The sequence below is a fragment of the Paenibacillus sp. RU5M genome (assembly GCF_900221055.1).
GTDB classification, from domain to species: Bacteria; Bacillota; Bacilli; order Paenibacillales; family Paenibacillaceae; genus Paenibacillus; species Paenibacillus marchantiae.
The window spans coordinates 1-57,671 of the sequence record NZ_OBQM01000009.1 but is presented as its reverse complement, the minus strand read 5'-3'; the positions used below and the strand labels follow the sequence as shown (position 1 = coordinate 57,671).

The 57,671-nt window shown below is 46.9% G+C and carries 47 protein-coding genes, 1 tRNA gene, 1 rRNA gene and 2 other annotated features (1 of these 51 running past the window's edge); of the genes, 47 read left to right on the top strand and 2 right to left on the bottom strand.

The window, feature by feature from the left end:
- Positions 1–4,243, top strand: partial view of a S8 family serine peptidase gene (locus CRO25_RS23300; protein ID WP_079696605.1) — the 3' portion only. It extends 284 nt beyond the left edge of the window; only the last 4,243 of its 4,527 coding nucleotides appear in the window; its start codon lies off the left edge, out of view; the stop codon is at positions 4,241–4,243.
- Positions 4,244–4,333: 90 nt separating this feature from the next.
- On the opposite strand, the gene CRO25_RS23295 is transcribed toward CRO25_RS23300, so the two are convergent.
- Both CRO25_RS23295 and CRO25_RS23290 read right to left on the bottom strand, forming a co-directional pair.
- On the bottom strand, positions 4,334–5,569 hold the full coding sequence (locus CRO25_RS23295; RefSeq protein ID WP_079696604.1) for an MFS transporter: 1,236 nt from the start codon (positions 5,567–5,569) through the stop codon (positions 4,334–4,336).
- A gap of 295 nt (positions 5,570–5,864) precedes the next feature.
- A tRNA-Arg gene (locus tag CRO25_RS23290) sits at positions 5,865–5,938 on the bottom strand.
- Positions 5,939–6,263: 325 nt separating this feature from the next.
- Here CRO25_RS23290 and CRO25_RS23285 point away from each other — a divergent pair.
- The 46 genes from CRO25_RS23285 to CRO25_RS23060 all read left to right on the top strand — a co-directional run.
- A complete protein-coding gene (locus CRO25_RS23285) occupies positions 6,264–7,106 on the top strand; it encodes a hypothetical protein (RefSeq protein ID WP_063566739.1) in 843 nt (280 codons plus the stop codon).
- A 135-nt stretch (positions 7,107–7,241) separates the two neighbouring features.
- Complete coding sequence (gene tig / locus CRO25_RS23280) at positions 7,242–8,582, top strand: trigger factor (RefSeq protein WP_063566712.1); 1,341 nt, start codon at positions 7,242–7,244, stop codon at positions 8,580–8,582.
- A 377-nt stretch (positions 8,583–8,959) separates the two neighbouring features.
- A complete protein-coding gene (clpP, locus tag CRO25_RS23275) occupies positions 8,960–9,550 on the top strand; it encodes an ATP-dependent Clp endopeptidase proteolytic subunit ClpP (protein ID WP_024633993.1) in 591 nt (196 codons plus the stop codon).
- A 12-nt stretch (positions 9,551–9,562) separates the two neighbouring features.
- Complete coding sequence (gene clpX, locus CRO25_RS23270) at positions 9,563–10,816, top strand: ATP-dependent protease ATP-binding subunit ClpX (RefSeq protein WP_063566713.1); 1,254 nt, start codon at positions 9,563–9,565, stop codon at positions 10,814–10,816.
- Positions 10,817–10,939: 123 nt separating this feature from the next.
- A complete protein-coding gene (gene ispG, locus CRO25_RS23265; RefSeq protein WP_063566714.1) occupies positions 10,940–12,037 on the top strand; it encodes a flavodoxin-dependent (E)-4-hydroxy-3-methylbut-2-enyl-diphosphate synthase in 1,098 nt (365 codons plus the stop codon).
- 169 nt (positions 12,038–12,206) lie between these two features.
- Positions 12,207–13,961 carry an ATP-dependent protease LonB gene (gene lonB / locus CRO25_RS23260; protein ID WP_063566715.1) on the top strand — a complete coding sequence of 585 codons (1,755 nt, stop codon included), beginning with the start codon at positions 12,207–12,209 and terminating at the stop codon, positions 13,959–13,961.
- A gap of 86 nt (positions 13,962–14,047) precedes the next feature.
- Positions 14,048–16,387 (top strand): endopeptidase La, encoded by a 2,340-nt coding sequence (gene lon, locus CRO25_RS23255; RefSeq protein WP_079696603.1) that lies wholly within the window; start codon positions 14,048–14,050, stop codon positions 16,385–16,387.
- Positions 16,388–16,542: 155 nt separating this feature from the next.
- On the top strand, positions 16,543–17,196 hold the full coding sequence (gene yihA, locus CRO25_RS23250; RefSeq protein ID WP_063566717.1) for a ribosome biogenesis GTP-binding protein YihA/YsxC: 654 nt from the start codon (positions 16,543–16,545) through the stop codon (positions 17,194–17,196).
- A gap of 266 nt (positions 17,197–17,462) precedes the next feature.
- Positions 17,463–18,053, top strand: coding sequence for a hypothetical protein (locus CRO25_RS23245; protein WP_063566718.1), 591 nt, complete (start codon positions 17,463–17,465; stop codon positions 18,051–18,053).
- A gap of 570 nt (positions 18,054–18,623) precedes the next feature.
- Positions 18,624–20,012: a glutamyl-tRNA reductase gene (gene hemA / locus CRO25_RS23240; protein ID WP_063566719.1), complete on the top strand. Its 1,389-nt coding sequence runs from the start codon at positions 18,624–18,626 to the stop codon at positions 20,010–20,012.
- A 14-nt stretch (positions 20,013–20,026) separates the two neighbouring features.
- Entirely contained in the window at positions 20,027–20,854 is an 828-nt protein-coding gene (gene ccsA, locus CRO25_RS23235) for a cytochrome c biogenesis protein CcsA (RefSeq protein ID WP_371121670.1), read from the top strand.
- The gene (locus CRO25_RS23230) at positions 20,817–21,509 is read left to right on the top strand and encodes a bifunctional precorrin-2 dehydrogenase/sirohydrochlorin ferrochelatase (RefSeq protein WP_256336667.1); all 693 of its coding nucleotides are present in this window, start codon (positions 20,817–20,819) and stop codon (positions 21,507–21,509) included. The genes ccsA and CRO25_RS23230 overlap by 38 nt, the downstream gene beginning before the upstream one ends.
- Positions 21,510–21,511: 2 nt before the next feature.
- Complete coding sequence (gene hemC / locus CRO25_RS23225; RefSeq protein ID WP_063566721.1) at positions 21,512–22,468, top strand: hydroxymethylbilane synthase; 957 nt, start codon at positions 21,512–21,514, stop codon at positions 22,466–22,468.
- A gap of 4 nt (positions 22,469–22,472) precedes the next feature.
- The gene (gene cobA / locus CRO25_RS23220) at positions 22,473–24,035 is read left to right on the top strand and encodes a uroporphyrinogen-III C-methyltransferase (RefSeq protein WP_079696602.1); all 1,563 of its coding nucleotides are present in this window, start codon (positions 22,473–22,475) and stop codon (positions 24,033–24,035) included.
- 107 nt (positions 24,036–24,142) lie between these two features.
- Positions 24,143–25,144, top strand: a complete 1,002-nt coding sequence (gene hemB, locus CRO25_RS23215; RefSeq protein WP_079696601.1) for a porphobilinogen synthase — start codon at positions 24,143–24,145, stop codon at positions 25,142–25,144.
- Positions 25,145–25,166: 22 nt separating this feature from the next.
- Positions 25,167–26,471 (top strand): glutamate-1-semialdehyde 2,1-aminomutase, encoded by a 1,305-nt coding sequence (gene hemL / locus CRO25_RS23210; RefSeq protein WP_079696600.1) that lies wholly within the window; start codon positions 25,167–25,169, stop codon positions 26,469–26,471.
- Entirely contained in the window at positions 26,468–27,376 is a 909-nt protein-coding gene (locus tag CRO25_RS23205) for an RluA family pseudouridine synthase (RefSeq protein ID WP_079696599.1), read from the top strand. Before hemL ends, CRO25_RS23205 begins: the two co-directional genes overlap by 4 nt.
- 136 nt (positions 27,377–27,512) lie before the next feature.
- A complete protein-coding gene (locus CRO25_RS23200; RefSeq protein ID WP_079696598.1) occupies positions 27,513–28,985 on the top strand; it encodes a LysM peptidoglycan-binding domain-containing protein in 1,473 nt (490 codons plus the stop codon).
- A 158-nt stretch (positions 28,986–29,143) separates the two neighbouring features.
- Positions 29,144–29,423, top strand: a binding site (T-box leader).
- Positions 29,424–29,481: 58 nt separating this feature from the next.
- Complete coding sequence (locus CRO25_RS23195; RefSeq protein WP_063568110.1) at positions 29,482–32,148, top strand: valine--tRNA ligase; 2,667 nt, start codon at positions 29,482–29,484, stop codon at positions 32,146–32,148.
- 77 nt (positions 32,149–32,225) lie between these two features.
- Positions 32,226–33,602 (top strand): folylpolyglutamate synthase/dihydrofolate synthase family protein, encoded by a 1,377-nt coding sequence (locus CRO25_RS23190; protein WP_063568111.1) that lies wholly within the window; start codon positions 32,226–32,228, stop codon positions 33,600–33,602.
- Between the two features lie 56 nt (positions 33,603–33,658).
- On the top strand, positions 33,659–34,978 hold the full coding sequence (murC, locus tag CRO25_RS23185; protein ID WP_063568112.1) for a UDP-N-acetylmuramate--L-alanine ligase: 1,320 nt from the start codon (positions 33,659–33,661) through the stop codon (positions 34,976–34,978).
- Positions 34,979–35,098: 120 nt separating this feature from the next.
- A complete protein-coding gene (locus tag CRO25_RS23180; protein ID WP_179132244.1) occupies positions 35,099–36,298 on the top strand; it encodes an SPOR domain-containing protein in 1,200 nt (399 codons plus the stop codon).
- Positions 36,299–36,443: 145 nt separating this feature from the next.
- Positions 36,444–36,686: a DUF4321 domain-containing protein gene (locus CRO25_RS23175; RefSeq protein ID WP_024633972.1), complete on the top strand. Its 243-nt coding sequence runs from the start codon at positions 36,444–36,446 to the stop codon at positions 36,684–36,686.
- Between the two features lie 93 nt (positions 36,687–36,779).
- The gene (locus tag CRO25_RS23170) at positions 36,780–37,391 is read left to right on the top strand and encodes a nucleoside triphosphate pyrophosphatase (protein ID WP_063568114.1); all 612 of its coding nucleotides are present in this window, start codon (positions 36,780–36,782) and stop codon (positions 37,389–37,391) included.
- Positions 37,392–37,426: 35 nt separating this feature from the next.
- Positions 37,427–38,116: a DNA repair protein RadC gene (gene radC / locus CRO25_RS23165; protein ID WP_063568115.1), complete on the top strand. Its 690-nt coding sequence runs from the start codon at positions 37,427–37,429 to the stop codon at positions 38,114–38,116.
- A 194-nt stretch (positions 38,117–38,310) separates the two neighbouring features.
- Positions 38,311–39,345, top strand: coding sequence for a rod shape-determining protein (locus CRO25_RS23160; RefSeq protein ID WP_063568116.1), 1,035 nt, complete (start codon positions 38,311–38,313; stop codon positions 39,343–39,345).
- Positions 39,346–39,533: 188 nt separating this feature from the next.
- Entirely contained in the window at positions 39,534–40,406 is an 873-nt protein-coding gene (gene mreC, locus CRO25_RS23155) for a rod shape-determining protein MreC (RefSeq protein ID WP_079696595.1), read from the top strand.
- Entirely contained in the window at positions 40,406–40,939 is a 534-nt protein-coding gene (locus CRO25_RS23150) for a rod shape-determining protein MreD (RefSeq protein WP_063568118.1), read from the top strand. The genes mreC and CRO25_RS23150 overlap by 1 nt, the downstream gene beginning before the upstream one ends.
- A 74-nt stretch (positions 40,940–41,013) precedes the next feature.
- On the top strand, positions 41,014–41,676 hold the full coding sequence (gene minC / locus CRO25_RS23145) for a septum site-determining protein MinC (protein WP_063568119.1): 663 nt from the start codon (positions 41,014–41,016) through the stop codon (positions 41,674–41,676).
- Positions 41,677–41,679: 3 nt separating this feature from the next.
- Entirely contained in the window at positions 41,680–42,474 is a 795-nt protein-coding gene (gene minD, locus CRO25_RS23140) for a septum site-determining protein MinD (RefSeq protein WP_063568120.1), read from the top strand.
- Between the two features lie 226 nt (positions 42,475–42,700).
- Positions 42,701–43,585 (top strand): M23 family metallopeptidase, encoded by an 885-nt coding sequence (locus CRO25_RS23135; protein WP_179132243.1) that lies wholly within the window; start codon positions 42,701–42,703, stop codon positions 43,583–43,585.
- Positions 43,578–44,438 (top strand): site-2 protease family protein, encoded by an 861-nt coding sequence (locus tag CRO25_RS23130; RefSeq protein WP_063568122.1) that lies wholly within the window; start codon positions 43,578–43,580, stop codon positions 44,436–44,438. Before CRO25_RS23135 ends, CRO25_RS23130 begins: the two co-directional genes overlap by 8 nt.
- 104 nt (positions 44,439–44,542) lie before the next feature.
- Positions 44,543–45,793, top strand: coding sequence for an Rne/Rng family ribonuclease (locus CRO25_RS23125; RefSeq protein ID WP_064635829.1), 1,251 nt, complete (start codon positions 44,543–44,545; stop codon positions 45,791–45,793).
- 56 nt (positions 45,794–45,849) lie between these two features.
- Positions 45,850–45,934, top strand: a sequence feature (ribosomal protein L21 leader region).
- A 14-nt stretch (positions 45,935–45,948) separates the two neighbouring features.
- Positions 45,949–46,260, top strand: a complete 312-nt coding sequence (rplU, locus tag CRO25_RS23120) for a 50S ribosomal protein L21 (protein ID WP_062328098.1) — start codon at positions 45,949–45,951, stop codon at positions 46,258–46,260.
- Between the two features lie 13 nt (positions 46,261–46,273).
- Positions 46,274–46,603, top strand: a complete 330-nt coding sequence (locus CRO25_RS23115; RefSeq protein WP_079696593.1) for a ribosomal-processing cysteine protease Prp — start codon at positions 46,274–46,276, stop codon at positions 46,601–46,603.
- Positions 46,604–46,626: 23 nt separating this feature from the next.
- Positions 46,627–46,938, top strand: coding sequence for a 50S ribosomal protein L27 (gene rpmA, locus CRO25_RS23110; RefSeq protein ID WP_024633959.1), 312 nt, complete (start codon positions 46,627–46,629; stop codon positions 46,936–46,938).
- A gap of 151 nt (positions 46,939–47,089) precedes the next feature.
- Entirely contained in the window at positions 47,090–47,827 is a 738-nt protein-coding gene (locus tag CRO25_RS23105; RefSeq protein ID WP_063568125.1) for a Spo0B domain-containing protein, read from the top strand.
- 17 nt (positions 47,828–47,844) lie between these two features.
- Positions 47,845–49,155 carry a GTPase ObgE gene (gene obgE, locus CRO25_RS23100; protein ID WP_072735406.1) on the top strand — a complete coding sequence of 437 codons (1,311 nt, stop codon included), beginning with the start codon at positions 47,845–47,847 and terminating at the stop codon, positions 49,153–49,155.
- 232 nt (positions 49,156–49,387) lie between these two features.
- Positions 49,388–49,825 carry an ACT domain-containing protein gene (locus CRO25_RS23095; RefSeq protein WP_024633956.1) on the top strand — a complete coding sequence of 146 codons (438 nt, stop codon included), beginning with the start codon at positions 49,388–49,390 and terminating at the stop codon, positions 49,823–49,825.
- 93 nt (positions 49,826–49,918) lie between these two features.
- Positions 49,919–51,205: a homoserine dehydrogenase gene (locus CRO25_RS23090; protein WP_064635831.1), complete on the top strand. Its 1,287-nt coding sequence runs from the start codon at positions 49,919–49,921 to the stop codon at positions 51,203–51,205.
- A 116-nt stretch (positions 51,206–51,321) separates the two neighbouring features.
- Positions 51,322–52,392, top strand: a complete 1,071-nt coding sequence (gene thrC, locus CRO25_RS23085; RefSeq protein WP_079696592.1) for a threonine synthase — start codon at positions 51,322–51,324, stop codon at positions 52,390–52,392.
- Entirely contained in the window at positions 52,389–53,357 is a 969-nt protein-coding gene (gene thrB, locus CRO25_RS23080; protein ID WP_064635833.1) for a homoserine kinase, read from the top strand. The genes thrC and thrB overlap by 4 nt, the downstream gene beginning before the upstream one ends.
- Positions 53,354–54,235, top strand: coding sequence for a prephenate dehydratase (gene pheA / locus CRO25_RS23075; RefSeq protein WP_063568130.1), 882 nt, complete (start codon positions 53,354–53,356; stop codon positions 54,233–54,235). Before thrB ends, pheA begins: the two co-directional genes overlap by 4 nt.
- A 138-nt stretch (positions 54,236–54,373) precedes the next feature.
- Positions 54,374–55,258 carry a branched-chain-amino-acid transaminase gene (ilvE, locus tag CRO25_RS23070; RefSeq protein ID WP_063568132.1) on the top strand — a complete coding sequence of 295 codons (885 nt, stop codon included), beginning with the start codon at positions 54,374–54,376 and terminating at the stop codon, positions 55,256–55,258.
- A gap of 194 nt (positions 55,259–55,452) precedes the next feature.
- Positions 55,453–57,078, top strand: coding sequence for a LysM peptidoglycan-binding domain-containing protein (locus CRO25_RS23065; RefSeq protein ID WP_079696591.1), 1,626 nt, complete (start codon positions 55,453–55,455; stop codon positions 57,076–57,078).
- 500 nt (positions 57,079–57,578) lie between these two features.
- Positions 57,579–57,671, top strand: a 16S ribosomal RNA gene (locus CRO25_RS23060); the annotation flags it as partial.

Genomic DNA, 57,671 nt, shown 5'->3' with positions numbered 1-57,671 from the left:
AAAATCTTTTACCTCCTCTATGGAAACAAAGGCTGTGACTCAAGTCGAGCAACAACAACAGTCATTTGTACATAGCCTCACTCAGAATAAAATCAAACACGAAGTATTGGAAAATTACGCATATGCCCTGAATGGTGTAGCCATTGAACTTAAGGGTAACCAATTGGGACAGTTGCTTCGCATACCGGGTGTTGTCAGTGTATACCCTGACCTTGAAATTACCGTATCCCCGGAAACAGATGAAGTGAATCCTTATATGAAAGATACCGCACCATTTATTGGCGCCCCTGAAGTATGGAATCTGGGATACAAAGGAAAAGGTGTCAAAGTTGGTGTTATTGATACAGGAATCGATTATGAGCATCCTAATTTGCAAGACGCCTACAAAGGTGGATGGGATTTCGTAGGAAATGACAATGATCCTTACGAAACAACACATGAAGAATGGAAAGTGTCTGGGGCACCTGAGTTTAATGCCAATGGAAGCGCCTATTACACATCCCACGGTACTCACGTAGCCGGTACCATTGCTGCTCGAGAAGCAGGGGACTACGGCATTGTCGGCGTTGCACCCGAAGCTGATATCTATGCCTATCGTGTTCTTGGACCCTATGGTAGTGGACAAACCTCATGGGTATTAGGGGGAATCGATCGTTCCGTTGCCGATGGTATGGATGTAATCAATCTCTCGTTGGGTAACGCTGCCAATGATCCAAGTTACATTACTTCGGTTGCTCTTAACAATGCCACGCTGTCTGGCGTGACTGCAGTTGTAGCAAGTGGTAATGATGGCCCGAATCGTTATACATTAGGTTCTCCAGGAGCATCGGCTATGGCAATCACTGTAGGTAACTCCACAGGGCCTAGCCAAAGCATTACAGCCAACACTCATTTCTGGATTGGTGAGGAAGGTAAAGGTACACTTCCAGAAGAACAGCCTGTCCCTGAAGTTGAGCCATCTCCTGAACTGGGAACAGCACCGGGGACGGAAACTCCTGAAGTTCCGGCTCAAGGTGAACCATCAACAACACCGGAAGGTGCAACAGGCGAAGAAGCTTCATCAACAAACGAAGCGGCATTGTCTGGAACAGCGTCTGCTGATGTTACAGCTCTAGATGTGGAAGCCAGCCAATCCGAAGAGGGTGTTCAGCCAGCCTCGCCTTCGGCACCAGTCGAAACCTCTCCAGAGGTTGCACCTGTGAAAGAAGAGCCTGCGATTGCTCCAACTGAAACGGAGCAAAATCCATTGGCTGTTACTGAGTCGGTGTACCGACTTGATGTAATGGGCTGGAGCCTCTCAGCAGATCCGGAAGCTGTTTTGACGAATCAATATGATCTTTTATTCGCAGGGTTGGGTAAACCGACCGACTTTGAAGGCAAGGATTTTACAGGCAAAGTGGCTTTTGTACAGCGCGGTGAGCTGGCATTTGTAGAGAAAGTAGCCAATGCCAAAGCTGCTGGTGCAGTTGCTATTATCGTATATAACAATATTCCAGGCCCGATCGGGGTGAGTTTGGGAGATAATTTTGAACTTATTCCAACCTTGAGCATGTCGAAGGAAGATGGAGAAAGTATCAAGGCTGAGCTGGATGCCGGTCAAAGCGTTGAAGTGAGCTTTAGTGACTTCGTTAAAGGTCAAACGGCTGGCGATGAAATGAATCCATCCAGCTCCCGCGGACCAGCCAAGGTGACTCTGGATATCAAACCGGATATAGTTGCACCGGGTACCAGTATTCTGTCTACTGTTCCTGCCTATGGCAAGGACGAACCTGGAGCTGATTATTCACAGGCTTACGATCGTAAATCAGGTACAAGTATGGCCACACCTCATGTTGCCGGACTGGTTGCCCTGTTGATTGAGAAGCACAGTGACTGGACACCATTTGATATTAAAGTTGCACTCATGAACAATGGTAAAGTGCTCGACACGACAAAATACGATGTGTTTGATCAAGGTGCAGGTCGTATTCAAGCGGTGAAAACGATTGATCCTGCTGCATTTGTTAAAGTATTGGATGTAACGAAATACACAGAGAATGGCGTGGCTGTCGAGAAACCAAATGTTACAGGTAGTGTGAATTTTGGTAACTTCCTCAGCACGGACGAAAAAACCGTCAGCAAAACGATCAAAGTGGAGTCGCTGAATGGCAGCGGTGGAAACTACACTGTAAGCGTGAATCCAACTCGTACAATTCCTGGTGTATCCGTTGCGGTGGATAAGAGCTCTTTTACACTGAATGGTGAGGAAGAGTTACAGGTTACTATTACAGTTCCAAAAGGTGTTACTGCGGTAACAGAAGCGCAAGGCTACCTTCAGTTGTCTAATGGAACGGACACATTTAGTGTTCCATATGTCGCACATTTCAACCTTACATTGGCAGGCGTTAAATACATTGAGACTGTGAAAGGTACAGAGAAGAACCCGTTCCATTATCCATTGAAGCCTGATGGTACGCTGGATACACTCAATGTAGCTATGGAATTCTACAATCCAATGAATTTTGCCCTTATTGAGATCTTCGATGGCCTTAACCCGGATGGGGGCTATTATGGAGATGGATATATTGGATCTATTTTTGGAAACTACTATAGTTTCGCTGCCAACACAAGATATACTCTGGCTTGGGATGGACAGTATGCAGACTACACTACCGACGAGGTAACGACTATTCCAGATGGTCTTTACACGGTTGATATCACTGCAATCGGTGTTGATGGAAAAACGTATATCGAAGATACTTCTCCATTTTTGGTGAAAAAAGCAGCTCCGGTTGTAACAGCACCAGAAAATCTGGAAGTGGTGCAGGCGGACAAAGAAGCTTTGACAGGTAATGTTGATGATCTTTATATCGTAGCCGCTCCAGCGCTTAAAAGTGGATGGGATACTGAACTTAATGTAACAGCTTCATTGAAGGCTGGTTACACTGTGAAAGATACAACGAATAAGAAGATTACGGAAGGTGCCTTTGAAGTTGAAACAGACGGCTCATTCACTCTTAGACTCGGCAAGTTGTTAGCTGGGGAGTACATTGTGGAAATGTCTGTTGAAGACTTGCAAGGTTTGATAGGAACAGCGACTACATCACTTCTGGTGAAAAAAAATCCTGATCCGGAAGTTCCTAATCCTGGTACACCATCACCGGGCTCTGGTTCAGGGTCTTCAGGCGGATCTAGTTCTTCCAATTCTTCCCCATCACCTGCACCTACGCCTACAATTAAAGGTGACGCATCTGTATCCGAAAAGAAAAACGCTGACGGAACTACACAGGCTACAGCAGCGATTTCCGAAGCGGTAATTAATACACAGTTGCAGGATGATAAGAAGGAAATCAAGCTGGATTTATCAAGCGTTGAGTTTGACAAATATAGTCTAGTAGATCTGACAATCAGCAAGGCTATTGCTGATAAAATTCAAGCCTCAGGTAAAAATCTGATTATTGAGGGCAAAACGTTCAATGTGACTATACCTGCTGCTTCTTTGACGGATTACGTCACAGATAGAGGATTCAGCTTGAAGTTGCAAGTTGCAGAAGGCAAGGATAACAAACAAAACGAGAACATTGTTTCTCAAATTGTATCTATTGATCTTGATGCAGACAAATTCAAGCACAATATTGGGCTTACTTTGAAATATGATGTGAACTCTGTAAAAGACGTACGTAAAGTTATTGCTTATCATCAAACAACAAAAGATGCTTGGCAGCCTGCGTCTTTGTCCAATGTGTCTCAAAAAGGGCAATTGGAATTCAATGTAACACAACCAGGTTCTTATGTTGTTGTAGAGAATGCTGTAACTTTTGGAGACATCAACAGCCACTGGGCTAAAGATGAAATCGAAGTTATAGCCTCTCAACAAATTGCTAAGGGTATTAGTGCTAGCACATTCTCACCGAATAGTACCATTACTCATGCAGAATTTGCGACGTTGCTTGATCGTATTTTCGGAACGGGAATCGATTGGGAAACACGTAGTAAAGAAGCGAGTGCACAGGACCAATTGACACGCGAAAATATGGTTTTGATGATTGCCGATGCTTTGGAAATAAAACAAGGAGTAACATCCATTGGTTTCAAGGATGAAGATCAAATTTCAGATGGAGCGAAATCAGCTGTTCATTTTGCTGTAGAGAATGGTTTGGTAAAAGGTATGTCTGGCAACAAGTTTGCTCCAAAAGCTACATCAACTCGTGCTCAAGTATCTGTCGTTCTGTACCGTCTACTTGAATATCTGGATAAGCTTTAATAACTATTCTAATCACAGTGTGAGTTTAGCAAAAAAAGACCTTTCCATTGGGAAAGGTCTCTTTGCTTATATAATGGAAGCTCCAATTCATCATGAACTAATCAAACGATTGGCACTTGCTTTCAATCCCATGAAAAGTAACAGAACAGCAAGTGTAACTTGCAAAAGCAATGGAAGAGTCCATCCTTGTGTCCAATCATGAAGCACACCGAACAGCAACGGTCCGACGGCTGCCAGCATATACCCAAAGGATTGAGCCATACCCGAAAGTCCCGCAGCCTGTCTTGCATCGGATGTACGCAGTACAAAAAACATGGTTACAAGTCCGAACGAAGCCCCGGCTCCAACGCCAGCCAAAGCAACACCGACGGTAACGAGAGAGGAAATACCACTTAAAAGGAATACATAGCCCAGAATCAGACATGAACCTGTAATTGCTGTCAGCCAACGTTGATCTTTCATTCGTCCAGCCAGAATGGGGACGATGAACGTTACCGGAACACTAACCATTTGCATCAAAGACAACATCCAACCGGCTGAAGAGGAACTGAAACCCTGATCAGATAGAACCTCTGGCAGCCAGGTAATTGTAGTGTAAAAAATTAAAGATTGCAGTCCCATGAACAATGTGACATACCAGGCTAAGGGAGATGTAATAAGACGAACGGGCTTCGCTTCCGTTCTCGAAGCCACGTAAACTTCGCCGCGACGTCCAGAACGGACGTGAGGCAGCCAGAGAATCAGGGCTAGAATGGACAGTATAGCCCACATGCCCAGTGAAGCATGCCAACCCATGGAGGTTAAGCCTGCCGTGGGAACGCTGATTCCTGAGGCGATAGCGCCCCATATATTCATGGACACGGAATAGAGGCCGGTAACGAGACCCACTCGCAATGGGAAATCCCTTTTGATCAGACTGGGCAGCAATACGTTGCTCAGGGCAATACCACATCCAAGGATTGCTGTTCCTGTAAAAAGAACGGGAACAGAGGGCATAAACCGGAGGGATACGCCTATGGTCACAAGAATTATGGCAGTTAACAGAGCGGTTTCTAGTCCGAATCTTCGCGCCAATTGTGGAGCGAACGGAGAGATTGCCGCGAAGGCAAGCAAAGGAAGAGAGGTAAGCAAGCCTGCCAATGTATGACTTATTCCTGTATCTGTACGAATCAGTTCCACAATCGGACCTGTTGCCGTAATAGGTGAACGCATTGTTGCAGCGATAACGATAATGCCTGCCAGCAAGAGTCCAAGTTTCATGGATGCTGACGATGAATTATCGACTGCAGAATGGTCAGGTGAGTTTTGATGTAAAGAGGATGGCATGGTAAATCTCCTATAGTTTATTTGTCTAATATGTATACTTTGATACATACATATACATAAACAATCATAACATCCCGTGTCAACATCAGCCGATTAACGTATTCAATCATCCCCAGAACGCAAAAAAAAAGCTTCCCGAAGGAAACTTTTCTTTAATTACGTCCCAGGAGGGATACTCTCCTTGCAGTCGAGACTGCGAAGTAATCCTACCGAAGCTTATGCTCCGACGAACCATTGGGGTTCTCATCCCCAGAACGCAAAAAAAAAGCTTCCCGAAGGAAACTTTTTTTAATTACGTCCCAGGAGGGATTCGAACCCCCGACCGACGCCTTAGAAGGGCGTTGCTCTATCCAGCTGAGCTACTGAGACATGAAATTTTTCAAGCAAAATTGATTTTATCATAAATAATGATGAATATCAAACATTTTATTATAATATATTTTTCGTATATGATATTTGGCGGCAGTAACGTTTTTTTCATTATAATTAAGGTTATGTTAGAATATCAGAAGAACTCAAAAAATAGATCGACTTTCGTTTTATATACATCTATTTATGGTTGATTGCGACTGGAGATTCAGGATACAGAGGAGGTGCTCCTATTAAGGAATCCACGACCCCGGAAACCGAGCACAGTAACAATATTGTGCTGTTTCCTAAGACGCTGGACTATTACCAGATTCAATTGACGGTTATGCTAGAAAATGAACGATATGGTGAAGCGATGGACCTGCTTCGCTTTTTGCTGCAATGCCAAGGGCAGGAAGAACGGCATTACGACGAATGGCGAGCCTTGCTCGAATGGCTTGAAGCTGCGTTTCCTCATTACGGGGAAGATTTACCCGAGGTTCGTGAAGAGCGTGAGGAAGAGGAAATTAGTGAAGAGGACATGGCACGCCAACATGCCCGATCCAAGCTTGAGCAGGATGATGGCTATGCGGATAAACTTCTTCGTACCGTAATGGAGGAGCCTTTATCTGAACAAACAATGCTGGCGCTGGAGCAGCTTGCTTATCTCGATCGGCCAGAAATTGATGATTCGCTTATCGGTTGGCTCAAAGACAAGACGCTGCATCCTTTACTTCAGTTCCGCGTGCTTCAGACATTACGTCGCCGAGGTGTTCAAGGCATTATTGCGTTTACTCGTGGGGAAGAACCAGTTGAAGTGGAGATTGATACCGTTCCGCTTAGACCTGAGGATTTCCCGATTCAGATCGTTCAGATTCTTGAAAGAGTGGCAGATCAGACGGAGGTTCATGAACCTACGCTCTTTTATTTTGCACAAGAACTGTGGATTCAATATGTCATGGCCGTGTACGGAACCCGTGATTACATGTCCATGCTGGAAGAAAATGATTCCATGACAGATATATGGGGAGCTGCTCTACATATGACCGTTGCAGACAGTCTGGGCGGTTCGCATGACGAGGAAGATACTCGCTCAATGTATGCTGTGACAGGGGCGATGCGCTTTCGTCTGGAGCAAGCATATCGATCAATGAAGCAGTTTGTTTCTGCCGGTTTGGATGGTCAATAGGACCCGGAAACGTTTTCCTCAAACCGTATCAAGGGATTCCCCTTGAAAAAGAATCTAATCTTGTTTATACTAAAATGGTTATTTTGTACGTGATTGCCTACGTGAACATGCGAATTTTGGAGGGGAAAGTATACAATGAAAGCAACTTGGGAAAAGATAGAGAAGAACCTTGGGGTTCTTGAGGTTGAAGTGGGTGCAGATCGTGTAACTGCAGCACTCGACAAAGCTTTTAATAAAGTAGTTAAACAAGCAAATGTACCTGGATTCCGTAAAGGTAAAGTTCCACGTTCGATCTTTGAAGCTCGTTTCGGTGTAGAAAGCCTGTATCAAGAAGCAATTGATATTTTGCTTCCTGAAGCTTACACAGAAGCAATCGACCAAACGGATATCTTCCCGGTTGATCGTCCTGACGTAGATGTCGAGCAATTCGCTAAAGGACAAGTATTCAAGTTCAAAGCGAAAGTAACAGTTAAACCTGAAGTTACACTGGGTGACTACAAAGGCGTTGAAGTTGCTGTAGCCAAACATGAAGTAACGGATGTAGAAGTGACTGAAGAGCTCGAGCGTCTTCAACAACGTCACGCAGAACTCGTTGTTATCGACGAAGGTTCCGCACAAAACGGCGACGTTGCTGTAATCGACTTTGACGGTTCCGTTGATGGTGTACCGTTCGAAGGTGGACAAGCTGAGGGGTATTCCCTGGAACTTGGTTCCAACACATTCATCCCAGGATTTGAAGAGCAGGTTGTGGGTCTTTCCACAGGCGACTTCAAAGACGTTGAAGTAACTTTCCCTGAGAGCTACCATGCAGCTGAACTGGCTGGCAAAAAAGCGGTATTTAAAGTGAAAGTACATGAAATCAAACGTAAACAACTTCCTGAACTGGATGACGAGTTTGCAAAAGATGTTAGCGAATTCGATACGCTTGAAGAGTACAAAGCTGATCTGAAAACGCAATTGGAATCCCGCAAAGCAGATGAAGCCAAAGCAGCTCAAGAAAATGCTGTTGTAGAAAAAGTGGCTGAAAATGCTGAAGTGGATATTCCTGCTGCGATGGTTGAGAGCGAAGTACAAAACATGATGCGTGATTTCGACAACCGTCTGCGCAACCAAGGTATGAACCTGGAAATGTTCCTGAGCTTCTCTGGTCAAACACAAGCTGACCTGAGAGGACAAATGCAGGAAGATGCTTCCAAACGTGTTCGCAACAACTTGGTTCTTGAAGCCGTTGGTAAAGCGGAAAACATCGAAGTGTCTGACGAAGAAGTTAACCAAGAACTCGAAAAAATGGCTGAGTCTTACAAGCGTCCTGCTGAAGAGATTCGTGGCATTCTCGAGGGTAATGGTTCCCTGGACAGCCTTCGTGACGAAGTGAAACTGCGTAAAACGATCGATGTTCTCGTTGAGAACAGCAAAGTCGTTGAAGCTGTTGAAGCTCCAGCTGAAGAAGTTGCTGCAGAAGCTGACGAAAAATAAGACAAGCTGTTACGTAATGAACAGCTGAATAAACGATAAGGCACGTGAATCATTGCGTGCCTTATTTTTAAATTATGGCATCCATTTTATAGAGGATTCAGTAATAATATGGATGGAATTCGTTGTGGCATTGGTTATGCACAATCAACGTCCTATGGTTCTCCTGCAAATAAAAAAAAGGTGAAACGGCATAGGATTGCTCCGATTTGCACATACATAGAAAACATGGTTAAATATGATCAGGCAAAAAAGTAAACTTACTCCGTCTTTACACCACTTGTGAAAAATGACATTGTCACAGGAACGTGTTAGAATGAATTTGGGTTTGCTTTACAGGTAGCCTATGTCTAATTACATGTAGAAAAGAGGTTGGTCTCATGAGTCTGGTGCCAATGGTTGTTGAACAAACCAATCGAGGCGAGCGGTCTTACGATATATATTCGCGTTTGCTGAAGGATCGCATTATCTTTTTAACCAGTGCGATTGATGACGATGTAGCCAATCTTGTCATAGCGCAGCTTTTGTTTTTGGCAGCCGACGATCCTGAGAAGGATATAAGTTTGTACATTAATTCACCTGGTGGTTCTGTCACCGCAGGGATGGGTATATACGATACGATGCAATATATCAAGCCGGATGTATCGACCATTTGCGTAGGTATGGCAGCAAGCATGGGCTCGTTATTGCTGACAGCCGGAGCTCCTGGTAAACGATATGCGCTGACTAACAGCGAAGTGATGATTCATCAGCCGCTTGGCGGCGTTCAAGGACAGGCTGCGGATATCAAAATTCACGCAGAATGGATTATTAAAACACGTCAGAAACTGAATCAAATATACGTCGATCGTACAGGTCAACCCCTTGAGAAAATCGAGCGGGACACAGACCGTGACTTTTTCATGAGTGCTGAAGAAGCCAAAACGTACGGCATTATTGACCAGGTGCTCAGCAGACCGATCAATTCCTAAAGGGGTGGTTTCATGTTTAAATTTAACGATGAGAAAGGGCAGTTGAAATGCTCTTTTTGCGGTAAATCTCAGGAACAGGTGCGCAAGCTGGTCGCTGGACCGGGCGTTTACATTTGTGATGAATGTATCGAACTGTGCACTGAAATCGTAGAGGAAGAGCTCGGTCATGACGAAGAACTGGACCTCAAAGATATTCCAAAACCGAAAGAAATCCGCGACATTCTTGACCAGTACGTCATTGGTCAGGATCAGGCGAAGAAATCTTTGTCTGTAGCGGTTTACAATCACTATAAACGGATCAACACACAAAGTAAGATTGAGGATGTTGAATTGCAAAAAAGTAACATTTTGCTGTTAGGACCTACGGGTTCTGGTAAAACGTTGCTTGCGCAAACGATGGCCAAAATCCTTAATGTTCCTTTTGCTATTGCTGATGCAACTTCATTGACGGAAGCAGGTTATGTCGGCGAAGATGTAGAGAACATTCTGCTCAAGCTGATTCAAGCTGCTGATTATGATGTGGAAAAAGCAGAGCGCGGCATTATTTATATCGATGAAATTGATAAAGTAGCGCGTAAATCCGAGAACCCATCCATTACTCGTGATGTATCGGGTGAAGGTGTTCAACAAGCGCTCTTGAAAATCCTGGAAGGAACTGTAGCTTCTGTACCACCACAAGGTGGTCGTAAGCATCCACATCAGGAATTCATCCAGATTGATACCACCAACATCTTGTTCATTTGTGGCGGTGCCTTTGATGGTCTCGAGCAAATGATTAAACGCCGGATCGGTAAAAAAGTCATCGGCTTTAATACCGTTGCGGAACAAAAAGATCTTAAACCAGGTGAATATCTGGGTATGGTATTGCCGGAAGACTTGCTGAAATTCGGTCTGATTCCGGAATTTGTAGGCCGTTTGCCAGTTATCTCCACTTTGGAGCCGCTGGACGAAGACACATTGGTACGGATTCTTTCCGAGCCAAAAAATGCGCTTACGAAACAGTACCAAAAACTGCTTGAGCTGGATAATGTGAATCTGGTGTTCGAACCAGGAGCATTGCTGGCGATTGCGAAGGAAGCCATTAAACGTAACACGGGTGCACGTGGACTACGTGCAATCATCGAGGGCATTATGCTTGAGATTATGTACGAAGTGCCTTCCCGTGATGATGTTACGAACTGTGTCATTACCGAAGAGGTCGTTGAGAAGAGAGTCGTGCCTGAACTGAGCCAATCCAAGGACGACAAGCAGGAAGAAAGTGCCTAACTAAAGGCGAATATTCCGTTTCAACACTGAAATATAGACTTGTCAGTTCTCCACTCCTGGCAGAAGGCGAATTCATGTCTCTGTCAGGGTGGAGCTTTGACGTTGTGGGGAGAGAAATCACTCATGTTTTTAAGACAAGATACACGACCCGTAAAAGTGGGTAACTTAACGATTGGTGGCAGCAACGAAGTCATCATCCAGAGCATGTGTACAACGAAAACGGCAGACGTTGAGGCAACCGTGGCAGAGATTTTGCGTTTGGAAGAAGCAGGCTGCCAAGTGGTGCGTGTAACGGTGAACAATGAGGAAGCTGCAGCAGCCATCAAGGAAATCAAAAAACGGATTAATATTCCGCTCGTAGCGGATATCCATTTTAATTATAAACTGGCGCTCCTTGCGATTGAGAATGGCATCGATAAAGTACGGATTAATCCCGGCAATATCGGTAAACGTTCCAAAGTAGAGGAAGTCGTCAAAGCTTGTAAAGAGAAGGGTATTCCGATTCGGATCGGGGTAAACGCAGGTTCTCTGGAGAACCATTTGCTCGAAAAATATGGTTATCCAACAGCTGATGCTATGGTAGAAAGTGCACTTTATCACATTGGCATTCTAGAAGAATTGGATTTTCACGATATTATCGTGTCTCTCAAAGCATCGGATGTGCCGATGGCGATTGAGGCTTATTCCAAAGCGGCTGAGATCATCAAGTATCCGTTGCATTTGGGCATTACCGAGGCGGGTACATTGTTCTCTGGTACAATCAAAAGTTCTGCCGGTATGGGTGCCTTGTTATCCATGGGCATTGGTTCGACGATGCGGATATCGCTTAGTGCGGACCCGGTTGAAGAGATTAAGGTTGCTCGTGACCTGCTCAAAACCTTTGGTCTGATTTCAAATGCAGCTACGCTGATTTCCTGTCCTACCTGTGGCCGTTTGGATATCGATCTGTTCTCCATTGCGAATGAAGTGGAAGAGTATATCTCCAAACTTAAGGTGCCGATCAAAGTATCGGTGCTGGGTTGTGCTGTTAACGGTCCGGGTGAAGCCAAGGAAGCGGATATCGGTATTGCCGGTGCACGCGGAGAAGGCTTGTTATTCCGTCATGGTAAAATGATCCGTAAAGTGCCAGAAGAGATCATGGTTGAGGAATTGAAAAAAGAGATCGACAAAATCGTGGAGTCTTATGAAGCGACAGGCGTTATTCCTGGCCGCTCGCACTGATTGATTTATATATCGTTTTGTAACAGTCCGTCAGCATTGACGGGCTGTTTTTTGTTCTCAAACATACAATTTCCTGATCACCCGTTTACGTCTCGGTGAAAAGGCTATACTACCAAGTATTAGCATGATCTCGTATGAGAATAGGGATAGAACAGGAGGATGTTGAGACATGGAATTTGGTATGGTCATAATGATGATTCAGTTATTTTTTGGTGTGGTGATCGGTTTGTATTTCTGGAATTTACTTCGAGGGCAGAAAACGAATCGCGGTGCGGTGGAGCGTGAATCCCGCAAGGAACTGGAGAAGCTGCGGAAGTTGCGCTCCATTTCACTCACCAAGCCCCTATCAGAGAAGACACGTCCGGCAACCATTAATGACATTGTAGGGCAAAAAGACGGACTTCGCGCCCTTAAAGCCGCGCTATGCAGTGCTAATCCACAGCATGTCATTATATATGGACCTCCAGGGGTAGGTAAAACAGCTGCTGCAAGGGTGGTTTTGGAAGAAGCCAAAAAGAATCCGTCATCTCCCTTCAAGGCCGATGCCAAATTCACGGAACTTGACGCCACGACGGCGCGTTTTGATGAACGAGGTATTGCTGACCCTTTGATTGGTTCAGTGCATGATCCGATCTATCAGGGAGCAGGAGCGATGGGCGTAGCAGGCATTCCACAGCCGAAACCCGGTGCCGTTACCAAAGCGCATGGAGGGATGCTTTTTATTGATGAGATCGGTGAACTGCATTCCATTCAGATGAATAAACTGCTGAAAGTATTGGAGGACCGCAAGGTGTTTTTGGAAAGTGCGTACTATAACTCGGAAGACACGCATACTCCTGCTTATATCCACGATATTTTTCAAAATGGTCTGCCAGCCGATTTTCGTCTTGTCGGAGCGACGACTCGATCGTCCCATGAACTGCCTCCAGCCTTGCGCTCGCGGTGCATGGAGGTCTATTTCCGTCCATTGCTGCCGGAAGAAATCGGGCAAATTGCGGAAGACGCTGTACAGAAAATCGGATTCAGTCCATGTCCAGAGGCAGTTGATGTGGTTAAGCGCTATGCAACCAATGGCCGTGAAGCGGTCAATATCATTCAACTCGCTGCTGGGCTGGCTTTGACTGAAAAACGTGAAACGCTGCAGGCGTCGGATGTGGAATGGGTCGCTGGCAGCAGCCAGATTCAGCCCCGGCCAGATCGCAAGGTGCCTATGCGGCCACAGATCGGTTTTGTGAATGGCTTGGCCGTATATGGACCGAATATGGGCACCATTCTGGAGATCGAAGTATCCGCTGTTCCGACTCTTCGAGATCAGGGACGAATTAACATCACGGGAGTTGTGGATGAAGAAGAGATTGGAGGCGGTTCGCGCACACTCCGGCGAAAAAGCATGGCTAGAGGCTCGGTTGAAAATGTGATAACCGTATTAAAGGCCATGGGCATTCGTCCTAACGACTATGATTTACACGTCAACTTCCCAGGTGGAACGCCAATTGATGGCCCATCTGCGGGGATTGCCATGGCGACAGCCATTACATCAGCCATCCAGGGGCGTCCGATTGACCATGAGACAGCGATGACTGGCGAGATCAGTATTCATGGCCGGGTAAAACCGATCGGTGGTGTACTCGCCAAAGTGGAGGCTGCATTCCAGGCGGGCGCCAAAACGGTCATTATTCCGGCAGAGAACTGGCAGTCCATCTTTGAAAATCTGGATGGCTTACGAGTTATCCCGGTCGATACCGTTGAAGACGTATTCCGAGAAGTATTTGACTGGGTGCCTAATGAGGAGCAAGCCAAACAAATCAACCTTGCGGAGGAGACAGCAACACCTGCACCGGAGATTTTCCCGCCGGCATCCGCATCCTATTTACGTGCTGACTTGCCCCGTCCAGGACAGGTTACAGATTCGGGAAGCTGCTAAGCGCTTCCCTTCATTGGTTTTTTATGTGAACATTTGATAGAATAATGAATGACTACAACCTGAGAGCCATTGGAGGTGCGAAAGCGATGGGACCGAGCAAAGCGAAAGGTCGTCGTTTTCCTTTACTGCCTTTAAGAGGACTTCTCGTCTACCCGAGTATGGTACTGCATCTCGATGTGGGCCGGGAGAAATCGGTCAAGGCTTTAGAAAAAGCGATGGTAGAAGAACATTTGATTCTCCTATGTTCCCAAGCCGAGGTAAATATTGAAGAACCAACACAAGAGGATATTTTCAGAATCGGAACGGTTGCCAAGGTCAGACAGATGCTGAAGCTTCCAAACGGGACGATTCGTGTACTTGTGGAAGGCTTGGAACGGGCTGAAATCATTGAATATACGGACAACGAGGAATACTATGAGGTTCTGGCACAAGAGCTTCCTGAAGAGGAGAACAGTCATCCGGAAACAGATGCGCTGATGCGTACAGTTCTGAACCAGTTCGAAAATTATATTAATCTGTCCAAAAAGGTTACACCTGAGACACTTGCGGCTGTGTCTGATATTGAAGAACCAGGTCGCTTGGCCGATGTCATCACCAGTCACCTGTCTTTGAAGATCAAGGACAAACAGGAGATTTTGGAGACCATCGACGTTCGTGAACGGCTGGAGAAGTTGCTGGACATCCTGAACAATGAGCGGGAAGTACTGGAGCTTGAACGCAAAATCAGCCAGCGCGTGAAGAAACAGATGGAGAAAACCCAGAAAGAGTACTATCTGCGTGAGCAGATGAAGGCGATTCAAAAAGAGCTGGGTGAGAAAGAAGGCCGTGCCGGGGAGGTTGAGGAACTCCGAAATCAAATGGAGGCTCTTGGCTTGCCGGACAAGGTGAAGGAAAAGGTTGAGAAAGAAATTGATCGGCTGGAGAAAATGCCATCAAGTTCTGCCGAAGGTGGCGTTATCCGCAACTATGTGGATTGGCTGCTGGGACTGCCTTGGACGCAGCTGACAGCTGACAATCTGGATATTCAAAAGGCTGAAGATGTGTTAAATGCAGATCACTACGGTTTGGAAAAACCGAAAGAACGTGTGCTTGAATATCTGGCTGTTCAGAAGCTGGTGAAAAAGCTTAAAGGACCGATCCTCTGTCTGGTTGGACCTCCAGGGGTCGGGAAAACGTCGCTTGCCCGCTCTATCGCCAGATCCCTTGGACGTGAATTCGTCAGAATATCGTTGGGTGGCGTGCGAGATGAAGCAGAAATTCGCGGTCATCGACGTACCTATGTGGGTGCAATGCCAGGCCGTATCATTCAGGGCATGAAGACAGCGGGTTCACTCAATCCGGTGTTCTTGCTGGACGAGATCGACAAAATGGCTTCAGACTTCCGCGGAGACCCTTCCGCAGCGTTGCTCGAAGTACTTGATCCTGAACAGAACAACACATTCAGTGACCACTTTGTAGAGTTGCCGTTTGACTTATCTAACGTTATGTTTATTACAACTGCCAACACAGTGCATAACATTCCACGTCCGCTTCTGGACCGGATGGAGATGCTCAATATTCCGGGGTATACCGAGCTGGAGAAGCTGCAAATTGCCAAAAACTATTTGCTGCCGAAACAGAAACAGGATCATGGTCTGGAAGAAGATCAGCTGAATATTGGGGATGACAGCATGTTGCGTGTCATTCGTGAATATACACGAGAGTCCGGCGTGCGGAATCTGGAACAGCAGATGGCTTCGTTGTGTCGGAAAGCGGCCAAAAACATCGTGTCTGGTGTGGAAGGTCAGATTAACATTACACCAGATGAAGTGAAGGATTACCTTGGTCCGGGTAAATTCCGCTACGGTATGGCCGAACTGGAAGATCAGATTGGTACTGTGACGGGACTGGCGTGGACTGAAGTGGGTGGAGATACCCTCGTGATCGAGGTTACCGTTGTACCTGGTACAGGCAAGCTGACGCTGACAGGTAAACTGGGCGATGTCATGAAGGAATCGGCTCAGGCGGCATTCAGCTACACCCGATCCAAAGCTGCACAGCTTGGCATTCCGTCTGACTTCCATGAGAAGAACGATATCCATATCCACGTTCCGGAAGGAGCCATTCCGAAGGATGGACCATCCGCAGGAATTACAATGGCGACTGCGTTGATCTCTGCTCTAACGAACAAACATGTCTCCAAAGATATTGCCATGACCGGCGAAATAACGCTGCGTGGCCGTGTGTTGCCAATCGGCGGACTTAAGGAAAAATCACTGGCGGCCCACCGCGCCGGTTACAAAAAAATATTATTGCCCAAGGATAACGAACGGGACCTGCGGGATATTCCGGACAGCATCAAAGAAGATGTGGAATTTGTTCCTGTAGCCCATATGGATCAGGTGCTGCAACATGCGCTTGTGGAACAGGCAGGAATACACCTGTAGCCCGTTAAACGAGGGATCGTATGAAGAGTAAACCGTTCTGCGGAAGCTTTGGCGTCCGCTGGAACGGTTTTTTTGGTATGATAGAACAATCCATGGCATAATACCAACAGCAGCTCTAATTAAGAGCACAGGATTCAAGAGAGGACAGATACATTATGAAAGTAAATCAATCCGAATTTATTATCAGTGCCGTTCGGCCTGAACAATACCCCGAGGACGGCCTGCCCGAGATTGCCTTGGCGGGACGATCCAATGTAGGGAAATCATCTTTGATCAACCGTTTGATTAATCGTAAAAACTTGGCACGGACGAGTTCTACCCCTGGTAAGACACAGCAACTGAACTATTATAAGATCAATCAGGATCTCTACTTCGTCGATTTCCCTGGATATGGCTACGCTAAAGTTTCCAAAGAGCAACGCTTTGCCTGGGGCAAAATGATGGAGAAGTACTTGTTGGGACGCGAGGAATTGAAACTGGTCATGCAGATGGTGGATATGAGACATGAACCGTCCAAGGATGACATGATGATGAATGAGTGGCTCCGCCATCATGGCTTGCCTCTGGTAGTGGTTGCGACGAAGATGGACAAGATTCCAAAAACACGTAGAGCCAAACATATTAAAGTCATCAAGGAAGCTTTGGATCTTCGCCCGGGTGATCTGTTTGTACCGTTTTCATCGGAAGAAGGTTTAGGAAAAGAAGAATTATGGGAGATCATTACCCGCTTTGCCGGAATCGGTCAAGCTTCAGCGGAAGAAGAGTCACAGGCTGAGGAAAATCACGCAGACCACGAAATTAACGGATAACCGGGGATTACGCCATTTTGATGCAGGAAAGCGAGCAACTGGGGTGGATCTTTGATGCAATCAAGGATTAATCCATATTTTATGGATTTTCGTGAACATTCATTGTTTTATTTTGGGGCGAAATAGCTATACGGTAGTGTATAATGAGTATAGGTGCATTTGCGCCAACAGTACCAAAGTAGCGGCCTTGCCGACCTGAAGAATTTTGAGATCACTGCCACATGTGCAGGAAGACAAAACAATCGGGAAAGAATTGAGGAGATTTTATGGCTCAGCGATTAGCCACAGAGTATGTTAAAGCCACTTTGAAATTGTCAGAACCCCAGATGCATCAGTTTTTACGCATGACAGAAGATGGCCGGATTCATCAACGAGTGAAGGTGATGGAGAATGGCTGCCAGGAAATTGTGCTCGTAGATGTGAGTGGAGAAGAAGTTCATTTCCCTTTTGATCGTAGGGAAGGGTTTTACATCTGTGAGTTATCTTGCCGCCTGGTAAACCATTATCTGACGAACGTAGTCCGGAAGCTCTTTATGACCTTTAAGGGTGATGGCGTTGTTCATCGCATTTATGAGGAGTTTACCATGACGTATGTTTATACGCAGGGCGTTGTCCGTAAAATTGTGGAGCAGATCGGCGAGAATACCCGTGTCATCTACGAATACAAAAATACGTTGCTTGAATTGCAGCGTGTGTTTCAGGCTCGAGATATTGAACGCGAGATAAACCGGTTATACGCCGAGGTTGATTCGTTACTTGATACAAGAATGGATGCTTCTACTTCTGATCAACTCCAGCAGATTGATAAAAAGCTTGCGCGCCACCAGAAACGGCTGTTTGAGCTTGAAGCCTACTGACCCAAAAGAGTGAATTATACAAGTATTTAACTAACCATCCCCTAATGCTCTGATCTGGTACATTCCAGGTAGAAGCGAAAGGGGATTTCTTGATTTCGGGAGTTTGATGGATACGAATCTTTTATTTTTTGATCTTCCTAAAGGGGTTGCATTCCCTTTGGATAGATGTTATTTTTAATCTCATTGAAATGAAAAGAATAAAGGAACCAAGTACGCAAAGAAACGTGATTGAATAACGACAGCATGAATAATTTTCACATATCGGGATGGAACGAAGATCATCCCAAACCTGAATAGTCATGGAGCCATCCATGGCTATTTGTTTTATATGGGATTTTCATGAATCTTTATCATTAAAACAAGTATTTAACGCATAACGGTGAAGATTGGTGAGACACTACAATAAATGACAATGCATAAGATGATTTACATGGGGATTTCATAAACATTTCATAAAAATGGCCCGGTCATACTATGGATGTGTGATATAATTAACCATGTCAATCATAAATGGATGAACATATGTAGAAAACACTTTGATTGGAAATTTATTAGGCAGGTGAACTTGCAATGCACATCGTTGTCGTTGGTTTGAATTATCGCACGGCGCCTGTAGAGGTTAGGGAACGATTCACATTTGCAGAAAAGGACTTGTCTGAAGCGCTGCAGCAGCTCAAGCTGACCAAGAGTGTATTGGAAGGTGTAATCGTAGCCACATGTAACCGTACCGAGTTGTATGTTGTGGTAGACCGTCTTCACATGTGTGGTTATTTTATTCGGACGTTCATGGAACAATGGTTTAATGTTCCGCGGGAAGAATTTACGCAACACTTATATATATATGAAGATGATCAAGCCATGCGCCATTTGTTCCGTGTCATTTGTGGGCTGGATTCCATGGTTATTGGTGAGACTCAGATTCTTGGACAGGTGAAACAGGCTTTCTTCAAAGCACAGGAAGAGAAAGCTACTGGGACCTGGTTTAACATGCTGTTCAAACAGGCTGTTACATTGGGCAAACGGGCACATTCGGAGACTTCGATCGGAGAGAGTGCGGTATCTGTTAGTTATGCTGCTGTAGAACTAGGCAAGCGTATCTTTGGTATGTTCACGGATAAGAAGGTGCTGATTCTGGGTGCCGGCAAAATGAGTGAACTTACAGTAAAACATCTGTATACCAATGGAGCCTCCGAAGTCATTGTGGCGAATCGGACACTTGCGCGAGCTGAGGAATTGGCAGCGAAGTTTCGGGGGACCCCTTGTACGATGGAACAGGCACTAGAGCGACTGAACGAGGTTGATATTGTCATTAGTTCGACGGGGGCCGAAAGATATGTACTGGATGCCACTGTGGTTCGAGAGAGCATGAAGCGTCGTCAATCGCGTCCACTGTTCCTGATTGATATTGCTGTTCCGCGGGATATCGATCCGGCGATCGGCGAGTTATCCAATGTATTCCTTTATGATATTGATGATTTGGAAGGAATCGTGGAGAGCAATCTGGAGATGCGTAAGGTGGAAGCTGCCAAGATCGAGAAAATGATTGAACTTGAGATGGAAGATTATTATCAATGGCTCAAAACCTTGGGCGTTCGTCCTGTCATTCGGGCATTGCAGGAAAAAGGTGCTTCCATTCATGAAGAAACGATGGATAGTCTGTTTAATAAATTGCCTGAACTGGATGAACATCAGCGTAAAGTTATCCGCCGTCTGACGAAAAGCATCGTGAATCAAATGACGACAGATCCGATTAACCGGATTAAGGAAATGGCTGGTACCAAGCATGGTGATGAAGCGCTGCGCATGTTTACTCAGATCTTTGCTCTGGAGGATGCCGTAGAGGGGGCCGCTGAGAAAGTAAATCAGAGCGATGCCACGGCTCTGCGCAAACCGGATGCCGTTCATCTTAACGATTCCCGGCAAGACCCCGTGCCGGCTTATGCTCCGGCAGGCGTATAAGGCGGGTGGGCAGCTTGACCCTAGCTGAACAAATCTATGAAGCTTTAATCTATATGTATGCCCTGAGCCTACTGTTCTATTTCTCGGACTGCATTCGACGCAATGCGGGGGCGAAGCGGACAGGCACAGGGTTTCTTGTTGTTGTATGGGCACTTCAGGTGTTCCATGTCATTTTACGTATGTTAACCGAAGGGCATTTTCCAATCTACACAACGTTTGATTTTTTGTTTATATTTTCATTTAGCATCGTACTAATGTCTCTAGTGATGACTCGTATTCAACGTTCCGAATTTGTCATTTTGTTGCTGAACGTGGTTGGTTTCTCGGTTACAGTGTTGAACCGGTTGTGGTTTACAGCAGGTGAGATATCTCTGCATAACTGGCAGACAGTGCATGGATTGCTTATTATGCATATCACCTTGGCCAATCTTGGTTTTGCGGCTTTGACGGTGGGTGCTGTATTTGCCATGTTATATCTGTTTTTGCACCGCAAGCTGAAGAATAAGAAATGGAATGATACCGTACGTCGTCTGCCGAGTCTCGAAGTGATCGGCAAATATATGGATGGGGCTACACTGATTGGCACACCTCTCCTTGGTGTTTCTATCATGCTCGCGGTATTGTCCATTGTAGCCGAAACGCGCTGGAGCCTGCTCTTGGATCTCAAGGTTATTGCAACGGGGCTTGCCATAGCGATCTATGTGGGGTACTTCGTCTTTAAGAGAAGAAAACAGTTCTCCACAGTTATTATGGCGAGATGGACGCTGATCGGATACGGCTTTGTCATTATCAGTTTTTTATCCAATGCGTATTCAGCGTTTCATCGTTGGACGGGAGAGTGAAGGGATGGAACGGTACACGCCAATATTTGTAGATATATCAGGGAAATCCTGCTGCGTGGTTGGAGGCGGACGTGTTGCTGAACGTAAAATAAAAGGTTTGCTTCATGCGGAAGCGCAAATTAAGGTGATTAGTCCGGAAGTTACGCCAACGTTACAACAATTGCATCATGATTCCCGAATTCAATGGCTTGCCCGGTCCTACCGCAATGGAGATTTGCGGGGGGCCTTTCTCGTATATGCAGCAACGGACCATAGTGAAGTGAACACAGCTGTTGTCCAAGAAGCTGAAGATGCGGGTATACTGGTTAATGACGCTATATCTTCTGAGCGAAGTACCTTTATTACACCAAGTGTGGTCAGGCGTGGCAGACTGAGCATTGCGATATCGACCGCTGGAGCAGGGCCTATAGCCGCAGCGGAAATTCGTGACACATTGGAACAGCAATTCGGAGATGAGTACGAGACATATATTGAATTTTTGTATCAGATGAGGATGGAAGTAAAGGCACGTGTATCTTCACCAGGTGTCAGAGCTAAATTACTCCGTCGTTTAACCGAAATGAATGTACTGGAAAAGATCCGTGCAGGTCAGTTTAAGTGGTGGACCGAAGAACAAATTGGGGACTGGATATCCCATAATCAGGAGGACATGTAGACATGCGGACAATTAAAGTGGGAAGCAGACAAAGCGCACTTGCTTTGACCCAGACAGGCCATGTAATTCAAGATTTACGTGATATTTGTGAACGGGAAGGATTAGCTTTTGATTTTGAAGTACATAAAATTGTTACAAAAGGAGATTTAATTCTCGATGTAACCCTGTCCAAAGTCGGAGGCAAAGGACTGTTTGTCAAAGAGATTGAACAGGCGATGATGGATCGTACGATTGATATGGCTGTTCATAGCATGAAGGATATGCCTTCCGAGTTGCCCGAAGGGTTGACAAACGGGGCTGTTCCGCGCCGTGCGGATCCACGTGATGCACTAATTTCGAATGGTGGACTCACATTGGATCAATTGCCAGAAGGTGCAAGAGTGGGAACGAGCAGTCTGCGTCGATCCAGTCAACTGAAAGCATACCGTCCGGATTTACAACTCGAATCGCTTCGTGGCAATATTGATTCCCGTCTGCGCAAGCTGGAGACAGAAGGTTTGGACGCTATTATTTTGGCTGCCGCTGGACTGTATCGAATGGGCTGGCAGGATCGGATTACGGAATATCTGTCAGAGGAAGCTTGTCTTCCCGCAGTAGGTCAGGGTGCGCTTGGCATTGAATGCCGTGAAGACGATGCGGAACTGCTCCATCTGTTGCAGTTGTACAACGATCCGGAAACCGCATTTCCTGTGTTGGCTGAACGTCGCTTCCTTAGTGTATTAAATGGGGGCTGTCAGGTTCCGATTGGAGCTCATGCCGTATGGGTGAAACAGCAAGATGCAGATTCCCCGAATGGACAAAACACGTTACAATTAACAGGTATGGTCGGTACGCCGGACGGTGGACTGATTCTTAAAGAAGCAATGACGGGCAAAGATCCGGTTCGTCTTGGGGAAGAAGTGGCTTGGAGATTGATTGAACGGGGAGCAGAGCAGATACTGGCAGAAGTTAGGGGATGAAGACATGGTGGGGAAGGTCTTTTTGGTTGGTGCAGGTCCAGGGGACGCCAAGCTGATTACGGTAAAAGGCTGGGAATCGATCGGTCGAGCGGATGCTGTTGTTTACGATCGGTTGGCTAGTCCAAGATTACTCAAACAAATGAAGCCCGGCGCGGTTAAGATATATGTGGGTAAACGGCCGGATCGACATACGATGAAGCAGGAAGAAATCAACCAGCTGTTGGTTGATCTCGCACTGGAAGGCAAGGTTGTGGTCCGGCTTAAAGGGGGAGACCCGACGATATTCGGACGCGTAGGTGAAGAGGCTGATCTGCTGCGCAAAAACGACGTTCCTTTTGAAATCGTACCTGGTGTAACCTCAGCAATAAGTGTACCTGCTTACGCTGGAATACCTGTGACCCACCGCGACTATGCTTCCTCTATTTCCATCATTACGGGGCATGAGAGTCCGGACAAGCTTGATCGCAGTATTCATTGGGATAAAGTGACGAATGCAACAGGCACACTGGTATTTATGATGGGCGTCTCCAAAATTGGATATATCAGCGAACAGTTGATTCGCCACGGACGCCCTGCGCAAACACCAGTGGCATTGATTCGATGGGGAACAAGAGCAGAGCAGGATACGATCACAGGTACGCTTGAAGATATTGAAGCAAAAGTCATCGCTGCGAATTTTCAACCACCCGCTGTCATTGTTGTTGGTGAGGTGGTGAACCAGCGCGAACAATTGAAATGGGCGGAAGCACTGCCGCTGTTTGGCAAACGCATTTTGGTGACGCGAGCACGCAGTCAGGCTAGTGAATTGGTCAACCGTATCGAGGAACTTGGCGGTGAACCTTATGAATTTCCGGTAATTGAGACCGTGATGCCATCAGGGGAGTCGGCACAGGAAAGTGTCAAACGGGCGTTTGGTGCGTTAAATACGTTTGACTGGGTATTTTTCACGAGTGTAAACGGGGTGGAATTCTTTTTCCGTCATTTGCAGCAACAGGGAAAAGATATTCGCTCCATTCATCAAGCGAGAATTGCGGCGGTAGGGCCTTCCACTGGGGAAGCTTTGCGTAAGTATGGCATCGTGGCGGAAGTCATCCAAGGCCCATTTCAGGCCGAAGGTATGCTTGAAGCTTTTGAAAATGAACTGAAGCAAGGGCAGAGGGTTCTTTTACCGCATGGAGATCTCGCGCGCTCCTGGTTGCCTGAACAGTTGAGGGAGCGGGGACTTCTGGTCACCGAGGCGATTATCTATGACACCATTCTGGCTGGCGAGGATGACGATGAACTGCTGAAGCTGCTTGAAGAGGGCGGCATTCATGCGATGACCTTCACAAGTTCATCTACCGTCACCAATTTTATGAGCATTCTGAAACGAATGGGATTGCAGGACCCTTTGCCTTTATTGGAAAATGTAGAGGTTGCATGTATCGGGCCTGTTACAGCGAAGACGGCAGAAGCAGCAGGCTTGAAGGTCACAATGATGGCTGAAGAAGCAACCATTGAAAGTCTGATTTCTGTGTTGTCTGAGTGGAAACGAAAGCCTGCCACAGAAGCTGTATTTCCACGTTAAACCTATAAATTGAACCGCAATCGATAGATGAAGCGTGCTGAATTCGTTACGATACCGGCGCGCTTCGCTTTTTGCTCCACATCACTATTCAGGGAGGTTTCACACGTATGAGTTTTCCAATTGTGCGGCATCGCCGTTTACGTCAATCCACAGGTATTCGCAATATGGTGAGAGAGACCCATTTGACTGTGGATGACTTTATCCAACCCATCTATGTTACTTATGGTGAAAATGTAAAATCCGAAATCAAATCCATGCCGGGCGTATTCCGCTTCTCGCTGGATCGTCTGCAGGAAGAAGTGAAGGAGATTGCCGATCTGGGTATTCCGGCTGTGCTCTTATTCGGTATTCCTGAAACCAAAGACAGTGTTGGTTCGTCTGGATTCGCTGAAGATGGTATTGTACAGGAAGCAACGAAGCTGATTAAGTCCTGGTATCCTGAGCTGCTGGTTGTTGCTGATACCTGTCTGTGCGAATTCACCGATCACGGTCATTGTGGTATGGTGCACACCGTGGAAGTGGACGGTCACATTTGCGGAGATGTTCTCAATGACGAATCATTGGAGCTGCTCGTGAAAACAGCGGTATCCCAGGCTAAAGCTGGAGCGGACATCATTGCACCATCCAACATGATGGATGGATTTGTCCAAGCGATTCGTGCCGGGCTGGATGAGAATGGTTTTAGTCATATTCCGATCATGTCCTACTCCGTAAAATATGCTTCGGCATTCTATGGTCCATTCCGCGAAGCCGCGGATTCCACGCCACAATTCGGAGATCGCAAGTCGTATCAGATGGACCCGGCGAACGCTCGTGAAGCATTGCGTGAAGCCGAAACCGATGTGCTCGAAGGCGCGGACATGTTGATGGTGAAACCTTCACTATCCTATCTGGATGTCATGCGTACGATCAAGGACCAATTTGATCTGCCACTGGTTGCTTACAACGTAAGTGGAGAGTATGCCATGGTGAAGGCAGCGGCGATTCAAGGCTGGATTGATGAGAAGAAAGTGGCTATGGAAATTCTGCTGAGTATGAAACGTGCGGGAGCAGATATGATTATTACGTACTACGGAAAAGACGCTTCACGCTGGTTGGCCGAGAAATAAATTTATATTAAGGAGGATGTTCATGACTGCACAACAAGGAACTCGTCGCAATGATGAGCGCTCACGCAGCGCATTTGAAGAAGCCAAGCAGTACATACCTGGGGGTGTGAACAGTCCCGTTCGTGCGTTCAAATCGGTGGGGCTTACCCCGATCTATGCAGAGCGCGGAGAAGGCTCCAAAATCTATGATATTGATGGCAATGTTTTTATTGATTATGTGGGATCCTGGGGTCCGCTCATTATGGGACATGCGCATCCTGACGTTGTAGAAGCTTTGCGTGAGACAGCCCTTAAAGGAACAAGTTTTGGTGCACCAACATTGCTGGAGACAGAGATGGCAAAACTCGTCTGTGACCGTGTGCCTTCGATCGATATCGTACGAATGGTAAATTCCGGTACGGAAGCAACCATGAGTGCAATTCGGCTGGCACGTGGTGTAACCGGACGCAGTAAAATTTTGAAGTTTGAAGGATCATATCACGGGCATGCCGATAGCTTGCTGATCAAAGCAGGGTCTGGTGTAGCAACACTAGGTCTGCCTGACAGCCCTGGTGTTCCTGAAGGTGTGGCTATGAATACGATTACGGTTCCATACAATGACCTGGAGTCAGTGAAGCTTGCTTTTGAACGTTATGGTGAAGAACTGGCTGCCGTCATTGTGGAACCTGTTGCAGGTAATATGGGAGTTGTGCCACCCGTTTCAGGTTTCCTTGAAGGCCTGCGCAATTTGACGTCTCAATACGGCAGTCTGCTCATTTTTGACGAAGTCATGACCGGTTTCCGTGTAGGGTTGAACTGTGCACAGGGACGATATGGCGTTACACCTGACCTGACTTGTCTGGGTAAAGTAATCGGTGGCGGGCTTCCGGTGGGCGCTTATGGCGGCAGACGTGATCTGATGGAACAGATTGCTCCGACCGGACCGATCTATCAGGCAGGTACACTGAGCGGTAATCCACTGGCTATGGCAGCAGGTTATACGACACTCAAATTGTTGACACCGGAGGTCTATGATCGTCTGGAGACACTGTCTGCACGCTTGCAGGCTGGGTTTGAGAAGAATGCAGCAGAGACGGGTGTAGCCATAACGATTAACCGTGTTGGTTCGATGGTATGTCCATTTTTCAGTGCTGTTCCGGTTACGAATTATGATATTGCCAAAGAAAGCAATCTCGATCAATTCCGTCGTTACTTTGCGGCCATGATTGATCAGGGTGTAAGTGTTGCACCTTCCCAATACGAAGGCATGTTTGTTTCTGGCGTGCATACGGAACAGGATATTGACGATACGATCGAGGCAAACCGTAAGGCTCTTCAATCATTATGACCATTAAAAGTTGGAAACGTCGTGGGGAATGGCTTGAGCTAATGCCAGGCAAAGCGGTGACAGGCAGTTCAGACAGGCAAACGGCTGCAGAGCAATGGCTCTTGTCTGAGCTTCAGTTACCAGAGAAAATGTTGCGTCAGCTAAAGACGAACCAAGGCATACAACTTGCAGGGGACCGGCTTCGGCTGGCCCTTTTTGCGTCTCAGCCGATCGATGTTGAACCGCGTTGGGCGGATATCGATGTTCTGTATGAGGATGACTTCTGTCTGGTCGTGCATAAACCGGCCGGAATGAAGCTTCATCCCGATGGGAGCCGGGCGGATCAAGCGATTACGCTGGATCATGCGGTTGCGTCTTATTACGAAATGAATGGAATTCAGGCGAATGTACGCCATGTTCACCGTCTGGACGAGGACACAACTGGACCTGTTTTATATGCCAAAAATGCTTTTGCCCTCGCGAAACTGGATGAAGCGATGCGCCGTAAAGACATTGGACGCCATTACGTCGCCATTGCAGGCGGTCAGATATCCACGGAGCTGAATACAATTGATGCTCCGATTGGGAAGGACAGGCATCACAAGCAACGCAGACGTATCTCTGAAGGTGGGCAGGACGCTGTAACTCACGTGGAGATCGTGGAGGTATGGGATAGGGCGACCCTTGTCCGGCTGACACTGGATACAGGACGCACACACCAGATTCGGGTGCATTTAAGTTATGCAGGACATCCCCTCGTTGGAGATGAGTTATATGAAGGCAGAAGGGATTCTATTGGTCGACAAGCGCTTCATGGTGAGACACTGAGTTTTGCTCATCCACTAACAGGTGCACGAATTGAAGTGGCAGACCCTTGGCCGCAGGATTTTGAACAACTGGCACAACGGGAAGGCAAGGACCAATAAACTGGGAAGGTTTGCACAAAAGGTGGCATGCTCATCTCATTCAAGGCATATAGATGGGGTAACGAAGGATTTGGACCATGGATCAGTCCCATGAGAAGGATCATGGTGAACATATGCCGAAAGGAGGACGCCACCTTTGTTGAATCAACCTTATGGTTTACGGTTCGATATTTATGAGCGCGTTCATTTGTCAGAGGGAGTTCCTGCAATTGAGGAACTGGAGGAAATTGAGTTATATCCCCGCATTCAGGTGATAGGTCAGGATGATCATGCAACATTGCGAGGCCATCTTTTGCTAACAGGTGCGTATCGGGGAGAGAACGAGATCTCGGAGGAACTCAAACATTTTATTCCGGTGGAGATCACGGTACCCCTGAACCGGGTAAGATCGCTTGAGGATATTTCCATTGAGATCGAAAATTTTGATGTCGATTTGTTATCCAACCGAAGTCTGAACATTACTGGCGTATTGTCGCTTCGCGGTATCGAGGGCTTTCCGGTGGAGGAACCGCAGGTCTGGTCAGCAGATGAGTTTACCGTTGTACATTCGCCAGACCCTCAGCAGGGCAGCCGTTCTGCTGAAACAGAGCAGACAGGCAGCTATCCCAATGTGTTTGCTCAGGAGTATCTGCTTCAACGGAGCGAAGAGGAGTTACAGCAGGAACATCTATTTCAAGCTGCTTCCGAACCGTTTCAATCCTGGCAGCAAGGGGATGGCAACGCGGAGCAAAGCAAAACAGCTGAAAACGAAGAGTCCTCGTCCTTGAGGGACAAGGAGGATGAAGCGCAAGCGGATGTGTTGTCCGATACGCCTTCTCCCGTTTCGTCTTTTTTAGCGGAGACAGCCGACAGGTTGGCTTCTTACCCTGAATCTGAGCCTTTGCTTCCTCTGGCTGAAGAGTCGTCTGTCTGGTCCGAGCCTTCCGTCGAGACCTTACATACGAACCTAAGGAATTCGGAGCAGACCGATTCCAAACTGGATCTGCAGCCTTCGGATGAACAGGCAGCGCCGGACGTATGGCATTTTGAATCTGCCCGATCTGAACCAAAGCAGGAGGATCAGACAGTTGCAGATGTTCCGGCAGGTTCGCAGTCAGAGAACTGGCAGGATGTCTTCGCAGCATCTGAACCGGAAATTTCGGAGGAAAACACACCTCCTCTTGAAGCGGTGGAGACGAATGAGCCCGCTGAAAAAGAATCTTTTATCCCTGAACCTGTGGCTGAGACGGAAGACAAGCCGGAGCTTAAGGTTGCTTTTGGCAGCAAGAGAGAATCTGCACCCAAGCAGGAAGAGGGCGTAGGCATCTCCTCCTTGTTATCCTCTGGCAGGGTGACACGGGAGGCGGAGGCTGAACGGGAGCAAGAGGCACTTGCTGGAGTCCAGCAGCAAGAAGCATACCCGCCTGATGATGTAGAGTGGAAGAACCTGTTTCTCGGCACCATTGTCGATCAGACCCCGTTCCGTAAGGTGAAGTTATGCATTGTACAGCGTGAAGAGACGCTCGATACCATTGCAGACCGATATCAGTTAAGTACCCGAGAGCTCCAGTTGTATAATCGTTTGTCCGAACAGGTTGTGGAAGAAGGACAGATTCTATATATCCCTTAACCTGTAGGCTGGTTTAATGACCATTTCGACCCGTGATCCCTTGAGGATGGCGGGTTTTTGCTTTGTCAGCCCTCAACCTGCATTGCAGCGCGCTTTTTCCGCTGTTGTCAGGTTGACTATCGGGCACGGGCAGGGTATGATGTGTTTAGGTTTTTTGAAGAACAACGTGGATCGGGAGTAGTAGACAGTATGACCTTTCAGAGAGCGGGATTGTAGCGCTGGGAAATTCCGTAGGAACCAACTGATCGAAGTCGCCCGGGAGTTGCCTGTTTGAATACAAGGGATGAGTAACTTTAGTATCATTCATTCCTAAGGTAGGATGGGCCGGTCGCAGCCGTTATCTGCTTGAAGTGTCACGTAAGTTCAGAAGGGGTAGTCTATCTTTCTATCTGCGTGAAACAAAGGTGGTACCGCGAAAGCTAACCTTTCGTCCTTTGATGGATGAAAGGTTTTTTTGTTTTTTGGCGATGATGAATAAGTAACGGAGGAATGACACATGTCTGAACAAAAAAATTCAGCTGCAACAGAAATGCCAACCACATATGATCCGAAAGCTGCGGAACAAAAATGGTATTCCACTTGGATGGAAAATGGATATTTCAAGGCAGGCCAGCGTAAAGATGCTGAACCTTATACGATTGTAATCCCACCCCCGAACGTAACCGGAATGCTCCATATCGGGCATGCGCTCGATTTCACACTGCAGGACATTCTGATTCGTACCAAGCGGATGCAGGGCTATGATGCACTGTGGCTGCCGGGTTCTGACCATGCAGGTATTGCTACCCAAACCAAAGTAGAGCAGAAATTGCGTGAAGAAGGTCAGACTCGTTATGATCTGGGACGCGAAAAGTTCTTGGAGAAGGTATGGGACTGGAAAGAGCAATACGCAACGACCATTCGTCAGCAATGGGGCAAGATGGGCTTGTCGCTCGATTACTCGCGTGAACGTTTTACACTGGATGAAGGTCTATCCCAGGCTGTGCGTAAAGTGTTTGTTCAACTGTATGAAAAAGGCCTCATTTATCGAGGCAAACGAATTATTAACTGGGACCCGGTGAATCGGACTGCACTGTCCGACATCGAGGTTGAATATAAAGAAGTTCAGGGTCACTTGTACCATCTGCGTTATCCGCTCAAAGACGGAAGTGGGTATGTCACAGTAGCGACAACTCGCCCGGAAACGATGTTGGGAGATACGGCAGTTGCAGTTCATCCTAAGGATGAGCGTTACGCAGACATGATTGGCAAGGTGCTTGTTCTGCCTATTATCGGGCGCGAAATTCCGGTTATTGCAGATGAGTACGTAGATAAAGATTTCGGAAGCGGCGCCGTGAAAATAACGCCTGCTCATGATCCGAATGACTTCGAAGTGGGCCTTCGTCATGATCTGCCACAGATTACGGTGATGGATGAGACGGGTACGATGAATGCCGAAGCAGGCAAATATCAGGGACTGGATCGCAGTGACTGCCGTAAGCAGATTGTTGCAGACCTGCAAGAACAGGGCGTATTGATCAACATTGAGGATCATACGCATCAGGTTGGACACAGCGAACGTACAGGAGCTGTCGTTGAGCCGTATTTGTCGACACAGTGGTTTGTTGAGATGAAGCCACTCGCGGAGAAAGCGATTGAGAAGCAACAAAGCGGTGAAGGGGTTCATTTTGTTCCGGATCGTTTTGAGAAAACGTATCTGAACTGGATCGAGAATGTTCGTGACTGGTGTATCTCTCGTCAATTGTGGTGGGGTCATCGTATTCCTGCCTGGTACGACGAGGAGACTGGAGAAGTTATTGTATCTGCTGAAGATCCGACAACATTGCCAGAATACGCTGGACGCAAGCTGAGACAGGATGAAGATGTTCTGGATACATGGTTCAGCTCCGCATTATGGCCGTTTTCTACTTTAGGCTGGCCGGAAGACACGGAAGATCTGAAACGTTACTACCCGACAAGTGTACTCGTAACAGGGTATGACATTATTTATTTCTGGGTGGCGCGTATGATCTTTACCGCTCTGGAGTTCACGGAAGAGGTTCCGTTCAAGGATGTGCTGATGCACGGTCTTGTTCGTGATGCAGACGGACGCAAGATGTCCAAATCGCTAGGCAATGGTGTTGATCCGTTGGATGTGATTGAGAAATATGGTGCGGATGCAATGCGTTACATGATCTCTACAAGTAGTACTCCGGGTCAGGATCTCCGTTTCCGCTGGGAACGGGTGGAACAGGCTCGTAACTTTGCCAATAAAATCTGGAATGCATCGCGCTTCGCTTTGATGAATCTGGAAGGGTTCACCTATGAAGATCGCGATATTAGTGGAGACCTTGGAACAGCGGATTACTGGATTTTGCACCGCCTGAACGAAACTTCTCGTGATATTACGCGTCTAATCGAAGCATATGAATTTGGAGAAACAGGCCGTTTGCTGTATAACTTTATTTGGGATGACCTATGTGACTGGTATATTGAATTTGCGAAGTTGTCCTTCTATGGGGAAGATCCGGTTGCCAAGAAGAAAACACAATCGGTGCTTGCTTATGTGCTGGATCAGACTATGCGCCTGATTCATCCGTTCATGCCGTACATTTCGGAAGAGATCTGGCAGCATCTGCCGCATGAAGGTGAAACGATTACGTTGGCTTCCTGGCCTGTGTATGACCCTGCACTGGAGAACCCAGAAGCGGTTGCCGAGATGAACCTGCTTATGGATACCATTCGTGCAGTACGAAACATCCGTGCAGAAGTAAACGTACCAATGAGCAAGAAAATTGAATTGATGGTGAAAGCGAACAACGCAGAGACATCCAGCATCATTGAACGCAACAGCCATTACATCAAACGTTTCTGTAATACGTCCGAGTTCGACAGCGGCTTGGATCTGAGTTCACCGGATAAAGCAATGACTGCAGTCATTACTGGGGCTGAGTTGTACTTGCCGCTGGCGGGTCTTATTGATATTGATCAGGAAGTGGCTCGTCTGGAGAAAGAGTTGCAGAACCTTGAGGGCGAAGTACTCCGTGTGGAGAAAAAGCTGGCGAACGAAGGCTTTGTTGCCAAGGCTCCTGCCAAGGTTATTGAGGAAGAGCGCGCCAAGCAAGCGGATTATTCCGATAAACGGGATAAGGTGATTGCACGAATCAAGGAACTGAAAGGTTAATATATTCGGGTCGGATGGAGTGCTTCTGCGCCATCCGGCCGCTTTTTTCAACCAAACTCAAACCAAAGGTGAATCATATGACGGAACTTAACGGGACAGAAATAGCATCTCCTTTACTTACCTATGACGAGGCCGTGAACTGGATCAATGGCCTTATTCCTTTTGGCATCCGACCTGGATTGGAACGAATCGAGGGATTGATGTCATTGCTGGGTAATCCTCACCAGCGTCTCAAATTTATTCATGTCGCGGGAACGAACGGCAAAGGTTCGACTTGCGCTTTTTTGACGTCAGTGCTTCTTCAGGCGGGATATGATGTTGGAACGTTTACGTCCCCTTATATCACCAAATTCACAAACCGTTTTCAGTACAACGGTGAGGATATCCCGGAAGAAACGTTGCTCAAAATCTCAAACCGCCTGTATCCATTGGTTCAAGAGATGGCTTCAACTCCCCTTGGATCACCTACGATGTTTGAGGTATCTACAGCAATCGCCCTTCTGTATTATGCGGAAGAGTGCTACCCTGACATTGTAGTATGGGAGACAGGGCTCGGGGGAAGGATGGACGTAACGAATATTGTTACACCCGTGGTATCGGTCATTACCAATATCGGTATGGACCATACGGATGTACTGGGAGATACGATTGAGGCGATTGCTGGAGAGAAGGCGGGTATTATTAAGGCGGGGGTACCCGTTGTTACCTGTGCCACGCAGCCAGAGGCTGTGAAGGTGATCCAGGAGACGGCAGAGCGGCTGCGTTCAACCGTGTATCTGGCGGGAGATCGTTTCTCCTATCATAGACTGGACAGTGATGAGAACGGACAATCTTTTCATTTTACAGGACCGTTCCGTGATCTGGACGCTCGTATTCGCATGCAGGGCGTACATCAATGCGACAATGCAGCGGGCGCACTTATGGTACTAGAGTTGCTTCGCCAATACATGGCATTTATGCTGGATGATGAAGATATTGCGCTTGGACTGGAACATGCCTTCTGGGCAGGACGGTTCGAGAAAGTGGTTGATCAGCCCCGCATTGTTCTGGATGGAGCGCATAATCCGGAGGGGGCCGAATCGCTGGCCAAGAGCATTATCGACGTATATCCTCACAACAAGTTAATTTTGATGATGGGCATGCTGGCGAATAAGCATCACGAAGCGTATTTGCAGCATATACTGCCACTAGTGGATACGCTGATCCTGACCGAGCCAGATTTCCGACGCAAAATGGATGCAGCCGAATTGCTGCAGATCGTCGAACGGGTACGTCCCGCCATTGCGAAACCGGAGCTGGAAATCATCGTCGAGCCCGAATGGGTAAAGGCACTTGATCTATTGAAGTCACGGACGGAAGCGGAAGATCTGGGGGTGGTGTCCGGCACATTGTACCTGATTGCAGATGTGCGGGCAGCCCTTTTGCATCAAACCGATTCTGAAAAAGGTTGGTGAAAGTTTTGTTAAATACATCGGAACACGTTCATTTTATAGGGATTGGCGGATATGGCATGAGTGCCATCGCGAGAGTTATGCTTGAGATGGGATACACCGTTACCGGATCGGATGTCGCTTCACAGGAGTTGACCGAGAAGCTGGCAGCCAAGGGAGCGAAAATATATATCGGACATACGGCAGAGCATGTAAACGGGGCAGACCTGGTTGTCTACTCCACGGCAGCTCCAGCTGATAATGTGGAACGGGTAGCAGCTGAAAAGCTGAACATCCCGATTCTGCATCGCGCCCAGATGCTCGCGCGTTTGCTGAACGAGCGCAAAGGTGTGGCTGTAGCCGGGGCTCATGGCAAAACAACCACGTCATCCATGATTGCACTCGTTATGGATAAATGTGATACAGACCCGACATACATCATTGGCGGGGAAATCATGAACGTGGGCACCAACGCCAAGGCAGGCCAAGGCGACTGGGTTGTTGCAGAGGCGGACGAGAGCGACGGTTCATTTTTGCAGTATCACCCTTGGCTCGGTATTGTGACTAATATTGAAGCGGATCACCTTGAGAACTATAACAGTGATTTTGAAGAACTCAAAAAGGCTTATGTGCAGTTCCTGAGTCAGATTCGTCCAGAAGGCACGGCCATTGTATGTGCTGACGACGAGAATGTTCAAGCCATTTTACCGGAGCTGAAATCACGGGTGACCACATACGGCATTGATTATGCTGCTGATTATACAGCAACAGATATCGTGCTTGGCGACCGCCGAATTTCCTTTACGATGAGCCATCAGGGCAATGTGTTGGGTAAGGTGGAGTTGTCAGTTCCAGGTAAACATAACGTTTATAATGCGATGGCTACGGTTATTACCTGTCTGGAAGCAGGTATTCCATTTGAGAAAATTACAGCCGCCATTATCCAGTTCCATGGAGCGAAACGCAGATTCCAGGTGCTGGGTGAGGCGCGTGATATGCTGATTATTGATGATTATGCTCATCACCCGACCGAGATTGAGGCTACAATCAGTGCGGCCAAAGCAACAGGGAAACGTATCATTGCGGTATTCCAACCACAGCGTTACACACGTACGTTCTTCCTGCTTGATGCGTTCAGTCGTGCCTTTGCAGAAGCAGATGAGGTTCTCATTACCGATATCTATTCCCCTGCGGGCGAAAAACAGATTGAAGGTGTTCACTCGGCTAGGCTGGTTGAACTCATTGTTCAAAACAGTAATGCTTCTGCGCGTTATCTTCCGACAAAGGAAGAAGTTGTTGCAGATCTGCAGAACCGTCTTCAGCCAGGCGATCTTGTGCTCACGATGGGTGCAGGTGATATCTGGAAAGTTGGCGATACACTTGCCAAAGGGTTGAAATAATTACAATCATAAAACCGTCTGACTTCATTTCGAAGCAGGCGGTTTTTTTGCATGAAATGGAATGTTTCTAATTCTTTCCGCATATAGCTGTTATAAATGGGACAAAGGAGAGGGTACGGGGTGAGCAATGCTAGAATGACGTTTCGCTTTGGGGATAACGAGTCGGACAAGCCTGAAAACAAGGGGATACCCACATCCAGCACATTTGTAGCTTTGAGTGAAGAAATTCCGCACAGTCCAACGCCAACACCAACGCGGTTGAATTCAACGCCTTCATGGACACCAGAGGATATTCCCGGTGACTGGGGAGAGACGATACTGACAGGCTCCACTGTACCTGAACCTTACCAAAGAACGGACAAGGATTCGAAAATCGATGAGCCTGGATATAATTATAATCATCTTACTGCGTATCCGGGAGATGAGGACGAGAACAGATCGGACGAGAATTATGGAGGTCATGATTGGCTTGCAGATAGTGAAAACTACTCTTATAAGCGAAATCGTCCCCCAAGGGGCTGGAAAATGATTGGTTCAGTAACGGGTGCACTTGTAACCGGTGCCCTCTTCGGCATGGTAATTCTTTCTTTTTTTAATCGTGAAGGTGCCGTAGACCCTGGGAGCAAGATCCCTGCCAATCAGGCGGTATCGGCCGTAACAGGTCAGCAGGGAGTGGCAGGTTCGGAACAGCAGCTCCAGGCAACGACTACAGGTGGCAGCTATTATGCCCTGCAATATGGTGTGTTCAGTTCTCCTGAACGCGCTGAACAGGCGAAGGTGGAACTGTCCCAGGCAGGCATTGCCGCAGGCTCCGACCCGGAGGATGGTAATCGGGTGTATGCTGGCATTTCGGCTGACCGTGAGGAGGCCAAGCTACTCAGCTCAAGGCTTAAGGCCGAAGGTGTGGAGCTGTACGTCAAGGAAATCGTCAACCCAGAAGTGAACCCGGCAGTATTTGGCGGAAAAGCAGAGGATGTGCAGCAATTCTTCGCAAGTGGATCTGCTTTGGTTGAACAACTGTCTACCCTCTCGATCCAGCAACTTGGTCAGTCTGTTCCAGAAGCCGTCTCAACCGAAACGATGACCTCATTACAGAACCAGCATCAGCTCTGGCTGACCGGTTTGAATAGTATTGCACCAGGCCTGAGTGCAGACGTGCAACCCTATGTATCGGCGATGGAAAAATCGATGGCCAGTGCGGTAACAGCAATTGCCGAATACAACAAAAATCCGGCTAATGTGCATATGTGGTCTGTACAGTCCGATCTGATGGAATATGTATTACAACAAAAAAAATGGCTTGAAGCGATAAAACAGTAATCACCGCTTTCCCATAACACAGCCTTGAAATACCTATCCGGCAAGGAACTGGAAATAGTTCCCCTTGCCGGATTTGTGTTTGTATTGACGTACAAAACCCCGTATAATAATGTGGGTGTCAAAAAATGGCGAGGGAAGATCACCGATGAAAAAAAACTTCGGCATGTTATTGCTGTTTCTGCTGCTCGGCTGGCTAGCCGGTGCGTGGATCGCCAAGGCACTGCAGCCTGTAAAGGCCGTTGCCTTTCTAACGAAAGCCACGACCATTCGTTGGTCGCCGCAGGCTGATCTGGATATTATCAGTTATGATATTTCACTTCAATTTCAAATGAGCCTCCTGAGTCTGATCGGTATTATTGCTGCTGTATGGCTGTATCGCAGGTTATAGGAGAATGACGAATTTTGACGAAGAAACTAAAAAAAATGATATCTACTAGCGTGATCCGACAGGATGTCGCCGTAGCTTAAGGGGCCGGTTATTTTGGATAAAACACAACAGCGTCGTATTATTCTGGCTTCCACTTCGCCGCGGCGTAAAGAACTGATCGCATCACTCCATCTAGCTTTTGAAGTAATACCAAGTCACGCCGATGAAGATACACCGCCGGAATGGACTCCTGAACAGACGGTACAGGAGCTTGCGATGCGTAAGGCGCTTGCCGTTTATCGCGGGCTGGAAGGTCGCGAACAGGATGCTGTTATTGTTGGTAGTGACACTGTTGTCGTTCTGGATGGTGATATTCTTGGTAAACCCGTAGACGAAGCGGACGCTGAACGAATGTTATCTCGTCTACAGGGGCGTGTACACCGTGTTTTCACGGGAGTAGCTTGTATCGATGCAAGTAATGGACAATCCATGGTTCAATATCGACAGACTAATGTAACGATGAAGGAACTGTCTGAAGCTACGATTCGTGCGTATGTTCAGACTGGAGAGCCTTCGGACAAGGCGGGATCATATGCCATTCAGGGCATTGGTGCTTCATTGATAGAACGTGTTGAAGGATGTTATTTCAATGTGGTGGGCCTACCGTTGTCCTTGCTAAGCGACATGCTGGATGGATTCGGCGTACATGTATTGCCACGTACATGAAATTCCGCAATTGACGATCTGAAAAGAGGGAACATATGGAGTCGCCTCAATATATGATGCGCGACATCCCCCAGGAAGAACGCCCGAGAGAACGCATGATGGAATATGGGGCGGGCGCCTTAAGCCATGCTGAATTGCTGGCGATCTTACTTCGAACAGGTACAAGACAGGAATCCGCAGTGCATATGGCACAGCGGATTCTGACTGAAGCGGGTGGAATTCGCTCGTTGATGGATTTGAGCCTGGAAGAACTGACTGCGATGAAGGGTATCGGCATGGCCAAGGCTGTACAGCTGAAAGCTAGCATTGAGCTTGGTCATCGGATTGCGAAGAGCAGACTTACACAGTCAACTTCAATTCGTACCCCACGTGATGCGGCCGATATCCTTACCGAACAATTGCGTTACTTGCAGAAAGAACACTTTGTGTGTCTTTTCCTGAATAGCAAAAACCACATTATTGCCCAGGAAACACTCTCCATGGGTAGCCTTAACGCTTCGATTGTTCATCCGCGTGAAGTGTTCCGGGCTGCCATCAAATGCAGCAGCGCCTCTATTGTGTGCGCACACAACCATCCCAGTGGTGATCCTACGCCTAGTCCAGAGGACATCCAAATAACCAAAAGACTGATCGAAGCCGGCGAAATTGTAGGCATAGACGTGCTGGATCACATTATTATCGGAGATGGAACGTACGTAAGTTTGAAGGAGAAGGGCTTAGTATAATATAATGGTTGGCGTTGATGTTTTCCTATGAATGTTGACGGCGTTGTCCGTAGAAGATAGGTTCACTTTACAAATGCAAAACAATGCAACACAAAACAAATGCGAATATTAGCTCCACCATTATGGTGGTAATGAAAATGAAATGCTCTTGATTCACTGGGGCGGCTATATGAGGCAGAAAAGGAGATTACGTCATGTTTGGTGGTTTTACGAAAGATTTGGGTATTGATTTGGGGACAGCGAATACGCTGGTTTATGTACGTGGAAAAGGAATTGTGGTGCGGGAACCTTCGGTTGTCGCTATACGGACAGATACAAAAACCATCGAGGCAGTAGGTGAAGCCGCCAAAAAAATGATTGGACGTACACCAGGTAACATTCGTGCCATTCGTCCAATGAAAGATGGCGTTATTGCCGATTTCGATACAACGGCAACGATGATCAAATATTTCATTCGTGAGGCGCAGAAACAACGCTCCATGTTCCAACGTCATCCGAACGTGATGGTATGTGTACCATCCGGGATTACTGCAGTAGAACAACGCGCGGTTGAAGATGCAACCAAACAGGCTGGAGCACGTGAAGCCTATACGATTGAAGAGCCTTTTGCAGCTGCCATTGGTGCAGATCTGCCTGTATGGGAACCAACTGGTAGTATGGTTGTCGATATTGGTGGCGGTACAACGGAAGTGGCTGTCATCTCTCTTGGCGGTATTGTAACAAGTCGTTCGGTTCGTGTAGCGGGTGACGAGATGGATGAATCCGTGATTCAATACATTAAACGCCAGTATAATCTGATGATCGGTGAACGTACATCGGAGCAGTTGAAAATGGATATCGGATCAGCTATGCCGCTTGAGCAAGTGGAAACAATGGAAATTCGTGGACGCGACCTCGTTACAGGCCTGCCGAAGACGATTACGATTACTTCGGATGAAATCAGCGAAGCTCTGGCGGATACGGTGAATGCCATTGTTGAAGCTGTAAAAGTAACATTGGAGAAATGTCCTCCTGAGTTGGCAGCAGATATTATGGACCGTGGTATTGTTCTCACAGGTGGCGGCGCATTGCTTCGCAATCTGGACAAGCTGCTTGCTGGTGAGACAGGAATGCCTGTTATCGTAGCAGAGAACCCGCTTGATTGCGTTGCAATCGGAACAGGTAAAGCGCTTGAGAATATTCATTTGTTCAAGAGCAGAAGCAGTTCGGCAGTTCGTTCCAAACGTTAATTGATATATGCTATGCTTGGCTCGTTTATCGACCAAGGGGCATGATATCAACGAAGAGGACCCGGTTAACCCCGGGAGAGCTATTACCCGCATACCCGGGGAGAATCGACTGATATTCTCGATGGGACTATAAGTCTGACAGTCTCCCCGCCGGGCATGGCTCGGAAGAGAATAATGGATGTTAGAGGGTGGTCGAACTGTTTAAACTGCTGGGTAACAAAAGACTTTTTGTTTTGCTGGTGGGCCTTGTTACATTTATCGCGTTAATGGGCTTTACGCTCGGTCCGCGAACCGCTCTATCCTGGCCGGAGAAATTCCTGAAGGATTCAGTCGGATTTGTACAATACGTATTTTACAAGCCCGCTTCTTCTGTAGCGGGCTTTTTCAAAGATTTGGCGAACATGCGTACGGTATATCAAGAAAATGAAGAGCTTCGCATTGCAATGGGTCACTATACCCGAGATCGGCTGAAATACAATGATATGGAGCAGGTGAATGAACAGCTCCAAAAAGCTCTCAATTTTACAGAGGAACAAAAGAATCGGTATAACTATGGTTCACGAATTGCTCAAGTCATCAGTGCCAACTCTGACCCGAACAGCAGAACGATTAATATCGATATTGGTGAAAATGCGGGAATCAAGGCTGGAATGGCTGTTACTTCGCAAGAGGGGCTGGTTGGGGTTGTCAGTCATGTCAGTTCATATACGTCAACGGTTAATCTGTTAACATCCATGGACGCCAATGATCCAACATCCAACGCCATTGCAGCTACAGCGGTTGGTAAAGAAAAAGTGTTTGGTATGATCGAGAGTTATGATCCAAAGACCGGCATGCTCAAAATGACCAAGATCTCGGAAGATTCAGATATCAAAAAAGATGATGAAATCATCTCCTCCGGGATTATCAACAATTTTCCGAAGTACATGCGTATTGGCAAAGTGGAGAAGGTTGAAGTTGGGGAATATGGTTTGACACGGACTGCGATTATTAAGCCATATGCAAGCTTTCTGGACTGGAAAGAGCTGATTGTGATTATCCCACCTGAGGTAAAAGAATAATGGTAACGCGCAAGCAAGTCTTATTCCTGTTACTGTTCGTTTTGTTCATTGTTGAGGGAACGATCCTTCCGCTGCTCATTCCTTCGGCCTGGCAAATGCGTATTTCTGCCAACCTGGTCTACATCGTGATTTTGTTTATTGCTGTATATCATCATCGGCACACGGCGTTGGTGCTTGGCATATTATTTGGACTCTTGCACGATGTCGTATTCTACGGCGAAATGATTGGACCATACGGATTCTCGATGGGATTATCGGCATATATGATGGGACTTATTTTTCAAGCGCCACGTGCACCACTGCCGGTTATGGTTTCCGTCGTCCTTTTGGGAAGTCTGCTGAATGACACCATGTTATTCTTTCTGTACAAGCTCTTCCAACTCAATCATGTGACATTTGACTGGGCATTGCTTGAATACATGATTCCCAATTTGTTCATTCATTTTGTGTTCGCGCTGATCATTTATGTTCCTCTTCGGAAACAACTGGAGCGGATTGGTAAGAGAAAGAGCAAAGCACAAGAAGCTTCTTGATACATTTTATGGAGTGAGAAGCAGGAACTTGGGGACCCGGGCACGAAATGTAATGAGATGGGAGGGACAGGCTTATGACGGTAAAATCGAATCACGTAACGATTAAAGGCATCCGAGACGGCCTGGTTTTCCTGTTGGACGATCAATGTGAATTCGAGGAATTGCTCTACGAGCTCCGCTATAAGCTGGAACACAGCCATCAAAATATTTTAACCGGACCGATTGTTCATGTGGATATCAAACTGGGCAGCCGCGAAGTGACGGAGGACCAGAAAGAAGCAGTTCTTGATATATTGAAACAAAAAGGGAATTTGCTCATTCGTTCCATTGACTCACCGGCCCTTAAACCAGAGGTTAAAGGGCCGCCGCCGATTGTAACCATGTGTGGTATGGTACGTTCGGGTCAGGTGCTTCATCATGAAGGGAATCTACTGTTTCTTGGTGATATCAATCCGGGGGGCACAGTAACGTGTACCGGAGATATATATGTTTTGGGTTCACTCAGAGGCATGGCTCACGCTGGAATTGGTGGGGACGAAGACTCGATCATTGCTGCTTCGGTGTTTGCACCAACGCAGCTGCGGATCGCTGACATCATCAGCCGTCCTCCCGATGAGTGGGAGAGCCGAGAGACCGGAATGGAATTTGCTTATTTACAGGACAATCAGATGCAGATCGACAAGATGAGCAATATCGTTCGGTTGCGCCGAGATTTTAATGTGTTTAAAGGAGTGTAGCTCATGGGAGAGGCGATCGTGATCACTTCGGGTAAAGGCGGCGTGGGTAAAACAACCACCTCGGCAAACATCGGGACAGCGCTGGCGCTGCTCGGCAAAAAGGTTTGTCTGGTAGATACCGATATCGGCCTTCGCAATCTGGATGTCGTGATGGGACTCGAAAACCGGATCATTTATGATCTGTGCGACGTTGCAGACGGCCGCTGCCGACTGAATCAGGCTTTGGTCAAAGATAAACGTTTTGAAGAATTATATATGCTGCCTGCAGCACAAACGAGAGATAAGAACTCTGTGTCACCAGAACAGGTGAAGGATATTATTCTCGAACTAAAAAAAGATTTTGAATACGTCATTATTGATTGTCCAGCCGGAATTGAGCAGGGGTTCAAAAATGCGGTTGCAGGAGCTGACCAGGCCATTGTGGTCACTACACCAGAAAATGCGGCTGTGCGTGATGCGGACCGTGTCATTGGTTTGCTGGAGAGTTCGCACATTAAATCGCCAAAATTGGTTGTGAACCGTATCCGTAACAATATGGTCAAATCAGGCGACATGCTCGACATTGACGGCATTTTACAAGTACTTAATATTGATCTGATCGGGATCGTTCCTGATGATGAACTTGTCATCAAGGCAGCCAACTCGGGAGAGCCCACAGTAATGAATCCGGATTCACTTGCGGCCATTGCCTATCGAAATATTGCCCGTCGTATTCTGGGAGATACCGTTCCTCTGATGCAATTGGAGCAAAAAAAGGGTGCTTTCACACGTTTTAAGAAGTTTTTTGGAATGGGTTAACTGGCTCTTCCTTATCACATTTATGTATGACAGCCGTGGCCCTCAAGCCCGGCTTTTTGATTATTATGGAGCCTTTGATTAAAGGCGACTTGTATAGAACAGGATATGTACTTCACAGGAGGACTCCACGTTGTGGGGTTATTTTTGCTTCCAGCCGAAGCTTGTTCATATTATGAACGAGCCCCTCATAAGATGTAGTAAACAAGCCTCGGCGGGAGGACATTCCATGAATACGAAACTCAGAATCAAGCAGAGAAGAGAAGAGCGCATTCGGCGGTTAATGGATGGTGCTACGGAAGAAATTATGCAGCAGCGAGAATCGGGCTCGGTATCCGATAAGCGTTCATCTGCGCAACGTAATCCTTTCTCGTCTATGGATATACAAGAAAATCTACGAACGGCAAGATCTTCGTTGGCGGAACAGGAAAGAGATCCGGAGTGGCTGTGGAAAAAAGAGAATGGGCATTATGGTCCTGGCGGCCATCCACGCTTCAATCTGATGAAGTCATTCGTGGGACGAACGGTGGTTAGCATTTTATTATTCGGCGGCGTCTGGGGATTGTTTCAGTTGAACACCTCGTGGACGACACCTGCCAAAACTGTAATCGCCGATGTGCTGCATCGGGATATGGATTTTGCCTATGCTGCTGCTTGGTACGAACGGCATTTTGGCGGAACGCCATCATTCTTGCCTGTTCTTGGACATACCACCGATCCTGTGAACGGCTCGGGAATTCGACATCTGCTCGGCAAACCGATCTCGGGAACTGTCGTTCAGCCTTTTACTCTGAGCATGAAAGGCATTGAGATTGTTCCTGAAGCTGGCGGTACGGGACTTATTCAAGTGGTTAGTTCAGATGCCGGACGAGTACTTCAGGTATTGGATGACCCGGAAAATGGGACAACGGTTGTAATTCAGCACTCTGGTCAAGTCACAGCGATATACGGACGCTTGAACGAGAGTGAAGTCCAGGTGAATGATTGGGTAGAAGCGGGTGACGCGGTCGGCAGCCTAAAGGAGACTGGAAATGATCAACCTGCTACATTGTATTTCGCTGTAAAAGAGGGCGAGCAGTACGTAGACCCTGCGGAAGTGGTTGCCCTTGATTAGGTTGTGGGGTGTACGTATCTCGTTTCATCCTTTTTTTGTGATTATCATGATGGCTTCCCTGTTGACTGGCAACTTTATTGAACTCATCACGCTGTTTGCGATCGTTTTTATTCATGAATGTGGACATGCTGCAGCGGCAGCCCTTCTGGGCTGCCGTGTCCTTTCGATACAGATGCTTCCTTTTGGCGGCGTCGCCGTTATTGAGGATGCCGGAAATATTACAGCCCGGCGGGAGATCATTATCGCTTTGGCAGGTCCTTTTCAAAATATGCTCATGGTTGGAATCGTTTTGTTGCTGAAGTATGGGAACCTGGGAGACCCGCTTTTTTTGGATTATATTATACAGGGGAATCTGTTGATTGCCCTATTTAACCTGCTACCCGTGTTGCCGCTGGATGGCGGTAAAATTGTACAGGCACTCGTTAGTCTTGCTGCTCCCTACTATACGACATTGATGTGGACTTACAGAATCAGCATTCTGTGTAGCGCAGGGGTTATCTTGGTTGCCATCGGTCGCTGGTTTACCGGTGATTACGGGCTGCCGTTAAATATCCTGTTGATCGGAATTTTTCTGTTCTATTCCAATGTGACCGATTACCGAAATATTCCCTACCGGTTTATCCGATTTCTGATGAATCGTGAAAGTGCATTCACCCGTCATGCGGCTACAGGCAGTTTGGCGCAGCCGATAATCTCATTTCCGGCGAAACCTTTGGAGACTATTTTGCGTCTATTAAAGAGAGAAAGATACCATATGATATATGTGATGAATAGACAGGGAAGAATCATGGCCGTTTTGCCTGAGCAGCGAATCATCGGTTCTTATTTCAAACAAGACACGGATAAGTTGTAGCATCTTGGTGGATCTGTCCTGAATTGGGTTAATACATGTACAATGAGTATGCAAAGATACAGAATGGATGTGGATGAATTGAATTGTCTTCTAGAGGTGAAGCCATGAAACAAATGATTGTACATAATGAACATAACCTCATGCAAATGGCGCTTCTGGAAGAAGGCAAAGCTGTAGAATTCATGGCAGAGCGTACACGCGAGCGTGGACTGCTGGGTTCGTATTTCAAAGGACGGGTAGTGAACGTGTTACCAGGTATGCAAGCTGCTTTTGTGGATATCGGTCAGAAAAAGAATGCTTTTCTGTATGTGGACGATGTATTGCATCCCAATCTGGAGAAACAACCCAAAGTGAAGCCTTCAATTTCGGAGCTGCTTCGTCCAGGTCAGGATGTAATCGTCCAGGTCCTGAAGGAGCCAGTAGGAAGCAAGGGAGCCCGGGTGACGACTCATTATTCGCTGCCGGGCCGCTGGCTTGTCTATATGCCTTTAGCAGACTATGTAGCCGTCTCCAAGAAAATTGCCCGTGAGGGCGATCGATCCCGCCTCAAAACGCTGGGTGAACAACTGAGACGGGACGAAGAGGGGCTTATCATACGAACCGTATCCGCAGAGGAACAGAGGGAAGCCATTCAGGCCGACTTGGAAACATTACGTGAGCAGTGGCGTCTGATTCGTGAAAAAGCGGATAGTTTGCCTTCACCAAGCCTGCTGCATCGAGATCAGAGTATGGTTCAGCGGATCATTCGTGATGTGTATACGCCTGGTAGCGATGAAGTCATTACGGATAATGAAGCACAAGCCCGTGAATTGAGTGCTTTGCTGGAGGAGATCTGTCCAGGCCATCAACCTAAAGTACAGGTGTACAGGGGAGAAGAATCAATTTTTGCTGCTTATCGTGTGCAGGAGCAGTTGAACAGGGATTTCGCCCGCAAGATATGGCTGCCTGGAGGCGGATATATTGTCCTTGATCATACCGAGGCGCTCACTGTAGTCGATGTCAATACAGGCAAGTACACGGGAGCAGGCGGCGACAGTCTGGAAGAGACCGTAACGGAAACGAACATGCAGGCAGCGGTTGAGATCGCCCGTTTAATGCGTCTTCGGGATATCGGTGGCATGATTATTGTGGACTTCATTGATATGGAGGAAGCGATGAATCGGCATGAAGTTGCGGCAACGCTGGAAAATGAACTCAAGAAGGATCGAACCAAGGCTTTTGTAATGGGTTGGACCAAGCTGGGATTGCTTGAACTTACCCGTAAGAAGGTACGGGAAGAGAGCACGCTCCCTTACGTGGAGCCGTGTTCTTCCTGTCATGGGACAGGCAAAAGATATATTTCGCCGTTGCATTGATTTTTAGTATAGTTGGTGGTATAATCATCAGGTATGTGTTTAGCCTATTGGTCTTGCACATGCTGTAACCGCACTGGCCGGGTACAAGAACAGTTCCGCAAGGACACTGTCACCTGAGACCGGGCGAGTCTGAGACATGAGGAGGTGCAAGGCAAATGTACGCAATTATTGAAACAGGTGGCAAACAGTACAAAGTCCAAGAGGGCGATGTTCTGTTCATCGAGAAATTGACTGCGAACGATGGCGAAAGCGTAACGTTCGACCGTGTCCTGGCTGTATCTAACGATCAAGGTTTGACAGCAGGTACACCATTGGTTTCCGGAGCAACTGTAACGGCTAAAGTGGAGAAACATGGCAAAGGACAAAAGGTTGTTGTATACAAATACAAACCTAAAAAGAACTACCATGTGAAGCAAGGTCACCGTCAACCGTATACAAAAGTAACTATCGAAGCAATCAAAGCGTAAGAAGGTGCGATAAGTGATTATCGTTCAAATCTTTCGTAATGATGACGGGAGCATCGATCGTTTCTCCATCAAAGGGCATGCTAATTTTGCCAAGCGAGGAGAAGACATCGTATGTGCCGGGGTATCCGCTGTTACAGTGGGTACGGTGAACTCGATTGAAACACTGACTGGTGTCGAAATGGACGCCAAGATGAAGAATGGCTTTTTAAGCGCTTCTTTACCGGTGTTGGAGAAAGACGCAACCTGGTCCCAGGTACAATTGCTACTCGAATCCATGGTGCTTATGCTCACTGATATTGCAGAGTCATACGGAAAGTATATTCAGATAGAGCAAGTCAAATAATCAAAGAAGGAGGACAACCAATCATGTTGAAATTAAATCTTCAGTTATTCGCATCGAAAAAAGGTGTAGGTTCCACGAAGAATGGTCGTGACAGTAACGCACAACGCCTTGGCGTTAAACGTGCTGACGGACAAACAGTAACTGGTGGTAGCATTCTCGTTCGCCAACGCGGAACGAAAATTCACCCAGGTACTAACGTGGGTATCGGTAAAGATGACACTTTGTTTGCGAAAGTTGACGGCGTTGTGAAATTCGAACGTTGGGGACGCGATCGTAAAAAAGTAAGCATCTACCCTGTGAATGTTGCTCCAGTAGCAGCTGCAGTAGAAGCATAATATCGGCATTCCGCCTAAGGAGCCTTCGGCATTTTTGCCGGAGGCTTTTTGTATTTATAGGTTATTCGATAATGAACTGGCAGAAAAGACATGTTATACTTGGTTACGGTGGGGTTTAAACCAACCGAGTTTTGTAGAACGGGGAGAAGCCATGAAATCTTGGAAAAGAGTGCCCTGGATTGCGGCATGTTCACTTCTGATTCCTTTGGTTTTCGTTATGCTGTATCCAGTGATTATTTCAATAGCTGTATACGCATTGTGGTCCGTCGCGGTGCTTTTTGTTTCTGTGAATGTGATGAAGAGACAAGCAGAGGCGGAACGCAGAACCATCATACAATCTATGGAAAAGACAGCAATTGCATCATTAAATCATCATAGGCATGATTGGATGAACGATCTTCAGGTATTGTATGGATATCTTAGACTGGGCAAACTTGATAAATCAGTGCAATGTGTGGAAAGAATAGTAGAGCGGGTTAACGAAGAAAGCCGAATCTCCAGATTGGGTATTCCTTCACTCGTATTTTATCTTCAATCTTTCCGGACCAGTGGAGTCGCTCTGGAATTGCATGTGGTCGTAGAGGAAGAGTTGCAGCTTAGTGCTCTGGTCTCTCCCGAGGATGGCGAGTCGCTTACGGGGGCGATTGCCGATGCGATTCGAGCCTATCAATATGGCGGCGGCCGGTCGTCTTGGGGAGAGGTTCGCAAACTGACCTTGAACTTCGGACAGGATCACGGAGATGTGGTTGTCCGGCTGGATGGGGATCAAACACCCGATCCGGAAACATTGCGGCAGCTCAATGCCGTACTCAAAGGAAAAAAAGTCAGAACGGAGCAGCTTCCGTCTGAGGATACGTTTATACAATTCAGAATGCCTTGCGGAATATAGGAAGAAGGGGTTAACCAATGTTTGTAGATAAAGCGAAGATTTATGTGAAAGCCGGAGACGGAGGGGACGGAATTATTTCGTTTCGTCGTGAGAAGTATGTACCGAACGGCGGACCTGCCGGAGGTGATGGAGGCAGAGGAGCTGACATCATTTTCCGTGTGGATGAAGGTCTGCGTACGTTGATGGATTTCCGTTACCAGCGTCACTTCAAGGCCCCTCGTGGTGAGAAGGGACGTAATAAAAGTCAGCATGGCGCGAACGCTGAGAACATGATTGTACGTATTCCACCTGGAACCGTGATTTTGGATGAAGACAGTGGAGAAGTACTGGCTGATTTGACACGTCATGGTCAACAGGTTGTTGTTGCTCGTGGCGGACGAGGCGGACGGGGAAACATTCGTTTTGCCACGCCTAACAATCCAGCGCCAGAACTGGCCGAAAATGGCGAAGAAGGTCAAGAACGTTACATCGTACTTGAGCTTAAGGTCATGGCAGATGTCGGTTTGGTTGGTTTCCCAAGTGTCGGGAAATCTACACTGTTGTCTGTTGTTTCGGCAGCCAAGCCAAAGATTGGAGCATATCATTTTACAACCATTACACCTAACCTGGGTGTTGTTGGTGTAGGTGAAGGCCGTAGCTTTGTTATGGCCGACTTGCCGGGCCTGATTGAAGGTGCTCACGAAGGTATTGGGCTTGGACATGAGTTCTTGCGTCACGTAGAACGTACACGCATTATCGTTCATGTCGTTGATATGTCTGGTTCAGAAGGACGTGATCCGTTCGAAGACTGGCAGAAAATCAACGAGGAACTCAAATTGTACAATCCTATCCTCGCTGAGAGACCACAAGTTGTAGCAGCCAATAAAATGGACATGCCGGATTCCGAAGCTAATCTCGAAGAGTTTTTGCAGAAGGTTCGTGAAGTTCAACCGGATATTGAAGTTATGCCTATTTCGTCCCTGACACGGAAAGGGATTCAAGAGCTCCTGTATCGTGCGGCTGATCTGCTGGATCAAATTCCGGACGAGCCAGTGGTTGAAGAAGTTGCTGACTTATCCGAACGCAAAGTGTACAGCTTAGACAAAAAAGAGGACGATGGTTTCCGTATTGTACGGGAGAATGAAATCTTCGTAGTCGAAAGTGCCAAGATTGAACGTATGATGAAACGGATGCAGCTGAATTCGCATGAAGCGATTCTCAAACTGGCGCGTACATTGCGCTATATGGGTGTGGATGCGGAACTGCGTAAACGCGGAGCTGAAGAAGGCACCATTGTGCGCATTGGCGAGTTTGAATTCGAATTTGTGGAAGGTAGCAGCTACTATTAAGATAGAAGTGCAACCCTTACGAATATAAAGGATTAAAACATATACGCAGAGTAGTGGGAGATTACCCGCTGCTCTGCGTTTTTTTATTTTTCCTTACCTGCACGTGGGATAAACTTGTATACTGTTAGGAATAGTTTTTCAAAAATAGACATGTGAGGTATTGCCCTTTTGAGATAGATCCTATATAATGTCCACTATATGAATACATGAGTCTTTGAGGAGAGGACGTTCTGTGAATGAACGCTATTACTTAGTACGGGAAGACATTTTGCCAGAGGCTGTGGTGAAGACCATGCAGGTAAAAGAACTGCTAGCTTCCGGGGATGTCAAAACAGTTCATGAGGCGGTTGAACAGGTTGGATTAAGCCGAAGTGCTTTTTATAAATACAAGGATGGCATCCATTTGATCAATCAGCTTGAACGGGAGCGAATTGTAACGATCTCCATTGATTTGGAGCATCAGTCAGGAATATTGTCTCGTGTTCTCGGACATGTAGCTGGTTATGGAGCCAACGTGCTAACCATTAATCAAAGTATTCCGCTCCAGGGGAGAGCCAATGTTGTCATTTCAGTGGAGACATCACACCTCCATGGGGAAATCGGAGAAATGCTCGATCGGATGCAGGATATGCCCGGGGTTCGACGCACGCGCATTGTAGGCCAAGGTTAATTAGACGTTATCATAAAACGTTTAGGAATAAGTTGTATGTATGGTTAAATCGTACAGGGGTGAAGGAGAAAAGACATTGGGGGTAGATCGTTAGTGAAACCGGTAAAAGTGGGATTGTTGGGTCTGGGTACGGTGGGGACTGGGGTCGTTCGCATCGTGGAAGGAAATCAGGAGGATCTGAGCAGTCAGGTTGGATCACCGATCGTTATAGAGAAGATTGCAGTGAAGAATACGGAAAAAGATCGTGTCATTGCTGTAGACCGTGCGAAGCTCACTGAAGATCCTTGGGAAGTCATTCGTCACCCGGATATTGATGTTATCGTGGAAGTTATGGGTGGCATTGATCAGACCAAAGAGTACATTCTTGAAGCACTGGAGCGGGGTAAGCATATCGTAACCGCGAACAAGGATTTAATGGCTCTGCACGGTTCCGAGATTTTGGCTAAGGCACAGGAAAAGCAATGTGATGTATTCTACGAAGCGAGTGTGGCTGGGGGCATTCCGATCATCAGAACGCTGATTGAAGGTTTCTCATCCGACCGGATTACCCGCATTATGGGGATTGTGAACGGAACAACGAACTTTATTTTGACCAAAATGAGCCAGGAAGGCGCCTCATATGAAGAGGTTCTGGCCGAGGCTCAAGCACTCGGATACGCAGAAACCGATCCAACTTCGGATGTCGAAGGACTCGATGCAGCTCGCAAAATGGCGATTCTGGGCACTTTGGGCTTCCGTACCAATGTGGAACTGAAAGACGTAACCGTTAAGGGGATTACATCCGTGACCCGTGAAGATATTACGTATGCCAAAAGACTTGGCTATGAGATGAAGCTACTAGGTATCGCAGATCGTCGGGATGATGAGATCACCATTAGTGTTCAGCCAACGATGGTAAGACAGAATCATCCGATTGCATCCGTCAATGGGGTGTTCAACGCTGTGTATGTACATGGCGAAGCTGTAGGTGAGACGATGTTCTACGGTGCGGGTGCAGGTGAGCTTCCGACGGCAACTTCTGTAGTAGCGGATATCGTGGCTGTGATCAAAAACCTGAAGCTGGGTGTGAATGGTCTTAAAGCCATTGTGCCTTATAAACAGAAGCGCCTGCAAAGTGACGAGCACATTATGTCGAAAAACTTTATTTTGCTGCATGTAGATGACAAGGCAGGGGTACTGGCGCAGATTACACAAATCTTCGCTGAATACGAAGTCAGCCTGGCTTCAGTCGTGCAACAGCCGAACGAGCATAACCCGGATGCTGAGATCATCATTGTTACGCATAACGCTAGCAAGGCAAGCATGGATAAAGTATTGAAACACTTTGAATCCCTTGCCGTCATTCGTCGCATTAAGAGTGTGTACCGGGTAGAAGGATAATTCGTCCCCAATCCGGTTTGAATTTTCAGATCTAAATCCAGTTTAAGGTACACGTTTAACCATATAGATGTATGCAATCATATTCGGATTATTAACGACAAAGGAGTTTACCCACAATGAGATATCAAGGATTACTGCAAACGTATAGAGAGCACCTTCCGGTTAATGAAAACACGCCCCTGCTTACGCTTCATGAAGGAAACACACCCCTGGTTCATGCGGAGAATCTGTCCGAGGAACTCGGATTGAATTTATATTTCAAATATGAAGGTCTGAATCCGACTGGTTCATTTAAAGACCGCGGAATGGTTATGGCTGTTGCTAAAGCGATGGAAGAAGGCAGCCGCACAATCATGTGTGCATCGACAGGTAACACTTCAGCGGCAGCAGCAGCGTATGCGGCTCGTGCTGGTCTGAATTGTATCGTATTGATCCCGAATAACAACATTGCGCTGGGTAAACTGGCCCAAGCTATGATCTATGGAGCCAAGGTAATTGCGATTAATGGCAACTTTGACCGTGCATTGGAAATTGTGCGTGAGATTACAGCCAAACATCCAATTACGCTCGTGAACTCCGTGAATCCGTTCCGAATTGAAGGACAGAAAACGGCTGCATTTGAAGTGATTGAACAGCTTGGTCAAGCACCTGATGTACTCGCAATCCCGGTGGGTAACGCAGGGAACATCTCGGCTTACTGGAAAGGATTCAAGGAGTATAAAGAAGCAGGCAAATCGAATTCCCTGCCACGTATGGTCGGTTTTGAAGCGGAAGGCGCGATGGCGATTGTCAAAGGTGAACCGATTCTTGAGCCTGAAACCGTAGCAACAGCTATTCGAATTGGTAATCCAGCAAGTTGGAAAACCGCTGTAGCTGCAGCTGAAGAGTCTGGCGGACTGATTAATTATGTAACTGACGAAGAAATTCTGACAGCGTATCGTACGATCGCCGCGCGTGAAGGGATTTTTGCTGAACCTGCATCCGCTGCTTCCGTTGCTGGTGTATACAAACTGAAGAGTGAAGGGTACTTTAAAGGCGGAGAAACTGTGGTTTGTGTACTGACAGGACATGGTCTAAAAGATCCTAATATTGCAATCAAAACGGTAGCGACTGAGCCGCTTGTTGTGGAAGATTCCGAAGAAGCGGTTATGGCGGCAATTGCACAATTGGAGCAACAATCCGTATGAGTTTGCAGCAAAGGGTAATCGTTAAGGTACCTGCAAGTACAGCCAATCTGGGTCCAGGGTTTGATACCCTGGGCATGGCATTGTCTCTGTATGCATGGCTTGAGATGAAACCGGCTGAGCAGACAACATTCCATTTACATGGAGATCATCTGACGGGTCTGCCAACAGATAAATCCAATTTGATATATGAAGTTGCACAGATGGTGTTCAACGAAGCTGGAATCTCCGTTCCAGAGTTGGAAATTTCCATGTATTCCGATATTCCGCTTACTCGAGGACTGGGAAGCAGTGCATCAGCTATCGTGGGTGCATTGGCTGCTGCTAATGCTTTAATTGGCACTCCGTTATCTGATGCCAAGCTTCTGGACATGGCTACGTCGCTGGAGAAACATCCGGATAATGTAGGAGCTTCACTATATGGAGGTATCATTACAGCAGCATGGGATGGCAGTCGGGTAGACCATATTCGCATTGAGCCGCATCAGGATTTGCAGACGTTGGTCATCGTACCGGACTTCGAGTTGTCCACTTCGAAAGCAAGAAATGTAATTCCACAGCAGTTTGACAAGTCTGATGTCATTCACAACATAAGCAGATCATCCTTACTCGTTGCAGCTTTGGCAAGTGGGAGATTGGACATGATTCAAAAGGCGATGTCTGACCGCATTCATCAACCCTACAGGGCATCTTTGGTACCCGGTATGGCTGAAATCCTGGAACATGCGGTCAGTCATGGAGCCCTGGGGGCTGCATTGAGTGGAGCCGGACCTACCGTTTTGACGTTGGTAGATCGTCATGATACTCGTAAGCTTGAATTGGAGCAATATTTGATAGACACAATGAGCCGTGAAGGTATCACTGCATCTGCATTGTGGTTGGATCCGGATCTGGACGGTGTTACCGTACTGCCTGATCAAGATGAAAGTCCTTTTATGGACAGAGTTAAAGGGGAAGTTAACGCATGAAACGAATTGCAGTATTACCTGAAGGTTCAGTTTCTCATGAAGCAGTAGATTTTCTGTTTAATGGGGAGCCTTTGGAATTGCTTCATTCCAAACTGATTTCTGATGTTTTCCGGGCTACGGATAGTGGAAAGTCCCAGTATAGTGTCATACCTATTGAGAATACGATTGAAGGCTCCGTTAGTTTGCATATGGACTGGCTGGTTAACGAAGTGGATATTCCGATGCAAGCAGAATGGGTTTATCCATCCATCCAAAATGTCATTGGGCATGGCTCTGAGTTCAGGACAGAGAGTGGTGAATATGATTTCGGGAAAATTACGAAGATCATGTCCCATCCTGTAGCGATTCCACAGTGCCAGAATTTTATTCGCCTGCATTCACCTGGAGCAGATCTTGAGGGTGTTAACAGTACAGCGGAAGCTGTGGAGATTGTTAAAAAAAATCCTGGCAAAGGCTGGGTCGCGATTGGTACAAGGCTGGCTGCACAGAAGCATGGTTTGGACATTATGGCTGAACGGGTTACCGATCATGACAACAACTATACTCGTTTTGTGTTGATAGGCCATGAGCCTGTTCAGATACCACGAGAGCCTGATCATGTGAAAACCAGTTTGCTGGTTACATTGCCTGAAGATGCACCGGGTGCATTGCATCAGGTGCTTTCGGCTTTTGCCTGGCGGAAGCTGAACTTGACCCGATTGGAATCTCGTCCAACGAAGAAGAGGTTGGGGAGTTATTATTTTTACATTGATGTTGAAGAAAGTGCAGATTCGGTATTGCTTACCGCAGCCATGGCTGAGATTGAGGCTTTGAATTGTCAGGTACGTGTTCTTGGCAGCTATCCGTGTTATACATATCCTTCGTTAAAAACGACCTGAATCAGGACGTACATTGGTGAAGGTTGTCATAAGACTGGGTAATGTGTGCAAGAACAGCTTGTCATTTGTTGTCCAATGAGCGAGATAAATGTAGTTTCGGAATCAGGGGATGGAAATTTTATGGAGGTGCAGTCATCGGTGTCAGAACAATGGATTTACTTGGATGGTCGATATGTGACCAAGGAGAATGCAACCGTTTCGGTATATGATCACGGATTTTTGTATGGAGACGGTATTTTCGAAGGTATTCGTATTTATAACGGTAACATTTTCAGATGCAAAGCGCATTTGGATCGTTTGTACGATTCAGCTAAATCCATCAGTCTGAACATTCCGTTGTCTTATGATGAGATGCTGGAAGTGATGGCTGAAACGGTACGTCGCAATGATATGCGTAACGGTTATATTCGTCTGATCGTTTCACGTGGACCTGGTAACTTGGGTCTTGATCCGCTGCGCTGCCCTAAAGCGTCCGTTATTATCATTGTTGAGCAACTCGCGATCTATCCGGAGGAAGCGTATCTTACTGGGTTGAAAGCCGTGTCTGTATCGCAGCGCCGCAACATTCCTGATGCACTTAATCCAAAAATTAAATCATTGAACTATCTGAACAACATTCTTGTTAAAATTCAGTCTAACTATTCAGGTGCCGGTGAAGCGATTATGCTTAATTCCCAAGGTTACGTTACTGAGGGTTCGAGTGATAACATCTTCATCATCAAAAATGGTGTAGTTTATACGCCACCTTGTTATCTTGGTGCATTAGAGGGAATTACACGTCAGGCCATTATCGATCTGTGCGGTGAGCTGGATCTTGAATTAAAAGAAGTGCCATTTACACTACATGATGTGTACATTGCCGACGAAGTCTTCTTCACGGGAACAGCCGCAGAAGTTATTGCTGCATATGAGGTGGACGGCAGAACGATTGGAACGGGTGTTGCAGGTCCTGTAACCTTGAGATTGCTGGAAGCGTTCCGTCAAATTGTCGACAAAGACGGTTACAAAGTTTGGGAAGAATAAAAGGAACGAACTAAATAGGGAAGCAGGAAATCCTTCTTGTCTCAGAAAATCAGCATACCTGGAGTATGCGGTTTTTGGGGCGGGAAGGATTTTTTTTGCTTAGTTGATGTCATTGGCCCAATTTCTGCATAGGATGTAGTAACGGTATGGGCGAATGCACTGCCCAAGTATCACGTCTAGGAGGTTAGTTCCAAGTGAAAATACACATGGTGAAAAAAGGCGACACATTATATCTGCTGTCCCAAAAATATAATGTAGCGTTGGACAAAATTATCGCAGCCAATCCGCAAATTTCAAATCCTGACAAGTTGGAGATCGGCATGAAGGTCAAAATCCCTGCGGAGCCTGTAACACCAAAGCCAGAAGGCGTGTTGCACAGTCATAAAGTCCAGCAAGGAGATTCGTTGTGGAAGTTGTCACAGGCTTGGGGAGTTCCGTTGAAAGATATGATCAATGCGAACCCGCAATTGAAAAATCCTAATGCTCTTCTTGTAGGGGAGACCGTGTACATTCCATCAGCGAATGCACCGGGGAATGCGGCTTCAGAGAATGGTGCCTCATCCAATGTTGCTCATGAGAAGCTGTCTCCTGAAGGGAAGGAATACACGGGAGTTAAAGAAGAAACGCCTCCAGTCGTACCAGTAGTCCCAGTACCTGAACCAGCTCCTTTACCGGAAGTCTCCAATGCGGTTCCGGCTCCTGTACCTGCAAATCCGGTCGTACCTAATATCAAGCCAGAAGTGGAAGTGTTACCACAGTTACCTGAAATTCCTGAAGAGAAACCGCAGAAGGAAGCTCAGAAGAAAGAAAATACCAAATCTGAAGTGCAATTAAAACCGATAACTGAAGCGCCGACGTATACGATGCCTAATATCTCACCTGAAGTCCTGCCTTTACCTGTAATACCTAACAACACGAAATGGCCTACAGAAGTAGCTCCTGCGACCAAAGCTCCATGTGGTTGCGGCAGTAAAATGCTGCATGCTCCTGCCGAGCATCCCTATGCCCAAGTTCCTGTACCTGCACAAGAGGTATACACTGCTCCACAAAACATGTATACGGCTGGGGCGAACGAAAATGCTACATTCCCAGGTATACCTGAAGTGAGTCCTTACTCCATAGGTAATACATCCAACACGCCTTGGAGCGGCGCGGAGTATAATCATAACAACGTTATGCCAAACGTATCTGCTGAGATGCAGAACAACTCGTATCCGATCGCTCCATCAGGTCAAGTGAACAGCCCATACCCTCCATTTGCGGCCAATGAGCATATGAACCACCAACCGCCTCATATTTCTCCTTACTCTATGCTTCCGTACCCGCCATGCGGATGTGGCAACCATCATATGCCTAACCATCAATACGCACATCCCTCACATAACTACCAGAACCCAGCGTGGGGCACATACAATCCTTATGGGATGCAACCCGAAATGACCACATCCATGATGCCGAATCAGCCATTGGAGTATGCCTATCAAAATCCATACCCTACTCAGAACATGGTGCCGCCGTCTCCATTAGGTGCATTTGGTGAACTGTATCCTCCACAAGGTAAGGGGGAAGGCAAAAAGGGTGGACGTGACGAGGCTAACTTAAGCCAGTCTTCTACAGAGAGTGAGACTGAGTTCAATCTGGATGCGAAGCCCAAACAAGCAGCCAAAACAGGAACTGCGAAACGCAGAACAGCCAAACCTGCTGCTAAATCTAAATCTAAAGTATCTGTATCCGGGAAACAAGCAAGAGAGCGCACAGGGATAACCACTAAACGTAGTTCTAACAATAAAAAGCGTAGAAATCCCTGGATACAGCAATAACACTGTAAAGTAAACGGAAAACCGTTAATCTTCAAAAGGCCGACTCTGAGAAGAGTCGGCCTTTTGAGTTTGTATGGAGAGCATGGTAATCCTACTATAGTATGGAAGTGTCACGCTTGTAGAATTCTTTAGCAGTTATCAAGAAAATCCATGAATGTGGACGGGATTGTTAGGGAAATAGAGCCTCATATTCGCTATAGTTTTATTGGGGGCATTGGGGACTTAGAATCTATTAAATGTTTTTTTGAAAAAACTATTGCATTGGTTTCGTCAGTATGATATATTATTTAAGTCGCCGCTGAAACACAGCGTTGACAACGAAAAGAGTAACACAAACGAGTTTGATCTTTGAAAACTGAACAACGAGTGAGTAACGATCTTGCTTGCAAGATCGACGCTGAGAAATCGGTACAAGTCTTCGGACTGTATGATTTCAAAGCAAAACAATGAGATTTTAATCTCGTCAGTTTCAAAATGAGCTTATCGCTCTTTTCAATACTTTATTGGAGAGTTTGATCCTGGCTCAGGACGAACGCTGGCGGCATGCCTAATACATGCAAGTCGAGCGGACTTGAAGAGAAGCTTGCTTCTCT

Coding starts and splice junctions, on each gene's coding strand:
- CRO25_RS23295 (WP_079696604.1), bottom strand. CDS start 5,569: ATGCCATCCTCTTTACATCAAAACTCACCTGACCATTCTGCAGTCGAT.
- CRO25_RS23285 (WP_063566739.1), top strand. CDS start 6,264: ATGCTAGAAAATGAACGATATGGTGAAGCGATGGACCTGCTTCGCTTT.
- tig (WP_063566712.1), top strand. CDS start 7,242: ATGAAAGCAACTTGGGAAAAGATAGAGAAGAACCTTGGGGTTCTTGAG.
- clpP (WP_024633993.1), top strand. CDS start 8,960: ATGAGTCTGGTGCCAATGGTTGTTGAACAAACCAATCGAGGCGAGCGG.
- clpX (WP_063566713.1), top strand. CDS start 9,563: ATGTTTAAATTTAACGATGAGAAAGGGCAGTTGAAATGCTCTTTTTGC.
- ispG (WP_063566714.1), top strand. CDS start 10,940: ATGTTTTTAAGACAAGATACACGACCCGTAAAAGTGGGTAACTTAACG.
- lonB (WP_063566715.1), top strand. CDS start 12,207: ATGGAATTTGGTATGGTCATAATGATGATTCAGTTATTTTTTGGTGTG.
- lon (WP_079696603.1), top strand. CDS start 14,048: ATGGGACCGAGCAAAGCGAAAGGTCGTCGTTTTCCTTTACTGCCTTTA.
- yihA (WP_063566717.1), top strand. CDS start 16,543: ATGAAAGTAAATCAATCCGAATTTATTATCAGTGCCGTTCGGCCTGAA.
- CRO25_RS23245 (WP_063566718.1), top strand. CDS start 17,463: ATGGCTCAGCGATTAGCCACAGAGTATGTTAAAGCCACTTTGAAATTG.
- hemA (WP_063566719.1), top strand. CDS start 18,624: ATGCACATCGTTGTCGTTGGTTTGAATTATCGCACGGCGCCTGTAGAG.
- CRO25_RS23230 (WP_256336667.1), top strand. CDS start 20,817: ATGCGTATTCAGCGTTTCATCGTTGGACGGGAGAGTGAAGGGATGGAA.
- hemC (WP_063566721.1), top strand. CDS start 21,512: ATGCGGACAATTAAAGTGGGAAGCAGACAAAGCGCACTTGCTTTGACC.
- cobA (WP_079696602.1), top strand. CDS start 22,473: ATGGTGGGGAAGGTCTTTTTGGTTGGTGCAGGTCCAGGGGACGCCAAG.
- hemB (WP_079696601.1), top strand. CDS start 24,143: ATGAGTTTTCCAATTGTGCGGCATCGCCGTTTACGTCAATCCACAGGT.
- hemL (WP_079696600.1), top strand. CDS start 25,167: ATGACTGCACAACAAGGAACTCGTCGCAATGATGAGCGCTCACGCAGC.
- CRO25_RS23205 (WP_079696599.1), top strand. CDS start 26,468: ATGACCATTAAAAGTTGGAAACGTCGTGGGGAATGGCTTGAGCTAATG.
- CRO25_RS23195 (WP_063568110.1), top strand. CDS start 29,482: ATGTCTGAACAAAAAAATTCAGCTGCAACAGAAATGCCAACCACATAT.
- CRO25_RS23190 (WP_063568111.1), top strand. CDS start 32,226: ATGACGGAACTTAACGGGACAGAAATAGCATCTCCTTTACTTACCTAT.
- murC (WP_063568112.1), top strand. CDS start 33,659: ATGAGTGCCATCGCGAGAGTTATGCTTGAGATGGGATACACCGTTACC.
- CRO25_RS23175 (WP_024633972.1), top strand. CDS start 36,444: ATGAAAAAAAACTTCGGCATGTTATTGCTGTTTCTGCTGCTCGGCTGG.
- radC (WP_063568115.1), top strand. CDS start 37,427: ATGGAGTCGCCTCAATATATGATGCGCGACATCCCCCAGGAAGAACGC.
- CRO25_RS23160 (WP_063568116.1), top strand. CDS start 38,311: ATGTTTGGTGGTTTTACGAAAGATTTGGGTATTGATTTGGGGACAGCG.
- CRO25_RS23150 (WP_063568118.1), top strand. CDS start 40,406: ATGGTAACGCGCAAGCAAGTCTTATTCCTGTTACTGTTCGTTTTGTTC.
- minC (WP_063568119.1), top strand. CDS start 41,014: ATGACGGTAAAATCGAATCACGTAACGATTAAAGGCATCCGAGACGGC.
- minD (WP_063568120.1), top strand. CDS start 41,680: ATGGGAGAGGCGATCGTGATCACTTCGGGTAAAGGCGGCGTGGGTAAA.
- CRO25_RS23135 (WP_179132243.1), top strand. CDS start 42,701: ATGAATACGAAACTCAGAATCAAGCAGAGAAGAGAAGAGCGCATTCGG.
- CRO25_RS23125 (WP_064635829.1), top strand. CDS start 44,543: ATGAAACAAATGATTGTACATAATGAACATAACCTCATGCAAATGGCG.
- rplU (WP_062328098.1), top strand. CDS start 45,949: ATGTACGCAATTATTGAAACAGGTGGCAAACAGTACAAAGTCCAAGAG.
- rpmA (WP_024633959.1), top strand. CDS start 46,627: ATGTTGAAATTAAATCTTCAGTTATTCGCATCGAAAAAAGGTGTAGGT.
- CRO25_RS23105 (WP_063568125.1), top strand. CDS start 47,090: ATGAAATCTTGGAAAAGAGTGCCCTGGATTGCGGCATGTTCACTTCTG.
- obgE (WP_072735406.1), top strand. CDS start 47,845: ATGTTTGTAGATAAAGCGAAGATTTATGTGAAAGCCGGAGACGGAGGG.
- thrC (WP_079696592.1), top strand. CDS start 51,322: ATGAGATATCAAGGATTACTGCAAACGTATAGAGAGCACCTTCCGGTT.
- thrB (WP_064635833.1), top strand. CDS start 52,389: ATGAGTTTGCAGCAAAGGGTAATCGTTAAGGTACCTGCAAGTACAGCC.
- pheA (WP_063568130.1), top strand. CDS start 53,354: ATGAAACGAATTGCAGTATTACCTGAAGGTTCAGTTTCTCATGAAGCA.